44 protein-coding genes and 1 tRNA gene are annotated in these 47,617 nt (G+C 71.9%); 17 read left to right on the plus strand and 28 right to left on the minus strand.

Features of this window, described 5'->3' with window-relative positions; translation table 11 throughout:
• Positions 1–146 precede the first annotated feature (146 nt).
• From ABZ948_RS32935 to ABZ948_RS32950, 4 genes are all read right to left on the minus strand, one after another.
• Positions 147–992: an EamA family transporter gene (locus ABZ948_RS32935; protein ID WP_359765767.1), complete on the minus strand. Its 846-nt coding sequence runs from the start codon at positions 990–992 to the stop codon at positions 147–149.
• Positions 989–1,504, minus strand: a complete 516-nt coding sequence (locus ABZ948_RS32940) for a YbaK/EbsC family protein (RefSeq protein WP_359765769.1) — start codon at positions 1,502–1,504, stop codon at positions 989–991. Before ABZ948_RS32940 ends, ABZ948_RS32935 begins: the two co-directional genes overlap by 4 nt.
• 124 nt (positions 1,505–1,628) lie before the next feature.
• On the minus strand, positions 1,629–3,827 hold the full coding sequence (locus tag ABZ948_RS32945; protein ID WP_359765771.1) for an MMPL family transporter: 2,199 nt from the start codon (positions 3,825–3,827) through the stop codon (positions 1,629–1,631).
• 98 nt (positions 3,828–3,925) lie between these two features.
• Positions 3,926–4,528 carry a TetR/AcrR family transcriptional regulator gene (locus ABZ948_RS32950; protein WP_359765773.1) on the minus strand — a complete coding sequence of 201 codons (603 nt, stop codon included), beginning with the start codon at positions 4,526–4,528 and terminating at the stop codon, positions 3,926–3,928.
• Positions 4,529–4,692: 164 nt separating this feature from the next.
• Here ABZ948_RS32950 and ABZ948_RS32955 point away from each other — a divergent pair, with 164 nt between their 5' ends.
• Positions 4,693–7,923 carry a S41 family peptidase gene (locus ABZ948_RS32955; protein WP_359765775.1) on the plus strand — a complete coding sequence of 1,077 codons (3,231 nt, stop codon included), beginning with the start codon at positions 4,693–4,695 and terminating at the stop codon, positions 7,921–7,923.
• Positions 7,924–8,014: 91 nt separating this feature from the next.
• Here the strand turns inward: ABZ948_RS32955 and ABZ948_RS32960 are convergent, their stop codons facing one another.
• The 4 genes from ABZ948_RS32960 to ABZ948_RS32975 form a co-directional block, all read right to left on the minus strand.
• Positions 8,015–8,224 carry a hypothetical protein gene (locus ABZ948_RS32960; RefSeq protein WP_359765777.1) on the minus strand — a complete coding sequence of 70 codons (210 nt, stop codon included), beginning with the start codon at positions 8,222–8,224 and terminating at the stop codon, positions 8,015–8,017.
• A gap of 76 nt (positions 8,225–8,300) precedes the next feature.
• Positions 8,301–9,185, minus strand: coding sequence for an SDR family oxidoreductase (locus ABZ948_RS32965; protein ID WP_359765779.1), 885 nt, complete (start codon positions 9,183–9,185; stop codon positions 8,301–8,303).
• Positions 9,182–10,105 carry an alpha/beta fold hydrolase gene (locus ABZ948_RS32970; RefSeq protein WP_359765781.1) on the minus strand — a complete coding sequence of 308 codons (924 nt, stop codon included), beginning with the start codon at positions 10,103–10,105 and terminating at the stop codon, positions 9,182–9,184. The genes ABZ948_RS32965 and ABZ948_RS32970 overlap by 4 nt, the downstream gene beginning before the upstream one ends.
• Positions 10,102–11,631, minus strand: coding sequence for a flavin-containing monooxygenase (locus ABZ948_RS32975; protein WP_359765783.1), 1,530 nt, complete (start codon positions 11,629–11,631; stop codon positions 10,102–10,104). Before ABZ948_RS32975 ends, ABZ948_RS32970 begins: the two co-directional genes overlap by 4 nt.
• 130 nt (positions 11,632–11,761) lie before the next feature.
• Between ABZ948_RS32975 and ABZ948_RS32980 the strand changes: the two genes are divergently transcribed.
• Entirely contained in the window at positions 11,762–12,403 is a 642-nt protein-coding gene (locus ABZ948_RS32980; RefSeq protein WP_359765785.1) for a MerR family transcriptional regulator, read from the plus strand.
• Here ABZ948_RS32980 and ABZ948_RS32985 read toward each other — a convergent pair.
• Positions 12,400–13,203 carry an exodeoxyribonuclease III gene (locus tag ABZ948_RS32985; RefSeq protein ID WP_359765787.1) on the minus strand — a complete coding sequence of 268 codons (804 nt, stop codon included), beginning with the start codon at positions 13,201–13,203 and terminating at the stop codon, positions 12,400–12,402. The genes ABZ948_RS32980 and ABZ948_RS32985 overlap by 4 nt on opposite strands.
• 60 nt (positions 13,204–13,263) lie before the next feature.
• Here ABZ948_RS32985 and ABZ948_RS32990 point away from each other — a divergent pair, with 60 nt between their 5' ends.
• A complete protein-coding gene (locus ABZ948_RS32990) occupies positions 13,264–13,752 on the plus strand; it encodes a GNAT family N-acetyltransferase (protein WP_359765789.1) in 489 nt (162 codons plus the stop codon).
• Positions 13,753–13,759: 7 nt separating this feature from the next.
• Here the strand turns inward: ABZ948_RS32990 and ABZ948_RS32995 are convergent, their stop codons facing one another.
• From ABZ948_RS32995 to galU, 8 genes are all read right to left on the minus strand, one after another.
• Positions 13,760–14,200: a hypothetical protein gene (locus ABZ948_RS32995; protein WP_359765791.1), complete on the minus strand. Its 441-nt coding sequence runs from the start codon at positions 14,198–14,200 to the stop codon at positions 13,760–13,762.
• A gap of 151 nt (positions 14,201–14,351) precedes the next feature.
• Positions 14,352–14,425, minus strand: a tRNA-Ala gene (locus tag ABZ948_RS33000).
• Between the two features lie 83 nt (positions 14,426–14,508).
• Positions 14,509–15,690: a divisome protein SepX/GlpR gene (gene sepX / locus ABZ948_RS33005; protein WP_359765793.1), complete on the minus strand. Its 1,182-nt coding sequence runs from the start codon at positions 15,688–15,690 to the stop codon at positions 14,509–14,511.
• A gap of 172 nt (positions 15,691–15,862) precedes the next feature.
• The gene (locus ABZ948_RS33010) at positions 15,863–16,483 is read right to left on the minus strand and encodes a GNAT family N-acetyltransferase (protein ID WP_359765844.1); all 621 of its coding nucleotides are present in this window, start codon (positions 16,481–16,483) and stop codon (positions 15,863–15,865) included.
• Between the two features lie 23 nt (positions 16,484–16,506).
• Positions 16,507–17,007: a MogA/MoaB family molybdenum cofactor biosynthesis protein gene (locus ABZ948_RS33015; RefSeq protein ID WP_359765795.1), complete on the minus strand. Its 501-nt coding sequence runs from the start codon at positions 17,005–17,007 to the stop codon at positions 16,507–16,509.
• On the minus strand, positions 17,004–17,513 hold the full coding sequence (gene moaC, locus ABZ948_RS33020; RefSeq protein WP_037758652.1) for a cyclic pyranopterin monophosphate synthase MoaC: 510 nt from the start codon (positions 17,511–17,513) through the stop codon (positions 17,004–17,006). The genes ABZ948_RS33015 and moaC overlap by 4 nt, the downstream gene beginning before the upstream one ends.
• Positions 17,514–17,572: 59 nt before the next feature.
• The gene (gene glp, locus ABZ948_RS33025; RefSeq protein WP_359765798.1) at positions 17,573–18,913 is read right to left on the minus strand and encodes a molybdotransferase-like divisome protein Glp; all 1,341 of its coding nucleotides are present in this window, start codon (positions 18,911–18,913) and stop codon (positions 17,573–17,575) included.
• A 4-nt stretch (positions 18,914–18,917) separates the two neighbouring features.
• On the minus strand, positions 18,918–19,820 hold the full coding sequence (galU, locus tag ABZ948_RS33030) for a UTP--glucose-1-phosphate uridylyltransferase GalU (RefSeq protein WP_359765800.1): 903 nt from the start codon (positions 19,818–19,820) through the stop codon (positions 18,918–18,920).
• A gap of 93 nt (positions 19,821–19,913) precedes the next feature.
• On the opposite strand from galU, the gene ABZ948_RS33035 reads away from it, so the two are divergent.
• Positions 19,914–20,537: a 5-formyltetrahydrofolate cyclo-ligase gene (locus ABZ948_RS33035; RefSeq protein ID WP_359765802.1), complete on the plus strand. Its 624-nt coding sequence runs from the start codon at positions 19,914–19,916 to the stop codon at positions 20,535–20,537.
• A 60-nt stretch (positions 20,538–20,597) separates the two neighbouring features.
• On the opposite strand, the gene ABZ948_RS33040 is transcribed toward ABZ948_RS33035, so the two are convergent.
• Positions 20,598–23,420 (minus strand): penicillin acylase family protein, encoded by a 2,823-nt coding sequence (locus tag ABZ948_RS33040; protein WP_359765804.1) that lies wholly within the window; start codon positions 23,418–23,420, stop codon positions 20,598–20,600.
• Positions 23,421–23,658: 238 nt separating this feature from the next.
• On the opposite strand from ABZ948_RS33040, the gene ABZ948_RS33045 reads away from it, so the two are divergent.
• From ABZ948_RS33045 to mscL, 6 genes are all read left to right on the plus strand, one after another.
• On the plus strand, positions 23,659–25,188 hold the full coding sequence (locus ABZ948_RS33045; RefSeq protein WP_359765806.1) for a potassium/proton antiporter: 1,530 nt from the start codon (positions 23,659–23,661) through the stop codon (positions 25,186–25,188).
• A 283-nt stretch (positions 25,189–25,471) separates the two neighbouring features.
• Complete coding sequence (locus tag ABZ948_RS33050; protein WP_359765808.1) at positions 25,472–26,782, plus strand: MFS transporter; 1,311 nt, start codon at positions 25,472–25,474, stop codon at positions 26,780–26,782.
• Between the two features lie 67 nt (positions 26,783–26,849).
• Positions 26,850–27,167, plus strand: a complete 318-nt coding sequence (locus ABZ948_RS33055; protein ID WP_359765810.1) for an FmdB family zinc ribbon protein — start codon at positions 26,850–26,852, stop codon at positions 27,165–27,167.
• 213 nt (positions 27,168–27,380) lie between these two features.
• Positions 27,381–28,214 carry an S-methyl-5'-thioadenosine phosphorylase gene (locus ABZ948_RS33060; RefSeq protein ID WP_359765845.1) on the plus strand — a complete coding sequence of 278 codons (834 nt, stop codon included), beginning with the start codon at positions 27,381–27,383 and terminating at the stop codon, positions 28,212–28,214.
• Between the two features lie 226 nt (positions 28,215–28,440).
• Positions 28,441–28,959 carry a hypothetical protein gene (locus ABZ948_RS33065; protein WP_359765812.1) on the plus strand — a complete coding sequence of 173 codons (519 nt, stop codon included), beginning with the start codon at positions 28,441–28,443 and terminating at the stop codon, positions 28,957–28,959.
• A gap of 126 nt (positions 28,960–29,085) precedes the next feature.
• Entirely contained in the window at positions 29,086–29,544 is a 459-nt protein-coding gene (mscL, locus tag ABZ948_RS33070) for a large conductance mechanosensitive channel protein MscL (protein WP_359765814.1), read from the plus strand.
• A gap of 49 nt (positions 29,545–29,593) precedes the next feature.
• Here mscL and ABZ948_RS33075 read toward each other — a convergent pair whose 3' ends face one another.
• Positions 29,594–29,773: a hypothetical protein gene (locus ABZ948_RS33075; RefSeq protein ID WP_359765816.1), complete on the minus strand. Its 180-nt coding sequence runs from the start codon at positions 29,771–29,773 to the stop codon at positions 29,594–29,596.
• 56 nt (positions 29,774–29,829) lie between these two features.
• Here ABZ948_RS33075 and ABZ948_RS33080 point away from each other — a divergent pair, with 56 nt between their 5' ends.
• The 4 genes from ABZ948_RS33080 to ABZ948_RS33095 all read left to right on the plus strand — a co-directional run bounded on the left by ABZ948_RS33080 (position 29,830) and on the right by ABZ948_RS33095 (position 34,673).
• Entirely contained in the window at positions 29,830–31,059 is a 1,230-nt protein-coding gene (locus ABZ948_RS33080; protein WP_359765818.1) for a low temperature requirement protein A, read from the plus strand.
• Between the two features lie 236 nt (positions 31,060–31,295).
• The gene (locus tag ABZ948_RS33085) at positions 31,296–32,336 is read left to right on the plus strand and encodes a P1 family peptidase (protein ID WP_359765820.1); all 1,041 of its coding nucleotides are present in this window, start codon (positions 31,296–31,298) and stop codon (positions 32,334–32,336) included.
• A gap of 192 nt (positions 32,337–32,528) precedes the next feature.
• On the plus strand, positions 32,529–33,746 hold the full coding sequence (locus tag ABZ948_RS33090; protein ID WP_359765822.1) for a L,D-transpeptidase: 1,218 nt from the start codon (positions 32,529–32,531) through the stop codon (positions 33,744–33,746).
• Positions 33,747–33,926: 180 nt separating this feature from the next.
• The gene (locus tag ABZ948_RS33095) at positions 33,927–34,673 is read left to right on the plus strand and encodes a DUF6227 family protein (protein ID WP_031117848.1); all 747 of its coding nucleotides are present in this window, start codon (positions 33,927–33,929) and stop codon (positions 34,671–34,673) included.
• Between the two features lie 225 nt (positions 34,674–34,898).
• On the opposite strand, the gene ABZ948_RS33100 is transcribed toward ABZ948_RS33095, so the two are convergent.
• The 6 genes from ABZ948_RS33100 to ABZ948_RS33125 form a co-directional block, all read right to left on the minus strand.
• Positions 34,899–35,573 (minus strand): lytic polysaccharide monooxygenase auxiliary activity family 9 protein, encoded by a 675-nt coding sequence (locus ABZ948_RS33100; protein ID WP_494487298.1) that lies wholly within the window; start codon positions 35,571–35,573, stop codon positions 34,899–34,901.
• A 283-nt stretch (positions 35,574–35,856) separates the two neighbouring features.
• Complete coding sequence (locus tag ABZ948_RS33105; protein ID WP_359765849.1) at positions 35,857–36,012, minus strand: hypothetical protein; 156 nt, start codon at positions 36,010–36,012, stop codon at positions 35,857–35,859.
• A gap of 111 nt (positions 36,013–36,123) precedes the next feature.
• Positions 36,124–38,190 carry a PTS fructose transporter subunit IIABC gene (locus ABZ948_RS33110; protein WP_359765825.1) on the minus strand — a complete coding sequence of 689 codons (2,067 nt, stop codon included), beginning with the start codon at positions 38,188–38,190 and terminating at the stop codon, positions 36,124–36,126.
• A gap of 145 nt (positions 38,191–38,335) precedes the next feature.
• Positions 38,336–39,283 (minus strand): 1-phosphofructokinase, encoded by a 948-nt coding sequence (gene pfkB, locus ABZ948_RS33115; RefSeq protein ID WP_359765827.1) that lies wholly within the window; start codon positions 39,281–39,283, stop codon positions 38,336–38,338.
• Positions 39,280–40,041, minus strand: a complete 762-nt coding sequence (locus ABZ948_RS33120; RefSeq protein ID WP_359765829.1) for a DeoR/GlpR family DNA-binding transcription regulator — start codon at positions 40,039–40,041, stop codon at positions 39,280–39,282. The genes pfkB and ABZ948_RS33120 overlap by 4 nt, the downstream gene beginning before the upstream one ends.
• A 152-nt stretch (positions 40,042–40,193) precedes the next feature.
• On the minus strand, positions 40,194–41,702 hold the full coding sequence (locus tag ABZ948_RS33125) for an MFS transporter (protein ID WP_359765831.1): 1,509 nt from the start codon (positions 41,700–41,702) through the stop codon (positions 40,194–40,196).
• 62 nt (positions 41,703–41,764) lie between these two features.
• Here ABZ948_RS33125 and ABZ948_RS33130 point away from each other — a divergent pair, with 62 nt between their 5' ends.
• Positions 41,765–42,742, plus strand: a complete 978-nt coding sequence (locus ABZ948_RS33130; protein ID WP_359765833.1) for a helix-turn-helix transcriptional regulator — start codon at positions 41,765–41,767, stop codon at positions 42,740–42,742.
• Between the two features lie 163 nt (positions 42,743–42,905).
• On the opposite strand, the gene ABZ948_RS33135 is transcribed toward ABZ948_RS33130, so the two are convergent.
• Both ABZ948_RS33135 and ABZ948_RS33140 read right to left on the minus strand, forming a co-directional pair.
• Complete coding sequence (locus ABZ948_RS33135; RefSeq protein ID WP_359765835.1) at positions 42,906–43,697, minus strand: TetR/AcrR family transcriptional regulator; 792 nt, start codon at positions 43,695–43,697, stop codon at positions 42,906–42,908.
• Positions 43,698–44,153: 456 nt separating this feature from the next.
• The gene (locus ABZ948_RS33140; protein WP_354738103.1) at positions 44,154–45,152 is read right to left on the minus strand and encodes a sigma-70 family RNA polymerase sigma factor; all 999 of its coding nucleotides are present in this window, start codon (positions 45,150–45,152) and stop codon (positions 44,154–44,156) included.
• Positions 45,153–45,345: 193 nt separating this feature from the next.
• Here ABZ948_RS33140 and ABZ948_RS33145 point away from each other — a divergent pair, with 193 nt between their 5' ends.
• Positions 45,346–45,864: a GNAT family N-acetyltransferase gene (locus tag ABZ948_RS33145; RefSeq protein ID WP_359765838.1), complete on the plus strand. Its 519-nt coding sequence runs from the start codon at positions 45,346–45,348 to the stop codon at positions 45,862–45,864.
• Between the two features lie 20 nt (positions 45,865–45,884).
• On the opposite strand, the gene ABZ948_RS33150 is transcribed toward ABZ948_RS33145, so the two are convergent.
• Entirely contained in the window at positions 45,885–46,670 is a 786-nt protein-coding gene (locus ABZ948_RS33150) for a dioxygenase family protein (RefSeq protein WP_359765840.1), read from the minus strand.
• Positions 46,671–46,760: 90 nt separating this feature from the next.
• Between ABZ948_RS33150 and ABZ948_RS33155 the strand changes: the two genes are divergently transcribed.
• On the plus strand, positions 46,761–47,294 hold the full coding sequence (locus tag ABZ948_RS33155) for a MarR family winged helix-turn-helix transcriptional regulator (protein ID WP_359765842.1): 534 nt from the start codon (positions 46,761–46,763) through the stop codon (positions 47,292–47,294).
• Positions 47,295–47,617 lie beyond the last annotated feature (323 nt).

Genomic DNA, 47,617 nt, shown 5'->3' on the forward strand with positions numbered 1-47,617 from the left:
GGCTGCGCTCGAGCAGGGAGGTACCCCCATGGCCCCGCTCACCGGCGCTGATGAGGTGCCGTCGGTTCCCTGCGACCTGATCCAAACGACAGGCCCTAGTTCCAGGGTGCTCCTCACACCGGTCGGACGCACCCGTCCGGCGCCGCCTATCCGGCGTGCAGCATCAGCCCGATCCCGACGACGAGCAGCCCGGCCGCCGCGATCCTCGGCGCCCCGAACCGCTCCTTGAAGAACACGGCCCCGATCGCCGCGCCCACGATGATCGACGATTCGCGCAGGGCGGCGATGGGCGCCAGCTCGGCCCTGGTCTGGGCCCACAGGACGAGGGCGTAGGCGGCGACGGAGAGCGCGGCGCCGAGCAGCCCGATCGCGGCGAACGGCCGCAGATTCGCCGCCGTCCGCCCGCGCCACCGCCACGCGGCGTACGCCGGGACGGCCGCCCCCTGCACCGCCATCAGCCAGGCGATGTACCCGAGGGACGAGCCGGCTGCGCGCACGCCCAGCCCGTCGACGACGGTGTACGCCGCTATCGTCAGCCCGGTCGCCAGGGCCGCTCCGATCGCCGCCCAGTCGGGCCGGTGCCCGCGCAGGCCCCACAGGGCGACGCCGGTCAGGCCCGCGCAGGACACGGCGATCCCGGCGGCGGCCCATCCGTCGGGCACCTCGTGTGCGAAGAGGGCGGCCAGCAGCGTCACCACGAGGGGCGCGGTGCCGCGCGCGATGGGATAGGCCTGCCCGAAGTCCCCCAGCCGGAAGGACTGCATCAGCAGCGCGTAGTAGGCGATGTGGATGGCGGCGGAGGCCAGCAGGTACGGCCATGCCGCGGCCGCCGGGAACGCCACGAACGGCGCCAGGGACAGCCCGATGACGAGCCCCCCGCCCGAGATCAGCGCGAAGCCGGCCAGCTTGTCGGTGATCTTGTGGGCGATGGCGTTCCAGCTGGCGTGGGTGACGGCGGCGAGCAGGACGGCGGTGGTGACCAGCGGCGTCACGAGGTGCGCTCGCGCACGTCCACGAGCGTGCCGCCGGCGTGGCCGACGAGGTCCCGCGGCGCCATCGGGAAGACGGTGTACGGGGTCCCGGCCGCGGCCCAGACGACGTCGTGCGCGAGGAGGGAACGGTCGGCGAGGACCCGGGTCCTGGTCCGGTGCCCGAAGGGCGGCACGCCGCCGATGGCGTACCCGGTGGTCTCCCGCACGACATCGGCCCTGGCCCGGGTGACCTTCTCCGCCCCGAGCTGCTTGCGCACCAGCTCGACGTCCACGCGGGAGGCCCCGTCCATGAGGACGAGCACGGGCACCCCGTCCGCGGCGAAGATCAGCGACTTGCAGATCTGGCTCAGCTCGCACCCGAGGGCGGCGGCGGCCTCGGCGGCGGTACGCGTGGCCTCCGGGAACCGGCGGACCCGGCCGACCAGTCCCTCCAGCCCGAGACCGCGCAGGGCCTCGACGAACTGGGGGTGTGCTCCGGAGTTCTCGGCGTCAGTGGCGGCTGTCGTCGTCATGGAGGGCACGGTAGCGGTGGGTGTATGGGGCATGCGAGCGGGTTCTTCGGCCCCGGGACGGCGAGAGGCCGGTGAGGGTCCCCGTCCCCACGGAGCCCTCACCGGCCGGTTTCTCGGCGGGCCGTCAGGCGCGTACCAGCTCCCTGTCCCTGTCGCCGGCCGTGCGCAGGCCCTCGCCCTCCACGTCCACGTTGGGCAGGACGCGGTCGAGCCACCTGGGCAGCCACCAGGCCTTGCGGCCGAGGAGGGCCAGGACGGCCGGGACGATCGCCATGCGGACGACGAACGCGTCGAAGAAGACCGCGATCGCGAGGCCGAAGCCGATCATCTTGACCATCGACTCGGACGAGCCGATGAAGCCGGCGAAGACGGCCATCATGATGACCGCGGCGGCGGTCACGACCCGCGCGCCGTGCCGGAAGCCGGTGACCACGGCCTGGGCGGGCTTCTCGCCGTGGACGTAGGCCTCCCGCATCCGCGTCACGAGGAACACCTCGTAGTCCATGGCAAGACCGAAGACCACGCCGACCATGAAGATCGGCATCATCGACATGACCGGACCCGTCTGCTCGACGCCCATGAGGTCCGACAGCCAGCCCCACTGGAACACCGCGACGACCGCGCCGAGCGCCGCCATCACCGACAGCAGGAAGCCGAGGGCCGCCTTCAGCGGGACCAGGATCGAGCGGAAGACCACGATCAGCAGCAGGAAGGCCAGGCCGACGACGAGGACCAGGTACGGCACCAGTGCGTCGTTGAGCTTCTCGCTGACGTCGATGTTCATCGCCGTGCTGCCGGTGACCAGGACGTTCGCGTCGGTGTCGGCCTTGATGCCGTTACCGGCGTCCCGGATGCCGTGCACCAGGTTCTCCGTCGTGACGGAGGACGGCTTGGAGCCGGGGATGACGGTGATGGTGGCGGTGTCGCCGGCCTTGTTGGGCTGCGGCGGCGTCACCGTCACGACGTCCTTCAGGCCCTTGATCTCGTCGCCGGTGGCGGTGAAGGCCGCCTTCGGGTCGTCACTGCCCTTGGCGTCGACCACGACCATCAGCGGGCCGTTGAAGCCGGGGCCGAAGCCCTCGGACAGCAGGTCGTAGGCGCGGCGCTGCGTGGTGGAGGTGGGCTGGGAGCCGTCGTCGGGCAGGCCCAGTTCCAGGGACGCCGCCGGGACGGCCGCCGCGCCGAGGCCGACGACGCCGAGCAGCAGGACCGCGATCGGGCGGCGGACGACGAAGCTCGCCCAGCGGGTGCCCAGATTGGGCCTGGCCGGCTTGTCCTGCTTCTTCGCCCGGCCGAGGAGCTTGCCCTTCTCACCCATCGGCTTGACCTTGCGGCCCGCGTATCCCAGCAGGGCCGGGACCATCGTCAGGGCGATCAGCACCGCGATGGCCACCGTGCCCGCCGCGGCGATGCCCATCTTCGTCAGCATCGGGATGTTGACGACGGACAGGCCCACCAGGGCGATCACCACGGTCAGTCCGGCGAAGACCACCGCGGAGCCCGCCGTGCCGACGGCCCGGCCGACCGCCTCCTCGCGGTCGCGCCCCTCGGCCAGTTCGGCGCGGTAGCGGGAGACGATGAACAGGGCGTAGTCGATGCCGACCGCCAGGCCGATCATCATCGCCAGCGTCGAGGTGGTCGAGCCGAGGTCGAGGGCACTGGCCAGGGCCGTGATCGCGGAGACGCCGATGCCCACGCCGATGAGGGCCGTCAGCAGTGGCAGTCCGGCCGCGACCAGCGAGCCGAAGGTGATGACGAGGACGACCGCGGCGACCGCGATGCCGATGATCTCGCTGCTGCCGGTGTGCGGGACCGCCTGGAGCGCGTCGCCGCCGATCTCGACGGTCAGCCCGGCCTTCCGCGCGTCCTGGGCGGTGTCCTGCAGGGCGTCCTTGGCGGCGTCGTCCAGCTCCATGCCGGAGACCTTGTACGACACCTGCGCGTAGGCGATCGTGCCGTCCTTGCTGACGGCCTTCGCCCGGTACGGGTCGGTGACGGAGGCGACCTCGGAGCCGTCGGCCAGCTCCTTCACGGTCTCCTGGACCGTCGCCTTGTTGCCGGGGTCGGTCATCTTCTCGCCGCTCGGCGCCTTGAAGACGACGCGGGCGGTGGCTCCGTCGGCGCTCATGCCCGGGAAGCGCTGCTCCAGCAGGTCGAAGGCCTTCTGGGCCTCGGTGCCGGGGATGGAGAACGAGCTGTTGCCGGCGGCGGGGGCGCTGGCCGCGCCGACCCCGGCGAGGGTCAGCAGGGCCACCCATATCAGGGCGACCAGATGCCGTCGCCGGAAGGAGATCCGGCCGAGTTTGTAGAGGAAAGTGGCCACGAGGGCGTACTCCCGGTCAGGTCGTGAGGTCTTCAGGGCAGGGGTGATCAGCCCGACGACGTGAGCGGAGACGTCAGGTGGGGGGCTAGCTCAGGGGACTACTGGGTGGGAACGCCGAGGGCGGGGAGGACCACGGCGTCGATGTACGAGGTCAGGAAGGCCCGCGTCGGGGGCTTGTCGTCGAGGACCGCGCAGGTGACGAACGCGCCGAGCATCATGTGCACCACGAAGTCGAGCGCCGGGCAGTCCGGACGGACCTCGCCCCGGTCGACGGCACGCTGCAGCACGATGCGGAAGTCGGCGACCTCCGGTTCGATGATCTGGCTGCGGAACTCGCTGTGCAGGTCCGGGTTGGCGTGCATCGCCATGGCCAGCCCGCGCATCAGCGCGCCGTTCTGCTCCATCTCCGCGTCGTCCGCTCGCGCCGTGAGGGCGTGGAAGTCGCCGCGGAGCGACCCGGTGTCGATCTCGCCGAGGTCCTTGCCCGGCTTGGTGTGCCGGATCGCCTTGACGACCAGCTGCGCCTTGCCGCCCCACTGGCGGTAGAGCGTGGCCTTGCTGGACCGGGTGCGAGCGGCCACGGCGTCCATGGTGAGGGCGTCGTAGCCGACTTCGCGGAGCAGGTCGAGCACGGCCTCGTACAGCTCGGCCTCACGCTCGGGGGTGATCCGACTGCGACGCGCGGTGGCGACCTCAGCCATCTCTCTCACCTTCCTGCTCCGAACGACACGGTTTCGTACGTGACGAATGTATCGCAGCCCCTATGGAAACGAAACAGTTTCGTACGTGTCCTGGGTCACGAGCCCGCCAGGCATCCGCTTTGTCTGGACTTGCTCCGCTCCGTCCCCCGGCAAAGCATGAAGACGTGACCTATCTGCGGCTGCCACACCTCCATGACGACCTGCTGTGCTTCGTGGCCGAGGACGACCTCTGGCTCGCCCCGCTCGACGGCCCCGGCCGCGCCTGGCGGCTCACCGTCGACCGCACCAAGGCGGGCCACCCCCGCTTCTCGCCGGACGGCCGGCACCTCGCGTACACGAGCTGGCGCAGCCTGGTGCCCGAGGTCCACCTCGTCCCCGTCGACGGCGGCCCGGGCCGGCAGGTGAGCCACTGGGGCAGCGCCGACACCCGGGTCTGCGGCTGGACCCCGGAGGGCGAGATCCTGGCCGTGGCCTCGCACGGCGAGCCCTTCTCGTACTTCACCTGGGCCTACAAGGTCTCCCCCGACGGCGACCCGGGCCGCAAACTGCCCTGGGGGCCGGTCGCCGACATCCAGGTGGCCGACCTGGACGGCGAGCGCAGGACCCTCCTCCTGACCGGCACCCCGCCCCATGAACCGGCCGCCTGGAAGCGCTACCGGGGCGGCGCCACGGGCCGGCTGTGGCTGCACGGCGAACGGCTGCTCGAAGGCCTCGGCGGCCATCTGCACTCCCCCCTGTTCGTCGGCGGCCGGATCGCCTTCCTCTCCGACCACGAGGGCGTCGGCAACCTCTACTCGTGCGCCTACGACGGCTCCGACCTGCGCCGCCACACCGACCACGACGCCTTCTACGCCCGGCACGCGGCGAGCGACGGCACCCGGGTGGTGTACCAGTGCGCGGGCGATCTGTGGCTGGTGGACGACCTGTCCCCGGGCTCCGAGCCACGCCGGCTCGACGTCCGGCTGAGCGGGCCGCGCGCGGGGCGACGCCCGTACCAGGTGGCGGCCTCCCAGCACGTCGACGGGGTGTCGGTCGACGAGACGGGGCGGGCCAGCGCCGTCGTCGTACGCGGCAGCCTGTACTGGCTCACCCACCGGGACGGACCGGCCCGCACCCTCACCGACACCCCGGGCGTCCGCGTGCGGATGCCGGAGATGCTCGGCGGGAGCGGGCGGGTGGCGTACGTGACGGACGCGGAGGGCGAGGACGCCATCGAGATCGCCTCCCTGCCCCGGGCGAGCGGCGACCGCACCCCCCGGCGGCTGTCGGCGGGCACGCTGGGCCGGGTGCGCGAACTGGTCTCGGACCCGGAGGGCGAGCTGCTGGCGGTCGCCTCGCACGACGGGCGGCTCCTCCTCGTCGACGTCACGGAGGAGGGCGACGGCGAGGTCACCGAGCTGATCCGGTCGATCAACGGACCCGTGCGCGACCTCGCGTTCTCCCCGGACGGGGCGTGGCTGACCTGGTCGCACCCGGGCATCGGGCGGACGCTGCGGCAGATCAAACTGGCCCGGATCAAGGACCGGTTCGTCGTCGACGTCACCAACGGCCGCTTCGAGGACGAGAACCCGGTCTTCACCCGCGACGGCCGCTACCTCGCCTTCCTGTCCTGGCGCGGCTTCGACCCGGTCTACGACGTGCACACCGGCGACCTGTCCTTCCCGCTGGGCTGCCGCCCGTACCTCGTGCCGCTGTCCTCGGCGACGCCCTCCCCCTTCGCGGTGAACCCGGAGGGCCGCCCGGCCGCAGGCGGCCTGGACCCGGTGGAGGACGACGAGAACGGCGACGGCGGGGCCGTCATCGTCGAGGTCGAGGGCCTGGAGAGCCGGGTCACGCCGTTCCCGGTGGCCGCGTCCAAGTACTCGGCGCTGCACCCGGTGGCGGGCGGCGGCCTGGTCTGGCTGCGCTGGCCTATCTCGGGCGCACTGGGCGAGACGTTCGCCAACCCGGACGACACCAGCGGCCGGCCGACCCTGGAGCACTTCGGCATCACCAAGGCCAAGAAGTCCGAACTCGCCGTACACCTGGACTGGTTCGCGGTCAGCGGCGACGGCACCCGGCTGGTGATCGTCGACGAGGGCGAGCTGCGCGCGGTCCCGGCGGGCGAGCCCGGCGACGCCGACTCGACGGTGTGGATCGACGCCCGCCGCATCCTGCACACGGTCGACCCGGCCGCGGAGTGGCGGCAGGCGTACGAGGAGGCCGGGCGGCTGATCCGGGCCTACTTCTGGGAGCCGGGCATGTGCGGCATCGACTGGGACGGGGTGCTGGACCAGTACCGCCCGCTGGTCGAACGGGTGGCGTCCCCGGACGAGTTCGCCGACCTGCTGCGCGAGGTGCTGGGCGAGCTGGGCACGTCCCACGCCTACGTCTCCCCCGCCCGGCGCAACGAGGGCCCGCCGCACTACCAGCGCCGGCAGGGCCTGCTGGGCGCCAACTTCGTACGCCGCGACGGCGGCTGGATGGTCAAGCGGATCCTGCCCGGCGACTCCTCCGACTCCAAGGCCCGCTCCCCGCTGGCCGGTACGGGCATCCGCGAGGGCGCGCTCCTCACCCACGTCGACGGCCGCCCGGTGGACCCGGACGCGGGCCCGTACCCGCTGCTGGCGGGCTCGGGCGGGACGACGGTGGAGCTGACCTTCTCCCCGGCGGAGGGCGACGGGCCGCCCCGGCGGGTCGCCGTCGTGCCGCTGATCGACGAGCGGCCGCTGCGCTACCAGGACTGGGTGGCGAAACGGCGTGCGGTGGTGCGCGAGTTGAGCGGGGGCCGCTGCGGCTACCTCCACATCCCGGACATGGGCGGTTCGGGCTGGGCGCAGTTCAACCGCGACCTGCGCATGGAGGTGTCCCGGCCCGCGCTGATCGTGGACGTGCGCGGCAACGCCGGCGGCCACATCAGCGAGCTGGTCATCGAGACGCTGAGCCGCACGATCCTGGGCTGGGACCTGACCCGGGACGCCCAGCCGGTGTCGTACACCTCGAACGCGCCGCGGGGCCCGGTGGTGGCCCTGGCGGACGAGGCGACCTCCTCCGACGGCGACATGATCACCGCCGCGTTCAAGCTGCTCAAGCTCGGCCCGGTCGTAGGACAGCGCACCTGGGGCGGTGTGGTCGGCATGACCGGCCGCCACGAGCTGGGCGACGGCACGGTGATCACGGTGCCGATGAACGCGGCCTGGTTCGACGCCTACGGCTGGTCCGTGGAGAACAAGGGCGTCGCCCCCGACATCGACGTCCTGCGCACCCCGCTGGACTGGGCCGAGGGGCGGCACGCCCAGCTGACCGACGCGGTGGAGCTGGCCCTCGGGCTGCTGGAGACCAACCCGCCCGCGACACCGCCCACCTACAGCGACGTACCGGACCGCTCCCGCCCGAAGCTGCCGCCCAGGGCGTGACCCACGCTGCCGCAGGACGTGACCCACAAGTGCCCCACAGGGGAAAGGGGCGCCCCGCACGGGGGCGCCCCAGTCCGCTCAGCACGCGTCGTCAGGCGTCGTAGTCCTGGTCGAAGCGGTCCTCCTGCTCGCGCTCACGGTCACGGTCCCGCTCGCGGTCGCGCTGCGGCTGCGAGGGGTCCATCTCCTCGTCACGCCGGCGGCCGCGGCCCTGCATCTGCTCGCGAGCCTGGTCCGCCTTCTGACGGGCCTGGTTCTGCCACTGCTCGGACTTCTCCTGGAACTGGTCCTTCATACCCATGTGGGTTCACTCCCGTTGGGGGTGAGGGGATCTGGCTCGTTCAGATTCACATGGGTCGTGACCCTGCGCATGTCGATCACTTACGCAGCGTAGTCCGCTGCTGCTCATCGGCCGCCCCTCCGGCTCCGACCAGGCCCGTTCGCATGCCCGTGAGCCGGTCCGCGAACCGCCGCATCTCCCGCTGGCCCACCGTCCCGATGACCCCGGGCAGGTAGCCGCGCACGCTCTGCATCCCGCGCAGCCACCACTGCCCGTACACATGGCTCGACCGCCGCTCGATCCCGGCCACGAGCCGGTCCACCGCGGGACCCAGCGGGTAGGTCTTGTTCGACGGCCAGGGCAGCCGCTGCCTCAACTCCCGCATGACGTCGTCCTGGTCGGCTCCGCGCACCATGTCGGTGTCGGTCCACGACAGGTACCCCACGCCGACCCTCACGCCCCGGTGCCCGACCTCGGCGCGCAGACTGTGCGCGTACGCCTCCACGCCCGACTTGGACGCGCAGTACGCGGTCATCATCGGCGCCGGGGTGATCGCGGCCAGGGACGCGATCTGCAGCAGATAGCCCCGGCTCTCCAGCAGCATCGGCAGGAAGGCGCGGGCGGTCACCGCCGAGCCGACCAGGTTGACCTCGATCACCCGCCGCCAGGACTCCGGGTCGGAGTCGACGAACGGACCCCCGGTCGCCACACCGGCGTTGGCGACGACGATGTCGACCCTGCCGAACCGCTCCTTGACCTCTTCGGCGACCCGGGCCATCGCCTCGTGGTCGGTGACGTCGGCGTGCCAGTGGTCGCTGTCGCTGTGCAACCGCCCGGAGACCTGCTTGAGCGCGTCCGGCTCCAGGCCGACCAGGGCGATCTTCACGCCGCGCGCGGAGAGCTTGCGGGCCAGCAGCTCCCCGACGCCGCGCGCCGCCCCGGTCACCACGGCGACCTTGCCTTCGAGGCTCACCCTGCTCATGCGCTCTCCTCGGATACGACCTGGATGTGTGTGGTGACGAGCTCGCGTATCTTCCCGGTGACCAGCTCGGGCGCCTCGATCGGGGTCATGTGCCCGATGCCGGGCAGCTCGGTGAACCCGGTGCACCGCGGCAGCGCCTCGCACAGGGCCCGGGCCTGCGCCGGCGGGGTCAGCCGGTCCGCCGTACCGACGACGACGGCCGTGGGGACGGTCAACTCCCGCACTCCGTGGTCGAGATCGAGCAGGTCCAGCACCTGCGACCAGGCGTGGCGGACCGTCCGGGGGCAGGCGTGCACGATCCGGGCGCAGGCCTCGACCATGTGCGGCGCCGAACCGGGGCCCATGGTCCCGTACTTGAGGATCCGGCGGGCCAGGGGCGTGACCGGGCCGAGCGGGGCGCGCGAGCCGAGGATCCGCCGGGTCAGCCAGGTCCGCACCCGCCCGGGCCGCAGGGGGACGACGGTGGCGGCGGCGACCAGCCGCGAACTGCCCGTGCTGCACAGCAGGACGGCGGCGGCGTGCTCCCGGAAGGCGGCCCGCCCGGAGGCCGCCATGACGGTCATGCCGCCCATGGAGTGCCCGGCGATCACGGCCTGTTCGCCCGGCGAGAGGGTGGCTCGAAGGACGGCTTCCAGGTCGTCGGCGAGGGCGTCGGTGCCGCAGGCCCGGCTCGCGGGGCTGCGGCCGTGGCCGCGCTGGTCGTAGGCGATGACCCGGTGGTCGGCGGCCAGGTCGCGGATCTGGGCGGCCCAGAAGGCGGTGGAGCAGGTCCAGCCGTGGGCGAGGACGACCGCGGGGGCGCCCTCGGGGCCGTGGATCTCGACGTGCAGCCGGGCGCCGTCCGCCGAGAAGGCGGTCAGTTCGCGCACCGGGACGGGCGGGGCGTAGGGCCCGGAGTCGACGTGCAGGAGGCGGCTCACGCGTCCACCCCCGCCTTCTCCGCGGCCTGCTTCTCGCCCGTCCCGGCCACGGGGGCCCGCAGGACGTCGTACTCGGCGAGGTCCACCCGCTTCGTCGCGCGCCGGAACTCGGCCGTCGTGCCGGGCCAGATGGTGGTGTTGCGGCCGCTCGCGTCGAGGTACCAGCTGGTGCAGCCGCCGGTGTTCCACACGGTGCGCTTCATGCGCTCCTGCACCCGGTGGTTCCAGGCGCTCACGGCTTCGGGGCGGGCGTCGAGGGCGACCCGGCCGCCGAGCACGTCGAGCTGGCGGACGTAGTCGGCCAGGTAGTTCAGCTGCGACTCGATCATCAGGATCATCGAGGAGTTCCCGAGGCCCGTGTTGGGCCCGATGATCGTCATCCAGTTGGGGAAGCCGGCCGCAGAGGCGCCGCGCAGGGCCTCCATGCCGCCCTTCCAGGTCTCGGCGAGGGTCCGCCCCTCGGCGCCCACGACCCGTTCGGCGATGGGCATGTCGGTGACGTGGAAGCCGGTGCCGAACACGATGGCGTCGACCTCGGCCTCGCTGCCGTCGGCGGCGACCAGGGTCGAGCCGCGCACCTCGGCCAGCCCGCTCGCGACGACGTCCACATTGGGCCGCGCGAGCGCCGGGTAGTACTCGCTGGACAGCAGGATCCGCTTGCAGCCGATGCGGTAGTCCGGGGTGAGCTTGGCGCGCAGGGCCGGGTCCTTGATGGCCCGGGCCATGTTGCGCTTGGCGAGCTGCTCCACGAACCCGAGCTCGTTCGGGTGCTTGGTGAACGCCTGGACCTGGAGTTCCCGGATGCCCCACAGCAGCCCGCGCCTGAGCTGCGAGGTGAAGGGCAGCTGCCGGTGGAGCCACCGCTCGGCACCGCTGATGGCCCGGTCCATGCGCGGCATGACCCACGGCGGGGTGCGCTGGAAGAGGGTGAGCCGGGAGACGTCCGGCTGGATCGACGGCACGATCTGGATGGCCGACGCGCCCGTGCCCACCATGGCGACGCGCTTGCCGCGCAGGTCGTAGTCGTGGTCCCAGCGGGCGGAGTGGAAGACCTTGCCGGGGAAGGAGTCCAGGCCGGGGATGTCCGGCACCTTCGGGTCGGACAGCGGCCCGGTCGCCGACACGACGAGGTCGGCGGAGAGGTTCCCGCTGCTGGTCTCGATGTCCCAGCACAGCCGCTCGGCGTTCCAGCTCATCCGCTTCACCTCCGAGTCGAAGCGGAGGTGCGGGCGCAGCCGGAAGGTGTCGGTCACGTGCTCCAGGTAGGCGCGGATGTGCTCCTGCCCCGAGAAGGTGCGCGGCCAGTCCGGGTGGGGCGCGAAGGAGAACGAGTACAGATGCGACGGCACGTCACAGGCGCACCCCGGGTAGCTGTTGTCCCGCCAGGTGCCGCCGACGCTGCCCGCCCGCTCCAGGACGACGAAGTCGGTGACGCCCTCGCGCCTGAGCCGCACGGCGGCCCCCAGCCCGCCGAACCCGGACCCGACCACCGCGACCCGCACGTGTTCGTGCTCGCGCTCGCCCATGCCGACACCTCCACACACCACGAGAACCGCGCCAGTGAACACTGGCGCAATGGGAGAGTAGGGCAGCACCGTACTGATGGGTAGGGGGCGGGCGAGGAAAGTTACCCGCGGTACGCCTTAAGGTGCCCAGGTGTCAGAGAAGCGTGAATACCGCATGGAAGAGCTGGCCCGCCTGGCCGGGATCACGGTGCGCACCCTGCGCTTCTACCGCGAACGCAAGCTGATCCCGCCACCCCGCCGCGAGGGCCGGATCGCCTGGTACGACGACGATCACCTCGCCCGGCTGCGCACGATCACCGCCCTGCTGGAACGCGGCCACACCCTCAGCGGCATCGCGGAGCTGGCGGAGGCCTTCGACCACGGCCGGGACGTAGGCGACCTGCTCGGCGTCGGCGCCCCGACCGAGGAGGAGCCGGTCCACCTCACCCCCGAGGAACTCGCCGACCACTTCGCCGGCGAGGCCACGCCCGAGAACCTGGCCGCCGCCATGGACCTCGGCTACCTCGGCACCGACGGCGGCGAGATCGTCCACATCAGCCGCCGCCTGCTGGACGTCTCCTCGGCCCTGGTCCGCGAGGGCATCCCCCTCGCGGAGGTCCTGGAGGCGGCCAAGCAGGTCCGCACCCACGCCGACGCCCTGGCCGAACTCTTCACCGCCCTGGTCCTCCGCCACGCCTCCGAAACGGACCTGCCCCGCCTGCGCCCACTGGCACGCAGCGTGGTGGAGGCGGAACTGTCACTGGCGCTGGACCGGCGGATGCGCAGGTCCTAGCACTCGTAGACGACGGTCACCGGCGCGTGGTCGGACCACCGCTCGGCATGCGTCGCGGCCCGCTCCACGAACCCCTTCACGGCCCGGCCGGCGAGCCCCGGGGTGGCCACGTGGTAGTCGATCCGCCAACCGGTGTCGTTGTCGAAGGCCCGCCCCCGGTACGACCACCACGAGTACGGTCCCTCGACGTCGGGGTGCAGCGCGCGCACGACGTCGACATAGCCGCCGTCGGCCGGGTCGAGCACGCGGGACAGCCACTCCCGCTCCTCGGGCAGGAACCCGGAGTTCTTGGTGTTGCCGCGCCAGTTCTTCAGGTCGGCCCTCTGGTGGGCGATGTTCCAGTCGCCGCAGACCAGCACCTCCCGGCCGTCGGCGGCGGCCCGCTCCCGGAGGCCCTTCAGGTGGGCGAGGAACTCGCCCATGAAGCGCTCCTTCTCGTCCTGCCGTTCGGTGCCGACCTCACCCGAGGGCAGGTACAGCGAGGCGACGGTGACCCCCGGCAGATCGGCCTCCACGTACCGCCCGCTGCCGTCGAACTCGTCCGACCCGAACCCGATCCGCACCCGTTCGGGCTCATGGCGGCTGTACAGCGACACCCCGGCCCGCCCCTTGGCGGCGGCCGGCGCGTGCACCACGTGCCACCCCTCGGGCGCGCGGACGTGCTCGGGCAGCTGCTCCGGCTCGGCCCGCACCTCCTGCAGGCACAGCACGTCGGCGTCGGTCCCGGCCAGCCACTCCACGAAGCCCTTCTTCGCGGCGGCACGCAGCCCGTTCACATTCACAGAGGTCACAGTGAGCACCCCGGCACCATACCCGCAGACTGGACCAGGTCCAGTTCCGGATCGAATACCGTAGCGGCCATGCACATACGCCGGGTCTCCTTCGACCACCCCGACGCCATGAAGCTGAACGACCAGGTCCAGGCCGAATACGCCGTCCGCTACGGGGACGACGGCGACGCCACGCCCATGGCCGCCGCGGACTTCGAACCGCCGAACGGCATCTACCTGATCGCGTACGACGAGCACGGCACCCCCGTCGCCTCCGGCGGCTGGCGCGCCCAGGACGCGAACGACGAGGGCAACCAGGACGGCGACGCCGAGGTCAAGCGCATGTACGTGGCCGAGCAGCTGCGCGGCAGGGGCCTCGCCCGCCGTATCCTGTCCGCCCTGGAGGAGGACGCCCGGGCCGCCGGCCGCGTCCGCATGGTCCTGGAGACCGGCACGAAGCAGCCGGAGGCTATAGCCCTGTACACGTCCAGCGGCTACGAACCGTGCGCCAAGTTCGGCTACTACCGCCACTACGAGTCGAGCCGCTGCTTCGCGAAGCGACTGCGGCCCGCCGGCTGACGGGGGCTCAGCGGCCGCCCCGCCCGTGCCGCTTGTCACGCGGCGCGCGCTGCGCGCGGCCGCGCCACCACTCGATCACCGAGCCGGTCTCGCCCCGCCGGTGCGGCGGCACCAGCGCCTTCGGCCAGTTGAACCACGCGATCTTGAGGTGCAGCGCCAGCAAGGGCGGCGAGCACAGGATGAGGATCACACCGGCATTCACCATGGCGATCTCCCCGTCCGAGGCGGCGGTGACGGCGATGCCTATCGTCATGCAGACGCCCGCGGCGGTGAACGGGACGATGCCGCGTTCGTGCCCCTCGACGACCGACGGGTTCCAGGAGTATCCGAGGTACAGGTCGGGCGCCCGGCCGGAGCCGGTCCAGTGCAGCCACGCCGCCCGGACGAAGAACAGGTTCAGCGCGCCCGCGAAGACGGCGGCGAGGATGCCCGGAACGAGATGTGCCACAGCGCCTCCGCGGCAAGCGCACCGACCAGATACCCCAGTATCCGGGGTGAGATCGTCAAGAAGATCCACGGCCGGGCCAAGCCTGGGCAAGCATGTGGCCCTGAACACACGTCAGAGCCCGGTCGGTTTCCCGACCGGGCTCTGAGCTGCGTGGACCTGAGGGGATTTGAACCCCTGGCCCCCTCGATGCGAACGAGGTGCGCTACCGGACTGCGCCACAGGCCCTTGCAACGAGTGAAACTCTAGCACCCCGATCGGCCTGCTTGGAAATCCGTTCCCCAGGGGCGGTCACCTGCGGGTTCGCGGTGCTATTCGTTGGCAGCCCGGGGCCGCTCCCCGTCCTCGTACTGGTCGAACAGCGGCGTGCGCCCGCGCTCCCGGGCCCGTCTCGCCGAGGCCGCCCGGCGGGCGTCGGTGCGCCCGTCGTCGTCCGCTCTGTCCTGCGGGCGGGGGTCCGCCTCGGCCGGGTCCGCGGCCTCGGCCTCGCGCTCCGCGTCCGGGGCGACCGCGCTGGAGCGGGCCGAGCTCCACGTGTCGGGGGCGCCGAGGTCCACGTCACTGGTGGCCCGGGGGGCGACCGGCGCCGTCACATACGTCGGCAGGGGCACCGGCACCGGCTCCCAGCTGTCGCCCTGCCCCGGCCGCCGCTGCCGCTCGCGCTGCTGGTCGACCCACTCCGCGTGATCGGTCTGCTCGACGAGAGCGCGCCGGTCCGCCGCGAGCGCCGACAGGCCGGGGTCGGTCACCGGCTCGGGTCCGTCCTCCGGTTCGTCGGTCTCCGCGTCGGCCGCGGCGCGCCGGCGGGGCTGGCGCTGCCGCTCCCGCAGCCGCTGGGCCGCGGCCTCGGCCCGGCGGCGGTCCATCTGGTAGGCGAAGCGGCGGCGCTCCTGGGTGCGCAGGTACGCGATGTACACGCTGAGCATGACAGCGGGCACGCCCGGGGCCCACAGGAACGCCAGGCCTCCGACCGCGGCGACGATCGCGCCGAGGGTGAAGGCGAGGAACAGCATGGTGGTGGTGCGCCGGCGGCGCGCGAGCACCTTCGAGCGCCGGGCTCGTGCCGCGGCCGCCTGGGCCTGCGGTGACATGCCGCGCCGGGCCGCCGGCACGCGGCTGCCCGCGCGCTCGGGATCCGCCGCATTGGGTGCGGGCGGCGCCGGGCGGGCCGGCTGCTCCGGTGCGGGCGACGGTACGGGTGCCTGGGTCTGCGGACGGGTCTTGGACACGGCGAAGGCCCGGACGTCCACCGAGTCGGTGACGACGTCCAGGTCGTCGGCGTCCCGCTCCCCCTCGTCGGTGGAGCGCGCCCGCAGGTCCCTGGCGTACCGGCGCTCCATCCCCGCCCGTCCGGACAGCAGCCGGATGGCGGTGCTGAAGCGTTCCGTCGGACGGGCCTCGTTCAGCTCGTCCTGCCTACGGAGCCACATCGGCACCAAGTAGGCGGCCCAGGCCCCGACAATGACTGCGTAGATGAGGCCGCTGCTGCTCACGCCTCACACCGTAGAGGGGTTTCCGTGAGGCCATCCGCCAATTGGGCCGGTGTGTCGCACGATCTGGCTGATATTTCGAACTTTTTTTGTGACCGATGCGATCAGCAGACCGCCCGGGGCGGGAATTCATAGCCCCGAGACGGTCATCGGGCGATCAATTTCGAACATGCATTCAATTTCCGGGGTGGTGCCGGATTCCCGGATTACTCTGCGATCGTGCCCGGTGCCAGCGCCGGAGCAACCCGTCCGGCACCTCTTCCGCCGTCAGCGCGAAGACGAGGTGGTCGCGCCAGGCCCCGTCGATGTGGAGATAACGCGGTCTGAGCCCCTCCTCCCGGAATCCGAGTTTCTCCACGACGCGGCGGCTGGGCCCGTTCTCCGGGCGAATGCAGACCTCGATGCGGTGCAGTCCGACCGTGCGGAAACAGTGGTCCACGACGAGTGCCACCGCCGTCGGCATCACCCCGCGCCCGGCCACCCCCTCGTCCACCCAGTAGCCGACGTGCCCCGAGCACATCGAGCCCCAAGTGATCCCGGCGACCGTCAACTGGCCCACCAGCCGCCCCTGGTACTCGATGACGAAGGGCAGCATCCGGCCCGCGTTGGCCTCCGACCGGAGGTGGCGGACCATCTGGCGGAAGGTCGGGCGGTGGGCGAGCGGCCCGCCGGGCGAGGGCGGCGGGATGGTCGCCTCCCAGGGGCGCAGCCAGTCGCGGTTGCGCCGGTTGACCTCACGCCACGCCCGCTGGTCGCGCAGCTTTATCGGCCTGAGGACGATGTCGCCGTCCACCAGCTCGACGGGCCAGGATGGGCTGTTCAGCTCGCACCCCCACTGCTGGGTCTGGGGTGGTCGCCGCCGCGGAGCTGCTCGACGGCGTGGACCAGGAGCGGCTCCAGGACGGCCAGGCCGTCCTTCACGCCCCCGCTGGAACCGGGCAGATTGACGATCAGCGTGCTCCCGGCCACTCCGGCCAGGCCCCGGGAGAGCGCCGCGGTCGGCACCTTCTCCCGGCCGAACGCCCGGATGGCCTCGGCGATGCCCGGCACCTCGTGGTCGATCACCCGGCGGGTCGCCTCGGGGGTCCGGTCGGTGGGCGAGATGCCCGTGCCGCCGGTGGTGACGATGACGTCGTAGCCGGCGTCGACACCGGCGCGCAGGGCCGCCTCGACGGGGTCGCCGTCGGGGACGACCTGCGGGCCCTCGACCTCGAAGCCGAAGCGCCCCAGGCCGTCGGCGATCAGCGGGCCGCCCTTGTCCTCGTAGATTCCGGCGGCGGCCCGGTTGGAGGCCGTGACGACGAGAGCGCGGTACGTCATGCCCGGCTCCAGTCGCCCGACTTGCCGCCCGTCTTCTCCTCCACCCGTACGTCCGTGATGACCGCTCCCTTGTCGACCGCCTTGACCATGTCGATCACGGTGAGCGCGGCGACGGAGACCGCGGTGAGGGCCTCCATCTCGACGCCCGTGCGGTCCGTGGTCTTCACGGTGGCCAGGATCTCCACCGCGTCGTCCGCGACCGACAGGTCCAGTTTCACACCGGACACCGACAACGGGTGACAGAGCGGGATCAGGTCGGGGGTGCGTTTGGCACCCATGATCCCGGCGATGCGCGCGGTCGCGAGGGCGTCGCCCTTGGGGACGCCCTCGCCGCGCAGCAGCTCGATCACGCGCGGCGAGACGAGGACGCGGCCGCTGGCGCGGGCGGTGCGCGCGGTCACGTCCTTCCCCGACACGTCGACCATGCGGGCCGCGCCGGCGTCGTCGAGGTGGGTCAGCCGGTCCTGCGTCGGGCCGTCCTGCGTGCGTGGGTCCTGCGTGCTCATGCTGTGTGGCGCTCCCGGTCCGGGCCTGCTGTGCGCGACACGGTACCCCCAACCAGCGCCTATCGGCCGAGCAGGACCACCTCGACCTCGGAGCCGGGCTCGACGGACTCGGTGTCCTCGGGGACGACGATCAGCGCGTCCGCGTGGGCGAGGGCCGCGACCAGGTGTGATCCGGCACCGCCGACCGGGGTCACCCGGCCGTCCGCGTACGTGCCGCGCAGGAACTGGCGGCGGCCCTTCGGGGAGGTCAGCGCCTTGTCGGCGGCCAGGGTCGCCCGGGTCGTCGGCCGGTGGACGTCGTCGAGGCCCATGAGGGTGCGGATGGCGGGGCGGACGAACAGTTCGAAGGAGACGTACGACGACACCGGGTTGCCGGGCAGGGCCAGCAGCGGGGTGTGGTCGGGGCCGATGGAGCCGAAGCCCTGGGGCTTGCCGGGCTGCATGGCGAGCTTGCGGAACTCCACGCCGCTGCCCGGCTCGTCCTCGTCGCCGACGTGGGACAGGGCCTCCTTGACCACGTCGTACGCGCCGACGCTGACCCCGCCCGTGGTGACCATCAGGTCGGCGCGGACCAGCTGGTCCTCGATGGTGGAGCGCAGGGTCTCGGCGTCGTCGGCGACGGCGCCCACCCGGTAGGCGAGGGCGCCGGCGTCACGGGCGGCGGCGGTGAGGGCGAAGCTGTTGGAGTCGTAGATCTGACCCGTGCGCAGTTCCGTGTCGGGCTGGACGAGTTCGCTGCCGGTGGAGAGCACCACCACGCGCGGGCGCGGGCGGACGCGGACCGTGCCGCGCCCGATCGCGGCGAGCAGGGCGATCTGGGGCGGGCCGAGGACCGTGCCGGCCTCCAGGGCGCGGTCGCCGGCCTTCACGTCACTGCCCTTGGCGCGCACGTGCGCGCGTGCCTCGGCCGGGCGGTACACGTGCACGTGCCCGGTGGCGCCCTCGGGGCCGAGGCTGCGGGCGCGCATCCCGCGCACCGGCCCCTCGCCGAGGCCGCCGTCGGTCCACTCGACGGGCACGACCGCCTCGGCGCCGGGCGGCAGCGGTGCGCCGGTCATGATGCGGGCGGCCTGGCCGGGTCCCACGTGCAGCGGCTCGGCCTGGCCGGCGGCGACGTCCCCGACGACCTCCAGGGCCGCCGGGAACTCCTCGCTCGCGCCCGCGACGTCCGCGACCCGCACCGCGTAGCCGTCCATGGAGCTGTTGTCGAACGGCGGCAGGGACACCGGCACCGTGATGTCGTCGACCAGGACGCAGCCCTGGGCGTCGAGCAGGTGCAGTTCGATCGGCTCCAGGGGGCGGACGGTGGCGAGGATGTCCTCCAGGTGCTCGTCCACCGACCAGAGGTGGTCGGGGCCGGGGTGATCCTGGTCCGTGACGCGGGGCGCGGCGCTGCTCAACGTGTTACATCTCCTCGGCTACGTAACTGCGAAGCCAGGTCCGGAAGTCCGGGCCCAGGTCTTCACGTTCGCACGCGAGTCGGACAATGGCACGCAGGTAGTCGCCGCGGTCGCCGGTGTCATAGCGGCGGCCCTTGAAGACCACGCCGTGCACCGGGCCGCCGATCTTCTCGTCGGCCGCGAGCTGCTGGAGGGCGTCGGTGAGCTGGATCTCGCCGCCGCGGCCCGGCTCGGTCCGGCGCAGTATGTCGAAGATGTGCGGGTCGAGGACGTAGCGGCCGATGACCGCGTAGTTCGACGGGGCGTCGGACGGGTCGGGCTTCTCGACCAGGCCGCTGACCTTGACGACGTCGCTGTCCTCGGTGGTCTCCACGGCCGCGCAGCCGTAGAGGTGGATCTGCTCCGGGGCGACCTCCATGAGCGCGATGACGCTGCCGCTGCGCTGCTCCTGGACCTCGACCATGCGCTGCAGGAGCGGGTCGCGGGGGTCGATCAGGTCGTCGCCGAGGAGGACGGCGAAGGGCTCGTGGCCCACGTGCGGGGCGGCGCACAGGACGGCGTGGCCGAGGCCCTTGGGGTCGCCCTGGCGGACGTAGTGCATGGTCGCGAGGTCGCTGGACTCCTGCACCTTGGCGAGACGGCCGGCGTCGCCCTTCTTCTGCAGCGCCGATTCCAGCTCGTAGTTCCGGTCGAAGTGGTCCTCGAGGGGGCGCTTGTTGCGGCCCGTCACCATGAGGACGTCGTCGAGACCCGCCGCGACGGCCTCCTCGACCACGTACTGGATCGCGGGCTTGTCGACGACCGGCAGCATCTCCTTGGGAGTGGCTTTGGTGGCCGGCAGGAACCGGGTGCCGAGGCCTGCTGCGGGAATGACAGCCTTGCTGATCCGAGGGTGCGACTGAGTCATGTCCGCCACCCTATCCGGTGCCTTTGCATGGAATCTGCGGCTCCGGTTCATAGGCGCTCATATGAGCGTATTGCGACGGTACGGGAGCAACCATTGAGGCACATCGCACGTCCGGGCGAGCCTGACAAGCGGAGTTTGCGGCGCGAGATCCTCGCGGTGAGGAACAGGTTGACGGCGGATGACCTGCGGGAAACCTCGGCCGCGCTGGCCGGGCGGGCCCTGGAGCTGCCCGAGTTGGCGCGGGCCGGCACGGTCGCGGCGTATGTCTCCGTGGGGAGTGAACCCGGGACGCTCGCGCTCCTGGACGCCTTGCGCGCCCGGGGCGTGCGCGTGCTGCTGCCGGTGCTGCTGCCCGACAACGACCTGGACTGGGGCGGGTACGAGGGCGAGGGCTCGCTGGCGCGCGTCCAACACGGCGGCCGGATGGCCCTCTTCGAGCCCGCGGGCGAGCGCCTGGGCCCGGATGCCGTGACGACCGCCGACGCCGTGCTGCTGCCGGGGCTCGCGGTGGACGCGCGCGGGCTGCGGCTCGGGCGGGGCGGCGGCTCGTACGACCGGGTCCTGGCGCGGCTGGACCGGGCGGGGGCGCATCCCGCGCTGGTGGTGCTGCTGTACGACTCCGAGGTCGTCGAGCACGTCCCGGCAGAGCCGCACGACCGGCCGGTGCACGCGGTGGTGACGCCGTCGGGGGTGCGGCGGTTCCGGCAGGAGCCCTGACGCGGGAACGGCCCGCCACGCGCGCGTGGAGGGCCGTTCCCGTCTGCCGGAGTCAGCGGCTCACGGCTTGAGGACCAGCTTGTCGGTCGTGCCGTTCTCGACCGCCCGGTCCGAGAAGGACCACGGCAGCAGTTCGCCGTCGGCCCACTTGTCGGTCTGGTCGACGTAGTGGGCGCTGTAGGCGTGCCCGGAGGCGCCGCTGAGGTTGATCCAGCGGGACTTGTCGAGGTCTCCGAGGTTCACGACCATCCGCATGGACGGCACCCACACCACCCCGTAGCCGCCGGCGGCGTTCCAGCCGGTCGCGTTGACCGTCGCCTCGCCGCCGCTGAGCTCCCAGGGGCCGCGGTTGAGGGCGTACTGCAGGAAACCGGGGCCCTCGGTGCCGAGGGTCTGGTTCTTCAGGAACAGGCGGTGCAGCCGGCCCCAGCTCCAGCTGTCGATGTCCTTGCCGAGCTTGGCGGTCAGCTCCCAGCGGGCGTCGATCATCGCGCGCTTGAACAGCTGGTCGCGGTCGGCGGCGCCGGGGCGGGTGCCCGCCTTGGGCGTCTTCCACCACTCGCTCTTCGGCTGGTCCATCAGCTTGCGGACCACCTCGAACCAGCGGTCGCCGCCGTCCGGCTGCGCCTGGTCGGGGTCGCGCTGGCCGCACTCGCGCACCTTCTCGGCCTCGTCGGCGGGCCCGGTGGTGTTGACCGGGTCGACCCACAGGCACTGGCCCTTGACCCGCAGCTCCTTGGGCAGCTTGTTGCCGAAGGCCAGCTTGAGGATGTTGCGCCAGACGGCGTTGAAGTAGGCGGCGGCCGCCGAGTCGGCGTCCTGGGTGTAGTCCCAGCCCTCCAGGAGCTTCTGCGCCTCGCGGACGTCCTTGTCGCCGGTGTCGATCTTCAGCAGCGTGGGCACCAGCAGCCGGGCGATCTCGCTGCTGTTGTCCAGCTGCATCTGGCGCATGTCGTCCGTGGAGAGCTTGCCGCCGTCCTTGATCTTCGACTGGATCAGGTCGGTGATCCGCTGGCTGCGCGTGCCGTAGCCCCAGTCCGTGGTGAGCGTGTAGGGGTACTTGTCCGGGTCGATCACGGCCTGGTTGGCGGTGACGATGTAGCCGCGCTCCGGGTTGTACTCGTAGGGCAGCGCGTCCTGCGGGATGTAGCCGGTCCAGCGGTACTTCGGGTCCCAGCCGGGCGCCGGGAGGGAGCCGTCGTCGCCCTCCGCGCGCGTGGGGATCCTCCCCGGCAGGGTGTAGCCGATGTTGTCCTCGGTGTCGGCATAGACCAGGTTCTGCGAGGGCACGTCGAACAGGGCGGCGGCCTTGCGGAAGTCGGTCCAGTTCTTCGCCTTGTCCATGGCGAAGACGGCGTCCATGGTGGTGCCCGGCTGCAGGGCGGTCCAGCGCAGCGCGACGCCGTACCCGTCGCCTCTGTCGGGAGCCGCGGTGTCGACGGTGGCCTTCTTGCCGACCTTCACGAGCTCCTCGTCGCGGTCGGACAGCAGGGGCCCGTTGTTGGTCTCGCGGACGACGATCTTCTTCGGCGAGCCGCCGGCGACCTTGATGGTCTCCTCGCGCGTCTCGAAGGGCTTGACCTTGCCGTCGTACAGGTAGCCGTCGCCGGTGATCTTCTCCAGGTAGAGGTCCGTGACGTCGACGCCGGAGTTGGTCATGCCCCAGGCGATGTCCTGGTTGTGACCGATTATCACGCCGGGCATGCCGGCGAAGGTGTAGCCCGTGACGTCGTACTGGCAGGTGCTGGAGACGCTGCGGCAGTGCAGGCCCATCTGGTACCAGACCGACGGCAGCGAGGGCGACAGGTGCGGGTCGTTGGCCAGCAGCGGCTTGCCGGTGATCGTGTGCTTCCCTCTGACCACCCAGGAGTTGGAGCCGATGCCGTCGCCGTTCACGCCGACGGCCGGCGGGAGGTCGTCCAGGACTCTGGTGAGGCCCCCGAGCTGGCTGTCCAGGCCCGAGGTGCCCGAGGCGGTGCCGCTCGCGCCGGCGGCGCCGGAGGCGGTCCCCTGGGTGCCGGCGGTGCCGGTGGAGGTGCCGCCGGTCCCGCTCGTGCCGGAGGTACCGGACGTGCCGCTCGTGCCGGACGTGCCGCCCTGCTCGAACGCCTGGGTCAGCTCGCTGTACTGGCCCTCCTGCACGATCGCCTTGTTCCGGCTGTACGGGTACTGCGGGTACAGGTCGGCGATCTGCTTCGGGCCGAGGCGGCTGGTCAGCAGGGCGCGGTCGATCTCGTCCTGCATGTTGCCGCGCAGGTCCCAGGCCATCGCCTTCAGCCAGGAGACCGAGTCGACCGGGGTCCAGGCCTGCGGCTTGTAGTCGTTGGTGAAGCCGAGCGCCGCGTACTCCAGGGAGATGTCCTTGCCGTCCTTGCCCTGGAGGTAGGCGTTGACTCCCTTGGAGTAGGCCTGGAGGTACTTCTTCGAGGCGTCCGACAGCTTGGTGTCGTACTCCTCCTTGGCGATCCGGGCCCAGCCCAGGGTGCGCAGGAACTCGTCGTTGTCGACCTGGCTCTTGCCGAACATCTCCGACAGGCGCCCGGCGGCCATGTGGCGGCGGACGTCCATCTCGTAGAACCGGTCCTGCGCCTGGACGTAGCCCTGCGCCATGAACAGGTCCGCGTCCGAGGACGCGTAGATCTGCGGGATGCCGTAGTTGTCGCGTTTGACCTCCACGGGTCCCGAGAGGCCCTTGAGCGTGAGGGTGCCCTTGGTCTGCGGGAAGGAGGCCCGGACCGTGCTGATGGACCAGTAGGCCCCGAAGGCGACGCCCCCGATGAGGGCCAGCACCAGGACGAGGACGATCAGGCGGGCTTTGCGCCCTTTTCTCCTGCCGGACTTGCCGGGCTGCTGACCCGTGGAGGCGGTGGTGTTCGGGGGCATCGCTGTCCTTGCTGTCCTAACGCGAGCGGCAGGTTCGGCTGTGCTTTTAACTGAGCGCTGGAGCAACGATAGGCGCAGGGCCTTGCGCCCCTTGACGCGGAGTCGGGAACCGGCACGGACGGACGTTCGATCTTGCCCTCCGAAGCGTCAAGAAATCGTCAAGAGTTAGGTAAGGTAACGAAGTAGTCGGCGCGATGCGCCACAGCTTCATGTGCGATGTACGTGAGCCCACGCGCGCGTGTGCGCGGGCCAGGGAAGGATTCGGCCGCTGACTGTTCACCACCTCAACCAGCTCCTGCTCGTCTGCTCGCTCGTCCTGCTCGTCGCCGTCGCAGCGGTACGGATCTCCTCGCGCAGCGGGCTCCCCAGCCTGCTCGTCTATCTGGGCATAGGCGTCGCCATGGGCCAGGACGGCGTGGGCGACATCCACTTCGACAACGCCGAGCTGACCCAGGTCATCGGGTACGCGGCCCTGGTCGTGATCCTGGCCGAGGGCGGTCTGGGCACGAAGTGGAAGGAGATCAAGCCGGCGCTGCCGTCCGCCACGGCACTGGCGCTGGCCGGTGTCGCGGTGAGCGTGGGCATCACGGCGTCGGCCGCGCACTACCTGATCGGGCTGGAGTGGCGGCAGGCACTCATCATCGGGGCGGTCGTCTCCTCGACCGACGCGGCGGCCGTGTTCTCCGTACTGCGGAAGATCCCCCTGCCCGCGCGCGTGACGGGCACGCTGGAGGCGGAGTCCGGCTTCAACGACGCCCCGGTGGTCATCCTCGTGGTCTCGCTCTCCACGGCGGGCCCGGTCGACCACTGGTACGTGCTGCTGGGCGTGATCCTGCTGGAGCTGGCGATCGGCGCGGCCATCGGTCTCGCGGTGGGCTGGCTCGGCGCCTGGGGCCTCAGGCACGTGGCGCTGCCCGCCTCCGGCCTCTACCCGATCGCCGTCATGGCGATCGCCGTGGTGGCGTACGCGGCCGGCGCGCTGGCGCACGGCAGCGGCTTCCTCGCGGTGTACCTCGCCGCGATGGTGATGGGCAACGCGCGGCTGCCGCACTGGCCCGCCACGCGCGGGTTCGCCGACGGGCTCGGCTGGATGGCCCAGATCGGCATGTTCGTCCTGCTCGGACTGCTGGTCACCCCGCACGAGCTGGGCGACGACATCGTGCCCGCGCTGGTCATCGGGCTCGTGCTGACCATGGTGGCGCGTCCGCTGAGCGTGGTGCTCTGCCTGACGCCGTTCCGGGTGCCCTGGCAGGAGCAGACCCTGATGTCCTGGGCGGGGCTGCGCGGGGCGGTGCCCATCATCCTGGCGACCATCCCCATGGTGGAGGGCGTCGACGCCAGCCGCCGGATCTTCAACATCGTCTTCGTCCTGGTCGTCGTCTACACCCTGGTCCAGGGGCCGACACTGCCGTGGCTGGGCCGCAAGCTGCGCCTCGGCGACGGCTCGGAGGCCGCCGACCTCGGCATCGAGTCGGCGCCACTGGAGCGGCTGCGCGGGCACCTGCTGTCCGTGGCGATCCCGCAGGGGTCGAAGATGCACGGCGTGGAGGTGGCCGAGCTGCGCCTGCCGCACGGCGCCGCCGTGACGCTCATCGTGCGCGGCGGCGAGTCCTTCGTCCCGCTGCCGACGACGATATTGCAGCGGGGGGACGAGCTCCTCGTGGTCGCCACGGACCCCGTCCGGGACGCGACCGAGAGCCGGCTGCGGGCGGTCGGACACGGCGGCAAGCTGGCCGGCTGGCTGGGCACGGACGGGGCGAGCCGCTGAGCGGGGCGAGCCGCCGAGGAGCGTTTTGCACTGTTTGTGTTTGTAAGGTGAGCGGGTTCCCGGTGCTCTCTTTCACAGGCTCACCAGCCCGAGATCCCTGTACGATGAAGGTCTACCCAGATCGAACCACCTCTGCCTGACGCAGAGCTGGCGCGACCGTATGGCGGTCGGGTCGCCCCTCCTCACCGGGCCCCGGCATCTACCGCAGTTCCGCGCAAGAGGACAGCTCTCGGCGCCGCCCGCTGACCGGGCCGCGCTACCAGGCGGCAGAAAGGCACGGGCCGTGGCGTCCACGGTCACCTCGAAGAAGTCGAAGAACTCGATGACCTCGAAGAACTCGACGGCTTCCGCCCGCCCGGGATACGGCCGGCTGCTGCGCACCCGCGGCGCCTGGACGTTCCTGCTCCCCGGTTTCGCGGCGCGCCAGCCGTTCGCGATGCTGACGATCTCCATCGTGCTGCTGGTGCAGCACACCACCGGCTCCTACGGAGCGGCGGGCGCCGTCGCTGCCGTCACCGGCGTCTCCATGGCCCTGTTCGCGCCCTACAGCGGCCGTCTCGCCGACCGCTACGGGCAGCGTGCCGTGCTGGTCCCCGGGGTGCTGCTGCACGCGCTGTCCGGGCTCACCCTGACCGCGCTCGCGCTGTTCGACGCCCCCTTGTGGGCCGTGTTCGTCGCGGCCGTCCCGACCGGCGCCTCGGTGCCGCAGATCGGCCCCATGGTGCGGGCCCGCTGGGGCGTCACGCTCAAGGACTCACCGCTCATGACCACCGCGGCGGCCTTCGAGTCCGTCACGGACGAGCTGACCTTCGTCGTCGGACCGCTGCTGGCCACAGCCCTGTGCACGGCCATCGACCCGGCCGCCGGCCTGGTGACGGAGGCTTCGCTGACCCTGATCGGCGGTCTGCTGTTCGCCGCGCAGAAGAGCACCCAGCCCTCGGTCGCGGACCACGGGCACGCGCGCGTGGAGCACGCTTCCGCGCTGCGCGTCCCCGGGGTGCGCGTCCTGATCGTGATCTTCCTCGGCATCGGCACGGTCTTCGGCGGGATGCAGGTCTCGCTGGCCGCGTTCACCGAGTCGATCGGGGAGCCGGGCCTGAACGGCGTCCTGTACGGCGTCTTCGCCGCGGGCAACATGCTCTCCGGGATCGTCTGCGGCGCGATCGCCTGGAAGGCGGCCCCGCAGCGCCGCCTGGTCATCGGCTACACGGCGCTCGCCCTCACGGCGTCGGGCCTGTGGGCCGCCCACTCGGTCCTGGTCCTGGCCGGCCTCGGCCTCCTGGTCGGCATGTGCATCGCGCCCGCCCTGATCACCGGCTACACCCTGGTCGAGAGCCTGGTCCCGGCCGGTGCCCGCACCGAGGCCTTCACCTGGCTGACCGGCGCGGTGGCCCTGGGCCAGGCCGCCGCCGTCACGGTCGCCGGACAGCTGGAGGACCGCTTCTGGGGCGGCGCCGGTTTCCTGGTGCCGATGGGCGGCACGGTGCTCGCCCTGGCGACCCTCCTGGCCCTGCGTTCCCGGCTGTCCCCGAGGGTCCACGGCCGGACCGTCGCACGTGGCGTGGGTCACCGCGTGCCGGTGGCAGTGGACTGAACGGCCGGAATACGTCAAGATGGACCGTCGTTAGCACTCATCGAGTGAGAGTGCCAGGAGGAAGACAGTGCCCACCTACCAGTACCAGTGCACCGAGTGCGGCGAGGGCCTCGAGGCGGTGCAGAAGTTCACCGACGACGCCCTGACCGAGTGCCCCAGCTGCAAGGGCCGCCTGAAGAAGGTGTTCTCGGCGGTCGGCATTGTCTTCAAGGGCTCCGGCTTCTACCGGAACGACAGCCGCGGCTCCTCGTCGAGCAGCTCCCCGGCGTCGAAGTCGTCGAGCTCCTCCTCGTCGTCCTCCTCCGACTCCGGCTCGTCGAGTTCGTCGAGCTCCTCGTCGAGTGCGGGCAGCAGCTCCACGAGCAGCAGCACCACCGCCGCGTAAGGCCTGATCTCTGCGGGACCTCGTCGCCCTTCCGGCGACGGGGTCCTCGGCGTTTCCGCATGCGGTTAGGGTGCGGACATGGCGAACAAGGCGAACGCGGGTGGCGGGGCGAGCACGGTGAACGCGGGTGGCGGGGCGAGCACCGTGAACGCGGGTGGCGGGGCGGGCACGGTGAACGCCGGTGGCGGAGCGGGCACCGGCGGCGGGCCGGGTGTGGAGGGCGCCGGGATCGGTGTCATCGGCGGCTCGGGGTTCTACTCCTTCCTCGACGACGTGACCGAGATCCAGGTCGACACCCCGTACGGACCGCCCAGCGACTCCCTCTTCCTCGGTGACGTCGCCGGCCGACGGGTCGCCTTCCTGCCGCGGCACGGACGCGGCCACCATCTGCCGCCGCACCGGATCAACTACCGGGCCAACCTGTGGGCGCTGCGGTCGGTCGGCGTGCGCCAGGTGCTCGCCCCGTGTGCCGTGGGGGGTCTGCGTCCCGAGTACGGGCCGGGCACGCTGCTGGTGCCGGACCAGCTGGTCGACCGAACGAAGTCCCGGGCCAACACCTACTTCGACGGGCTTCCGCTGCCCGACGGCACGGTGCCGAACGTCGTGCACGTGTCGCTGGCCGACCCCTACTGCCCCGCCGGGCGGGCCGTCGCGCTGAAGGCGGCGCGCGGCCGGGACTGGGAGCCGGTGGACGGCGGCACGCTGGTCGTGGTCGAGGGGCCGCGCTTCTCCACCCGTGCCGAATCGTTGTGGCACCAGGCGCAGGGCTGGTCGGTGGTGGGCATGACCGGCCACCCCGAGGCGGCGCTCGCCCGTGAGCTGGAGCTCTGCTACACGTCCCTGACCCTGGTCACCGACCTCGACGCGGGGGCCGAGACCGGGGAGGGGGTCTCGCACGACGAGGTGCTGCGGGTCTTCGCGGCGAACGTGGACCGGTTGCGCGGGGTGCTGTTCGACGCCGTGGCCGGGCTGCCCGAGGAGGACGAGCGGGGCTGCCTGTGCGTGAGTGCGCTGGGCGGGATGGATCCGGGGTTCGCGCTGCCGTAGGTCACTGCGGCGGACGAGGGAGCGGAAGTTGCCGTTCGGGTGAGGGAGTTGTCCACAGGGCGGCGGTACGTCCACAGGCCTGAGCGGGCGGGGCGGCGAAGCCTCATCGTGGGGAGCGCAAGCCGGTCCCTCGTCGCAGGTGGTGGTCTCCGTGTCCCTCGCTCGCTCTTCGTACGTGCCCTCGTCTCCCTCGTGGTCCGTCCCCGCGTGCCCGCCCGGGGCCGAGGTGCCCGCGACCCGCGAGGTGCCGCGATTCGATCCGGTACGGGTGGGCGGGCGCTGCCGGTCCGGCCGGCTCGCCCGGCACCGGCGCCGGGCCCTGGCCGTCGGGCTCGCGGTCACCGCGACCGCGCTCGTGGCGGCGGGACCGCGTGACAGCGAGGGAGCCCGCGGGCATCCCCGGGCCCGTCCGCCCGCGCACACGGCCTCGGTGCCGTCCGGGGAGCGGCCCGCTCCCCCGCGCCGCGCCGCGGGAGCCGTGACGGCCCCGGTCCGGATCTCCGACGCGGCCACCGTACGGCTGCTGCGGCCCGGCGACCGGGTCGACGTCATCGCCGCCGAGGAGACGGTGACGGGCGGCGATGCCCGGATCGTCGCGCGCGGGGCCAGGGTGACGAAGGTGCCGGAGCCCCTGGAGGGCGCGTCCGACGACGGTGCGCTGGTCGTGCTCTCGGTGCCGCGCGCCACCGCCGCCCGGCTGGCCGGCGCGAGTGCCACGGCGCGCCTGGCGGTGACGTTGTGGTGATCGGCTTGTGCACGGCCCCGTCAAGCCCCTCGTTCGAGGGACCCAGGTGCTCAGTTCGGCGCAGTGTTGACGTAGGTTGCGGAGCGTTTTGTTCCACAAGCTGCTTGTGCGAGGAGAGGCTCCGAGGTGAGCGAGAAGAAGGATCCGAGTATCTGGGAGGGCTTCAAGGCCTTCCTGATGCGCGGGAACGTCGTCGATCTGGCGGTGGCGGTGGTGATCGGCGCCGCCTTCACCAACATCGTCAACGCCGTGGTCAAGGGGATCATCAACCCGGTCGTCGGCGCCATCGGGACCAAGAACCTCGACCACTACAGCTCGTGCCTCAGCTCCAGCTGCGAGGGCGAGCAGGGCATCCAGATCCTGTGGGGTTCCGTCCTCGGCGCCGCGCTGAGCTTCGTGATCACCGCGGCGGTCGTCTACTTCCTGATGGTCCTGCCCATGGCGAAGTACCTGGCCCGGGTGGAGGCCCGCCGGAAGGCCAAGGAGGGCACGCAGGAGGTCATCGAGGTGACCGAGCTGGAGGTGCTCAAGGAGATCCGGGACGCGCTGGTCGCACAGCGCGGCTCGGGACACGACCGGCCTTAGGGGGTGTCGCTCGGATCACGTCCCGGACGCGGGGTGCCGCCCGGCTGCTTCAGAGGTGGTGGGGCGGCTTCTCGTCGAGGAAGCGCCTGAGGTCGGCCGCGCCGCCGCCGGAGTCGGTGCGCTCGCCCCAGCCCCGGTCGGTGTCGTCGGAGGACTGCTGGTCGAGCGGGTCGTCGAAGACCAGCGCGGGCTTCGGCTCGCGCGGCTCGGATGCGGGGGCGGTGCTCATGCGTCCAGGGTACGGTCGCGGAGAAAAACCCCGCGCCTTCTGTTGTGCTGGGAATCATGACCTCCAGCACCACTCCCCCGCCCGCCCCCTCCGGCGCACCCGGCGGCCGGGGCCCCCTGCGCAGGCTCCGGGCCCGCGGCCGCGACGAGGCGCACCGGACGGCCTCGCCGCTGGAGCTCTTCTTCGACCTGTGCTTCGTCGTGGCCGTCGCCCAGGCAGGTGTCCAACTGGTGCACTCGGTGGCCGAGGGGCACGCGGGCGAGGGGATCCTCGACTACGCGATGGTGTTCTTCGCCCTGTGGTGGGCGTGGATGAACTTCACGTGGTTCGCCTCGGCGTACGACAACGACGACGTCCTCTACCGGGTCGTCACGCTGGTGCAGATCGCCGGTGTGCTGGTCCTCGCGGCGGGGGTCTCGCGGGCGTTCGAGGAGCACGACTTCCTCGTGGTCTGGCTGGGCTACCTCGTCATGCGGCTCGCCCTGGTGGCGCAGTGGCTGCGGGCGGCCCGCTCGAGCGAGGGCCCGGAGCGCAGGACGGCCCTGCGCTACGCCGGCGGCGTGCTGCTGTGCCAGGTCGGCTGGCTGGGGCTGCTGTTCCTGCCGGAGGGTGCCCGGCCCTGGTGGTTCCTGGTGATGGCGCTGCTGGAGATGTGCGTGCCGCCGATCGCGGAGCGGGGACACACCACGGCCTGGCATCCGCGCCACATCGCCGAGCGGTACGGGCTGTTCACCATCATCGTCCTGGGCGAGACGATCGCTGCGGCCACGATCGCGGTGAAGTCGGGCATCGACGAGCACGACGCGCTGAGCGAGCTCCTCCCCATCGCGGCGGGTGGTCTGCTGATCGTCTTCGCGGCGTGGTGGCTCTACTTCGTGGTGCCCATCCACGGCCATCTGCGCTCCAACCGGCAGGCGTTCCTGTGGGGCTACGGGCACTACCTCGTCTTCGCCTCGGCGGCCGCGATCGGCGCCGGACTGGAGGTGGCGGTGGAGCAGACGGTCGGCAAGGCGCACATCTCCACGCTGGCGGCCTCGGCCGCCGTGACCCTGCCGACGGCCCTGTATCTGCTGATGCTGTGGGCCCTGCACTCGCGCCACTTCAAGGCGGGCTTCACCCAGCAGCTGGTGCTGCCGACGACGGCACTGCTGGTGATCTGCTGCACGTTCCTGGGTGACTGGGCGGTACTGGCGGCGGGCGTGGTCTGCGCGCTGTCGGTGGCGGCGGGCGAGACGCTGGCCGTCCGCGGGGCGCGGGGCAGAGGGGCTGCGGCACCGGCCGGGTGAGCGTGCGGTCGGCCCCGGGCGCCCGGCGGGTCTGCGGGCGGCTGACGGCCGACGCCTGACGACTGACGACTAGCAACTGACGACTAGCGGCTGACGGCTGACGGCCAGCAGCTGACGGCCGACGACTGACGACTGACGGCCCAGCAGCTGACGGCCGGCGGCTGGCGACTGGCGGTCGGCGGCGCGGAACGCCTCGCTGCGCCCGGGCCGGGGGCGACTGGACGAGACTGTGCGCCATGACAGTTGAGGCTCTGGTTGACGCTCTGACGGATGTCTCCGGCCTGCGCGTGGGGCACGCGACCCGCGCCGGCGACGGCTGGCTCACCGGCACCACGGTCGTGCTCGCCCCGGAGGGCGGCGCCGTGGCCGCCGTGGACGTGCGCGGCGGCGGTCCCGGCACGAAGGAGACGGACGCGCTCGATCCGCGCAACGTGGTGCGCAAGGTCGAGGCGGTCGTGCTGACCGGCGGCAGCGCGTACGGGCTGGACGCGGCGTCGGGGGTGATGGCCTGGCTGGAGGAACGGGGGCGCGGGATCCGGGTCGGGGCGGACCCGGCGCACGTGGTGCCGGTGGTGCCCGCGGCGTGCGTCTTCGACCTGGGGCGGGGCGGCGACTTCCGGGCCCGGCCGGACGCGGCCACCGGCCGGGCCGCGGTCGAGGCCGCCGCGGCGAGCGGGGAAGGCGCGCCGGTGGCGCAGGGGTGCGTGGGCGCCGGCACGGGCGCGGTGGTCGGGGTGGTGAAGGGCGGCGTCGGCAGCGCGAGCACCGTGCTCGGCTCGGGGATCACGGTGGCGGCGCTGGTGGTGGCCAACGCGGCGGGGTCGGTGGTGGATCCGGAGACGGGGGTGCTGTACGGGGAGTTGTTCCAGGGGCGGGTGGAGTATCCGCAGGCGCGGGTCCACGAGGCCGCGCGGCGGCGCCTGGCCGAGACGGCCGCGCGGAGCGCTCCTCCCCCGCTCAACACCACGCTGGCGGTGGTCGCCACCGACGCGGACCTGACGAAGGCTCAGGCGCAGAAGCTGGCCGGTACGGCACACGACGGCATCGCCCGCGCGGTGCGTCCGGTGCACCTGCTCAACGACGGGGACACGGTGTTCGCCCTGGCGACGGGAGACCGCGCCCTGGACGCCGTGAACCCGCTCGCCCTGAACGAGGTCCTCGCCGCGGGCGCGGACGTCGTGACCCGGGCGATCGTGCGGGCCGTACGGGCGGCCGAGACGGTCGACGGTCCGGGCGGGGCGTGGCCGTCGTACGGGGAGTTGTACGCGGGCCGCTGAACCGGCCCGTGGTGCCCTGCCCGGGCCCGCTGCCCTTGGCGCACAGCGGATCCACAGCGGAACCGGACTTTGTCGCGGTTCTGTCACGTGACGGCGTTCACCGCGCACGGACGGAACCCGACCGGCCGCCCACCCCCTCTTCCCTCACGTACTGGAGCGGATCTCGCACATCACACGAACTGGGAGCAGCCCGTGACAACGCCGGACATTGCAGCGCGGCGCACACTGGGGGCCTGTGCCGCCCTGATGGTCGGCGCCCTGACGCTCACCGCCTGCGGTGGCAGCGCCAACGCCAAGGACGACGAGAAGGGCGGCAAGGACGCCGCCAAGACGTCCGTCGCGAAGATCGCCATCTCGGCGAAGGACGGTTCGACCGGCGCCTCCATCAACACCACCGGCGTGAAGGTCAGCGACGGGAAGCTGACCGACGTGAAGATGACGGTGGCGGACAGCGGGCAGGCCGTGCCGGGTTCGGTCTCCGCCGACGGCAAGGCGTGGAAGCCGAAGGAGCAGCTGGAGCGCGGCACGAAGTACCAGATATCGGCGACCGCGAAGGACGCGGACGGCCGGACGGCCGCGGCCAACTCGATCTTCACCACGGTGACATCGGCGAACAGCTTCATCGGCACGTACACGCCGGACGACGGCACCACGGTCGGGGTGGGCATGCCGGTGTCGTTCACCTTCGACAAGGCCATCACCGACCGCAAGACCGTGCAGTCGCACATCACGGTCACGTCCAGCAGCGGGCAGAAGGTCGTGGGGCACTGGTTCAACGGGCAGCGGCTCGACTTCCGGCCCGAGGAGTACTGGAAGGCCGGCTCCAAGGTCACGATGAAGATCGACCTGGACGGCGTCGAGGGCGCGAACGGCGTCTACGGCGTGCAGAAGAAGACGGTCACCTTCACCGTCGGGCGCGCGCAGATCTCCACGGTGGACGCCAGGACCCAGACGATGACGGTCGTGCGGGACGGCAAGACCATCAAGACCATCCCGATCTCCGCGGGCAGCCCGCAGCACACCACGTACAACGGGCAGATGGTGATCTCGGAGAAGTTCGTCCAGACGCGGATGAACAGCCAGACGGTCGGGCTGGGCGGCGAGTACGACATCCCGGACGTGCCGCACGCGATGCGCCTGACGACGTCCGGCACCTTCATCCACGGCAACTACTGGTACAACAAGGGCAACCCGCCGTTCGGCCGCCAGGGCACCAGCCACGGCTGCGTCGGCCTGGCGGACGTCCAGGGCGCCGGGGGCAGCACGCCCGCCAAGTGGTTCTACGACAACTCCCTCATCGGGGACGTGGTGATCGTGAAGAACTCCCCCGACAAGACGGTGGCACCGGACAACGGGCTCAACGGATGGAACATGGCGTGGAGCCAGTGGGTCGCGGGCAGCGCCTCCTGATCGTCTTCAAGCACCGCCCCAACTGGGGTTTCTGACGGACCGACCGGGCCGCGCGGGAACTTTTCGCGCGGCCCGGGCGTTTTCCCGGACGTACGTTTTCTCGGTTCCCGGACATGATGTCCGACCGAGGGGCTACGGTATGCACCCACAAGGTGACATGCAGCAACGCCGGGAGAAACCTTGAGCGTTCCGTACGAGACGGCAGCGTACGAACCCCACGACTCGCCCGAGTCTCCGGAGGAGCACCTCGCGCGACTCCTCGGCCGTGCCCTGAACTCCTTCGAGTTGCCGGACGAGACGATAAGGCTGCTGGACTGCGCGCTGGCGCACGACGGTTCGCTGCACTCCGCGCACCACAGCGCGGGCCTGCACCGGGAGACCTACCGGCACACGTGGCTGCTCGCCGACGGCTCGGCGCTCACCCTGTGGGAGCTCGTCCACAACACCGCGCCGGGCAGCGAGCCGCAGCACGAGGTGTACGTGGACGAGGAGGAGCTGCGCGCCGCCACCGCGCGGCTGCCGCTGCCGCCGGACGCCCCGGACTTCGAACTGCCGGTGACGGTACAGCTGTCCCCGGTCGCCCCGCCGCGGCACGCCTACGCCCGGGACGACTCCGCGGACCACGCGCGCCGTTTACTGCGCCGGGCGGAGAACGCGGACCGGCCGGGCGCGGACACGGCGGCCCTGCTGGCCACGGCGTCCGGTCACCAGATCACCCAGGCCTTCGGCCGCCCGTGCCGCGCGGGCCGGGCGGGGCTGGGCTTCTCGCTCTACGAGCACGCGTTCCTGCTGCGTGACGGCGCGGAGATCTCCCTCTGGGAGGTCGAGCACACGGCGACGCCGGACGGGCGGCACATGTGCGAGGTGTACGCCAGCGAGGACGCGGCGCGCGAGGCGATGGAGCGGCGGGCGGCACAGCTCTCCTGAGACGGGTCCTTAAGAGGTCGTGTTCATCTGTAGTGCGGCGCTATCTCCGCACGGGGGTGCAGTGGCGCTACCTGCCGCATGATTTCCCGCACGGGAACCCGTCGGGGCAGGGTGCCCACATGGGGCCCCTGCCCCGACGGGGCTCGGTCGGCCGGGCGGCGGGTTACCGGTGCCCGGCCGAGGCCGGTGCCGTGTGTGGTGCTGTGCCGTGCGGTGCTGTGCGGCTCAGCCGAAGTTCACGTCGCTGCACCACATGTAGGCCTGGTCGAGGTGCGAGGCCTGCCAGATCACGAACACGATGTGGTGTCCGGTGTAGCCGGAGGTCTGGACGGGGAACGTGATGTTCTGTGCCGGGGCGAAGCGCCCGGTCTGCGTGATGAAGTCGAGGTTGCTCCAGCCCAGGGTCTGGGTCTTGGGGTTGAAGCCCTGCTTGCTCACGTAGACCTTGAAGTAGTCGGCACCGTGGGACGCCTGGTCGTACAGGTGGACCGAGAAGTTGTTGCCGACGGTGGTGGTCTTCCACGGTCCGGGCTTGTCCAGGCTGGCGTTCCTCGAGAGGTTGTTGCTGCAGAGTGTCCCGTCGGGGGTCCGTGCCTGGAACTGGCCTCCGAGGCCGTCGCGGAGCGCGCTCATCCAGTTCCACATGGTGTCGGGGTTGGCCTGGAAGGCCTGCCAGCACATGGGGTCTTGGGTCTGCATGGCCGGGTTCGTGTGGTTGTTGCCCCACGTCTTCCAGCACTGGTACGCGCGGGTGGCGGGACCGACGACGGTGCCGTGGGCCTGGGCGGGGGTCGACCAGGCGACGGCGCCGACGACCACGGCGAACAGCATGACGAGCGCCTGGAGAGGCCGACGGAGGTACGCCTGCGAACGCCCGGTTAACGGGCTCTTTGTGCGCATTGTGGGGGGACTCCTTCCAGTGGCAAGGCTGTTATGGGAGCGCTCCCAACGTCAGGTCTTTTGAGTGAGATGTCAATAAAGCGGACGGAGTTGATTACACGGGTGGGTGGCGAGCAGGGAATCTGCCGTGATCCGGGGGTCGGAATCGTTCGCGGGACCGGAAAACGAGGATCCCGGCCTGGACCGGTACGCCTGGCCGGCGATGCCACCCTCTCCTGGCGCGACCCGACACCCGGGCATCAAACACTCAATCCGGGATGAAACAACGGGAGAAAACGACCTCTTAGGACCTGTCGCCGAGTTGGCGGACCAGCTCGGCGAAGGCGTCTCTCTCCTCGCCGGTCAGCTCCACGGACTCCGACCGGGGCCCCGTCTGCCGCTGCTGCGGAAGGGCGGGGAGGGGGTGGCCTTCGGGCCATCGGGAGACGTGCTCGGGCATGCGCCCCAGTAGACACCACGGCCCGGGACTTCGGTCCCGGGCCGTGATTTTCGTGATCTATCTCGCAGGTGGCATGAACGGATCACAGTGCCCCAAAGGGGCCCAGTCTCCTTACGCCGCCACCGGCTGCTTCTGCTCCGCCGCCTGGGCCGCGGCGCCCTCGCCGGAGGCCGGCGTGGCGCCGGGGGCCTGCTTGCGCATGCCCTTCAGGACGATCACCAGGGCCGTGGTGACGCAGACGCCCGCGGCGATCGCGACCAGGTAGAGGAACGGGTTGCCGATCAGCGGGACCACGAAGATGCCGCCGTGCGGGGCGCGCAGGGTAGCGCCGAAGGCCATCGACAGGGCGCCGGTGATCGCGCCGCCCGCCATCGAGGCGGGGATGACGCGCAGCGGGTCGGCCGCGGCGAACGGGATCGCGCCCTCGGAGATGAAGGAGGCGCCGAGCACCCAGGCGGCCTTGCCGTTCTCGCGCTCGGTCTGGGTGAAGAGCTTGCCGCGCACGGTCGTCGCCAGCGCCATGGCCAGCGGCGGGACCATGCCGGCCGCCATCACCGCGGCCATGATCTTCATCGCCGAGTCGCTGGGGCTGGCGACCGCGATGCCGGCGGTGGCGAAGGTGTAGGCGACCTTGTTGACGGGACCGCCGAGGTCGAAGCACATCATCAGGCCGAGGAGGGTGCCGAGCAGGATGGCGTTGCTGCCCGACAGGCCGTTCAGCCAGTCGGTCATGCCCTTCTGGGCCTCGGCGATGGGCTTGCCGATGACGACGAACATCAGGAACCCGACGATCGCCGAGGAGATCAGCGGGATCACCACCACCGGCATGATGCCGCGCAGTGCCGCCGGGATCTTCACCTTCTGGATCGCCATCACCACGCCGCCGGCGATCAGACCGGCCGCGAGACCGCCGAGGAAGCCGGCACTGATGGTGGACGCGATCATGCCGCCCACGAAACCGGGAACCAGGCCGGGCCTGTCCGCCATGCCGTAGGCGATGTATCCCGCCAGGACCGGAACGAGGAAGCCGAACGCCACGGCACCGATCTGGAACAGCAGGGCCGCCCAGCTGTCGGTCTGGGTCCACACGAAGTGCTCCATGACCGAGGGCGCCGTCTTGACCTCGTAGCCGCCGAGCGCGAAGCCGAGGGCGATGAGCAGACCGCCCGCCGCGACGAACGGCACCATGTAACTGACGCCGGACATCAGCCACTTGCGCAGCTTGGTGCCGTAGCCCTCGCCGGATTCGCCGCCGCGCTCCACGGGGCTGGCCGGGGCGGATCCGGAGCTGACCTCGCCGCGGGCGGCCTTCTCGCGGACCTCGGTGATGAGTTCGGCGGGGCGGTTGATGCCCGCCTTCACACCGACGTCGACGGTCGGCTTGCCGGCGAAGCGTTCCTTCTCCCGCACGGGCACGTCGTGGGCGAAGATCACGGCGTCCGCCGCCGCGATGACCGCCGGGTCGAGCCGGGTGAAGCCGGCCGAGCCCTGGGGCTCGACGGTGACCTCGACGCCCGCCTCGCGGCCGGCGTTCTCCAGCGACTCGGCCGCCATGTAGGTGTGGGCGATGCCGGTGGGGCAGGAGGTGACGGCGACGATCCGGAAGGGGCGCTCCTCGCCACCGGCCGTGTCGTCACCACCGGCCGTGTCGTCGTCGGTGACCGTGGCGGCGGCGGGAGAGGCCGCTCCCGCCGACGCCACGGTGTCTTCGGCGCCCGCCGCGGCGGGCGCGTCGGGTTCGTCGCCGCGGATCAGCGCCGCCGCGGCCGCCGCGTCGCCCACCGCGCGCAGGGCGTCGGTGAACTCGCTGTTCATCAGCTGCCGGGCCAGGGACGACAGGATCGTCAGGTGGGCGTCGTCGGCGCCGGCCGGCGCGGCGATCAGGAAGATCAGGTCGGCGGGGCCGTCCGCGGCGCCGAAGTCGATGCCGGCCGCGCTGCGCCCGAAGGCGAGCGTCGGCTCGGTGACGTGCTCGCTGCGGCAGTGCGGGATGCCGATGCCGCCGTCGAGGCCGGTCGGCATCTGGGCTTCGCGGGCGGCCACGTCGGCGAGGAAGCCGTCCAGGTCGGTCACCCGGCCCAGGGCCACCATGCGCTCGGCGAGGGATCGCGCCGCCGCTTCCTTGGTGTCGGCGGACAGGTCGAGATCGACCAGGTCCGCGGTGATCATGTCGCTCATCGCGGGCTCCTTAGCTCGCGTATCGCCCGGTCAGTGGGGTGGGCGGGGGAGGGGACGGGGGTGCGGTGGGGGGTGACGTGGGTGGGGGCGGGGAGTAACGGGGAGGCTCGCCGCTCTCGGGCCGGTTCGGGCAGCTGGGGGTTCGTCATGACACCGGCTCCTTCAACACGCGGTCCGCCGGGATGTCCGCCGTGACCGTCACCGCCGCCGGGTCCAGGTCACCGGGCTTGGGCATGACACTGCCGGGCAGCTGGACGGCCGCCGCGCCGTGGGCGACCGCGGAGGCCAGAGCCTCGGGGCCGTTGCCGCCGGCGATCAGGAAACCGGCGAGGGAGGAGTCGCCGGCGCCCACGTTGCTGCGGACGGCGGCGACCCGGGCGCTGCCGAACCAGGCGCCCTCGTCGGACACCAGCAGCTGTCCGTCGGCGCCGAGGCTCGCGAGGACGGCCCGGGCACCCCTCTCGCGCAGTTCCTCGGCCGCCTTCACGGCGTCGCCGACGGTGGCGAGGGGGCGGCCGACGGCCTCCGCGAGTTCCTCGGCGTTGGGCTTGACCACGTCGGGCCGCTCGCGCAGGGCCGCGAGCAGCGCGGGTCCGGAGGTGTCCAGGGCGATCCGCGCCCCGGCGGCGTGCGTGCGGGCGACCAGGTCGGCGTACCAGGAGGGGGCGAGGCCGCGCGGGAGGCTGCCGCAGCAGGCGATCCAGGAGGCGTCGCGGGACTGCTGTCGTACGGTCTCCAGCAGCAGTTCGCGTTCGGCGTCGGAGAGTTCGGGGCCCGGCGCGTTGATCTTCGTCAGGACGCCGTCGGCCTCGGCGAGGGCGATGTTGGAGCGGGTGGCCCCGGCGACGGGGACCGGCGCGACCTCGATGCCCTGCGCGTCGAGCAGGTCGGCGACGAGCGCGCCGGGGGCGCCGCCGAGCGGCAGGACGGCCACCGTGCGCTGCCCGGCCGCGGCGACCGCGCGGGAGACGTTCACGCCCTTGCCGCCCGGGTCCATCCGCTCGCCGGTGGCGCGGATGACCTCGCCGCGGTCGAGGGACGGCACCTCGTAGGTGCGGTCCAGGGACGGGTTGGGGGTGACGGTGAGGATCATGCGCGCACTACTTCCGTGCCGCCGCGCTCGATCGCGACGGCGTCTTCGGGGCTCAGCCCGCTGTCGGTGATCAGCAGGTCCACATCGCTCAGGTCGCCGAAGCGGGCGAAGTGCTCCTGGCCGTGCTTGGAGGAGTCGGCGAGCAGCACCACGCGGCGGGCGGCGGCCACGGCCGCGCGCTTCACTGCGGCCTCGGCGAGGTCGGGGGTGGTCAGGCCGTGCTCGGCGGAGAAGCCGTTGGCGGCCACGAACAGCACGTCGGCGCGGATCTCGCCGTAGGCCCGCAGCGCCCAGGCGTCCACCGCCGCGCGGGTGCGGTGGCGTACGCGGCCGCCGACGAGGTGGAGCTGGATGCCGGGGTGGTCGGCGAGGCGGGCCGCGATGGGCAGGCTGTGCGTGACGACGGTGAGCGAGGCCTCCAGCGGGAGGGCGGCGGCCATCCGGGCCACCGTCGTGCCGGCGTCGAGGATCATCGTGCCCTCGCTCGGCAGTTCCGCGAGGGCGGCCTTGGCGATGCGGTCCTTCTCGTCGGCCGCGGTCGACTCGCGCTCGGCGATGTCCGGCTCGAAGTCGAGGCGCCCGACCGGGATGGCTCCGCCGTGCACCCGGCGGACGAGTCCGGCGCGGTCGAGGGCCTTCAGATCCCGGCGGATCGTCTCCGCCGTCACCTGGAACTCCTCGGCCAGCGACACGACATCCACTCGGCCGCCGTCACGGGCGAGCCGGAGGATCTCCTGCTGCCGTTCCGGTGCGTACATGTCTGTTCGCCTCCGCCTCGTGCCCGAACGTGTGGTTTCAGCGGGAGGCTACGCCGAGATTTCCGCAAAGTAAACAGGTTCGGACCCAATCGGGCGTGATCGGAAACGCGGACGGGCCGGCACCCCGCGGTGCCGGCCCGTTCCCCCGCCAGTCAGACCAGCGCCGGTTCCTTCTGCTCCACCACCGGCTGCTCCCCCTCCAGGTGCTGCGCCGGCCGCTTCGGCAGCGCGAACATCAGCAGGAAGATGACGACCATCACCACGGCCACCCAGCCCAGCGCGTTCCGGAAGGCGTCCGCGAAGGCCGGACCGACCTGTTCCGGCCGCAGGTGCTCGGAGATCGTGCCGAAGAAGACCACCGACACCAGCCCCAGCCCGAGCGCGTTGCCCATCTGCTGCACGGTGTTGATGAGCCCCGACGCCGAACCGGCGTGCTCGCGCGGCACCTCGGAGAGGATCGCGTCGGTCAGCGGCGCCACGATCAGGCCCATGCCGACGCCCATCACGACGAGCGGCAGGGCCATCTGCCACGGGGTGACGGCAAGGCCGTAGTGCCCGGACTCCCAGACGTAGAGCAGCACCCCGGCCGCCATCACCAGCGCGCCCGCCTGGAGCACCTTGCGCCCGAAGCGCGGCACCAGCATCTGCACCGACATCCCGGCGGCCACCGACACCGCGATCGAGAACGGCACCCCGGTCAGCCCGGCCTTCAGCGGGCTCCAGCCCAGCCCGACCTGCATGTACAGCGTCCACACCAGGAAGAACACGCCGAGCCCGACCCCGAAGACGGTCTGCACGGCGATCCCCGCCGCGAAGCTCTTGACCCGGAACAGCGACAGCTCGACCAGCGGGGAGCCGTCCCGTGCGCTCTTGCGCCTCTCGTACGCCACCAGCGCCGCGAGGACGACGAGCGCGCCGGCCATCGAGACGTATCCCCACACCGGCCAGCCCAGCTCGCGGCCGCGGATCAGCGGGTAGAGCAGCATCAGCAGGCCCAGCGTCACGAGCGCGACGCCCACCAGGTCCAGCTTCAGGGCCCGCGGCGCCTTGGACTCGGTGATGAAACGGCTGCCGAGGATCAGGCCGGCGACTCCCACAGGCAGGTTGATCAGGAAGATGGAACGCCAGCCCCACCCGAACAGGTTCCACTCGGTCAGCAGCGCGCCCAGCAGCGGACCGGACACGGCGCCGAGTCCGACGACCGCGCCGAACAGCCCGAAGACCTTGCCCCGCTCGTGCGCCGGGAAGGTCGCGTGCACGATCGACAGCACCTGCGGCACCATCAGCGCCGCCATACCGCCCTGCAGGAAGCGCGAGGCGACCAGCATCTCCGGGTTCACCGCGAGGCCGCAGAGCGCGGAGGCGACGGTGAAGCCGCCGATCCCGACGAGGAAGATCCGCTTGCGGCCGTGGATGTCGCCGAGCCGCCCGCCGGTGATGAGCCCGGCGGCGAAGGCGAGGGCGTATCCGGCGGTGATCCACTGGATCTGGCTGAAGGACGCGCCCTCCTCCCGCTGGATCGACGGGATGGCGATGTTGACGATCGTGACGTCGACGAGGTCCATGAAGGCCGCGGTCATCACGATCGCGAGGGCGAACCAGCGGCGGCGGTCGCTCCCGCCGCCCGCGGTGGTGCTGAGGGTCTGCTCGGTGGAGGTCATACCGCGAAGTTAGTGGGCCACTAGGTCAGATCATGTCCTAGTCGTACGGCATCCTCGTCGGTATGACGACGGACACACCGGCCCGGCTGCTGACGCTCCTCTCCCTCCTCCAGACGCCCCGCGAATGGCCCGGCGGCGAGCTCGCCGACCGGCTCGGGGTCTCCCGCCGCACGGTCCGGCGGGACATCGACCGGCTGCGCGAGCTGGGCTACCCCGTGCAGGCCACCAAGGGCTCCGACGGCGGCTACCGGCTGGTCGCCGGCAAGGCCATGCCGCCGCTCGTCCTCGACGACGAGGAGGCGGTGGCCATCGCGGTCGGGCTGCGCGCCGGGGCCGGGCACGCCGTGGAGGGCCTGGACGAGGCGTCGGTACGGGCGCTGGCCAAGCTGGAGCAGGTGCTGCCGGGCCGGCTGCGCCACCGCGTGACCACGCTCCAGGCCGCGACGACCCCGCTGACCAGCGGGGACGGGCCGAGCATCGCGCCCGAGACGCTGACCGTCATGGCCTCGACGGTGGCCGGGCACGAGCGGCTGCGGTTCGCCTACCGGGCGGCGGACGGCACCGAGTCCCGCCGCCTGACCGAGCCCTACCGGCTGGTGTCGACGGGGCGGCGCTGGTACCTGGTGGCGTACGACATCGACCGGGACGACTGGCGCACGTTCCGTGTCGACCGGGTGAGCGAACCGTTCGCCACCGGGGCGCGGTTCGTGCCGCGCGAGCTGCCGACGGGGAGCGCCGCGGAGTACCTGCGGCAGTCGATGCAACGGCAGCAGGAGTCCTACGACTTCGAGGTCACCTTCGCCGCACCGGCCGACTTCGTCGCCGCCCGGCTGCCGAAGTGGCTGGGCACGCCCGAGCCGCTGGACGAGAGCAGCAGCCGGCTGCGGGGGTCCGTCGGGGACGCCGTGCAGTGGGTGGCGTTCCGCCTCGCACTGCTGGAGTGCGATTTCACGGTCCGGCGACCGGAGGAACTCGTGACGGCCGTACGGGAGTTGGGGGCCCGGCTGAGCAGGGCGGCGGAGGGAAGCGCGGGCGGGTGATGGCCGGCCGCGTCACGGCTCCGAGGGGCAGTCCGACTCGCTGTGGCGCCGCCGGCGCGGAGTGAGCCATCGCGTCACAGCGCGCCCCGGCCCGGCCTCCCGGAGCACGAGACCCCGAATCACCGAGCCCCCGGAGCGCCCTGCCGCCGCCCGGGTCGCCTCCTCACGGCTCCCACGGAAAGTCCCGCAGCGCCGCGAGGTTGCGCAGCGCCAGGTCCGCCGGGCTCCCCGGGCCCTCCACGGGCCCGTCCCCCTCGGCCCACCCCTCCAGCGCGGCCCGCACGGCGGCACTCGCGACGGCGGCGGCGAAGCGCGGCTCGGGCGCGGCGACGGCGAAGCGCGGCTCGGGCGCGACGGCGCCGGGTCGCGGGGCGGGTGCATCGGATCGCGGCGGGGCGGCCCCGGCATCCCGCCCGGCGGCGCCAATATCCAGCGCGGGGGCAACGTTGTCGTCGCCGAACTCACCCGCAGAGCCCCCGGACGCCCCGACACGTGTCACCCGTTCCGCCAGGACCTCCCCCAGCATGCGTTCCGACCCCTGGCACACCTCCGCCCACACCCTGCGCAGGGACGGGTTCGCCTCGGCCAGGCGCAGGAGCGTGCGGACCCACTCCCAGGAGGACGCCGAGACGCCGACGCCCGGCGTGAGGGTGTGACGGACCCCCTCCTCCAGGGCCTGGAGCACGCCCACGTCGGCGGGAGCCGCTCGCACCGCCGCCACCCAGCGCTGCGCGCCGGCCGCGTAGAGCGGCGCGACGGCCTCCTCCTTGGTCGCGAAGTACCGGTAGAACGTGCGCGGGGCGATTCCGGCGGCCTGGGCGATGTCCTCCGCGCGGGTGGCACGCAGACCGTGCCGTACGAAGAGACCGGCCGCCGCCCGGGCGATCTCCATCCGCGTCTCGGCCTTCCGCCGCTCGGTCAGCGAGGCCTGCGGGGTCGGGGTGGTGCTGCTCACGCCCTGCAGGCTATGCCCATGTGACACAATCTGCCATCTGGCGGGCCACCCCGTGGTTCAGGTACGGGGTGGCCCGCCCTCCAGCACCCCTGCCGACAAGAACGGCCGTCGAGAACGGTCGGTGAGAACGGTCGGCAAGAACGGCCGGCACGAAGAGAGCCGGGCCCCGGCGCCCGGGGGGAGGGACGCCGAAGCCCGGCCTTGGGAGAGTCCCGGCGCCGGGGGGAGTGCGACGGGACTTGGCTCTGAGGGGCCAGGGGCGTGGCCCCGGACCCGAACTGGTGGGCCCGGAAGTCTTGTTCCCGGAGCCCCGGGGGTTGAAGCGGCGTTACAACGCCATGTTTGCGCGGTCTTTCGCCACCCGGCGTACGCGGTGGCCACCAGGCGTACACTGCCCGTCACCCACAGGCCATGGGAACGAGCGGTACGCCCGGACGCCCACCGCGCCCGCAGGCGTCACGCCGCCGCGTCGAACCCCGTGCTGCGGGCCAGCTTCTTCAGCTCCAGCAGCGCGTGCTTCTCGATCTGCCGGATGCGCTCGCGGGTCAGGCCGTGCTCCTTGCCGACCTCGGTCAGCGTGCGCTCCCGGCCGTCCTCGATGCCGTAGCGCATCTTGATGATGGAGGCCGTGCGCTGGTCGAGGCGGCCGATGAGGTCGTCCAGCTCCTCGCTGCGCAGCAGCGTGAGCACCGACTGCTCGGGCGACACCGCCGAGGTGTCCTCCAGGAGGTCGCCGAACTGGGTCTCGCCCTCGTCGTCCACCGACATGTTCAGCGAGACCGGGTCGCGGGCCCAGTCGAGCACGTCGGTGACGCGCTCCGGCGTCGAGCCGAGCTCGGCGGCGATCTCCGCGGGCTCCGGGTCCCGGCCGTGCTCGCGGTTGAACTCGCGCTGCACACGGCGGATCCGGCCCAGCTCCTCCACGAGGTGGACGGGCAGGCGGATCGTACGGGACTGGTCGGCTATCGAGCGGGTGATGGCCTGGCGGATCCACCACGTGGCGTATGTGGAGAACTTGAAGCCCTTGCGGTAGTCGAACTTCTCGACCGCGCGGACCAGGCCCGCGTTGCCCTCCTGGATCAGGTCCAGCAGCGGCAGACCGCTGCGGGGGTAGCGGCGGGCGACGGCCACGACCAGGCGGAGGTTGGAACGGATGAAGACGTCCTTGGCCCGCTCCGCGTCGGCGACCAGGGCTTCCAGCTCCTCGCGGGTGGCGTCCGCCTCGGTCTCCTCGTACCCGTCGAGGACCTGCCGCGCGAACACACCCGCCTCGATGACCTGGGACAGCTCGACTTCCTTTGCGGCATCGAGCAGCGGTGTGCGCGCGATCTCGTCGAGGTACATGCCGACCAGGTCGCGGTCGGCGATCTCGCCGCCATGGGCGCGAACACTGCTTGCCGCGTCGGCCGTCTCGCCGGTGGCGGACTGACGACGGGCGACGGCACGGGTTGCCATGCGTGCTCCCTTGCGATGATGAGGTCAGCGGGTGGTCCTTCGGACGCTGGACTCCGTCTCCGGGACTCTCCGGACTCTCCTCGGGTGCCCTGCATCCGATGGAAACAACGACTGGAATCAGGACAGAATTCCCAACCCGCCCCCCAATTTTTCTGATCATGCAGTACCCTGTCCGGCCACACGGGGAGGCGAGATGCCGTCGGAACGTACAGAGGTGCAGGTCAGGCCGGGAGTCGAGGAGGACCTCGAGGCCCTCACAGCCCTCTACAACCACTACGTACGTGAGACAGCGATCACATTCGATACCGCGATCTTCACTCCGGAGGAGCGCCGCCCTTGGCTGCTCTCCCACCCTGAAGACGGGCCGTACCGCCTGATGGTTGCCGTGGACCGCGACACACAGGGGATTCTGGGGTACGCCACATCCAGCCCGTTCCGGGCGAAGCCCGCGTACGCGACCTCCGTGGAGACGACCGTGTACGTCGCCCCGGACGCCGGCCGCCGGGGCATCGGCACGCTCCTCTACAAGGCGCTCTTCGAGGCCCTGTCCGGCGAGGACCTGCACCGCGCCTACGCGGGCATCGCGCAGCCGAACGAGGCGTCGGCCCGGCTGCACGAGCGCTTCGGCTTCCGGCACGTCGGCACGTACCGGGAGGTCGGCCGCAAGTTCGGGCGGTACTGGGACGTGGCCTGGTACGAGAAGCCGCTGTAGGCCCGCTGTAGGCCCGGGCCTCAGCCGAACTGCACGGACCGCTTCGCCAGCCCCATCCAGAACCCGTCGATCACCGACTTCTGCGCGTCCAGCTCACCGGCCGCGTCGGCCGCGCCCATGGTGACGAACAGCGGGGCGAAGTGCTCGGTGCGGGGGTGGGCCAGCTGCCCTGCGGGCGACTTGCGGGTGAAGTCCAGCAGGGCGTCGACGTCCCGCGCCTCCAGCGCCCGCCGGCCCCAGTCGTCGAACTCGGCGGACCAGCCGGGGATGCCGCCCTGCCGGAGCGCGGCCAGGTTGTGGGTGAAGAAGCCGGAGCCGACGATGAGCACGCCCTCGTCGCGCAGCGGGGCGAGCCTGCGGCCGATCTCCATGAGCCGGACCGGGTCGAGCGTCGGCATGGAGACCTGGAGGACCGGGATGTCGGCCTCCGGGTACATCTCGACCAGCGGGACGTACGCGCCGTGGTCGAGACCGCGGTCGGGGACGTCCTGGACGGGCATACCGGGGGCGCGCAGCAGCTTCCGTACGGACTCGGCGAGCTCCGGTGCGCCGGGAGCCTCGTACGTCACCCGGTAGTAGTGCTCCGGGAAGCCCCAGAAGTCGTAGACGAGCGGGACGGTCTCGGTGGCGCCGAGGGCGAGCGGGGCCTCCTCCCAGTGGGCGGAGACGATCAGGATCGCCTTGGGGCGGGGCAGGCCGGCGGACCAGGCGGCCAGTTCACCGGGCCAGACCGGGTCGTCCGCCAGGGGCGGCGCGCCGTGACTGAGGTACAGAGCGGGCATGCGCTCCTGGGTGGCGGCGGACATGCTGCGGCTCCTTCCAAAACATGGTTCCCTGACAAAACTGTACGGGCCATTTGTTTAAAGTTCAAGGAGGGGCCACGTAGAGTGGAACACATGAAGGCACCCGCATCCGCACCGGCAACCGGCTCCACCGCGGAGCCCCAGGAACCGCGCTGGCTCACCGACGAGGAGCAGCGCGTCTGGCGTTCGTTCATGGAGGGCGCCACCCTCCTCGACGACCATCTCGACCGTCAGCTCCAGCGCGACGCGGGCATGCCGCACGTCTATTACGGCCTCCTGGTCAAGCTTGCCGAGGCGCCGCGGCGGCGGCTGCGGATGACCGAGCTGGCGATGCTGGCGAAGATCACCCGCTCCCGTCTCTCGCACGCCGTGGCGCGCCTGGAGAAGAACGGCTGGGTGCGCCGCGAGGACTGCCCCGACGACAAGCGGGGCCAGTTCGCCGTGCTGACGGAGGAGGGCTACGAGGTGCTGCGGCGAACCGCGCCGGGCCATGTCGAGGCCGTGCGCCAGGCGGTCTTCGACCGGCTCACCCCGGAACAGCAGAAGTCCCTCGGCGAGATCATGCGGATCATCGCCGAGGGACTCCAGCCGACCGAAGCGGGTGCGGACCTGCCCTGGCTCCGCTGACGCGGGAGTGGGTGCGGAGTTGCCCCGCCGGCTCCACTCACCCGGGAGCGGGTGCGGAGTTGCCCCGCCGGCTCCACTCACCCGGGAGCGGGTGCGGAGCTGCTCCGGCTCCACCGACACCGGAGCGAGCGCGGACCTACTCACGCAGGAGGGGGTGCGGGCCTGCCCCGGCTCCACTCACCCGGAAGCGAGCACGGACCTGCCCCGGCTCCACTCACGCGGGAGCCTTGACCATGAAGGCGAGCCGCACGGACTCCTTGGCGACCGCCGCCTCCGCGGGGTCGTCGGTCGTGGGCAGCACGCGGGCGTCCGGCATGGGCTCC

This window comes from Streptomyces olindensis (assembly GCF_040645895.1).
Lineage (GTDB): Bacteria > Actinomycetota > Actinomycetes > Streptomycetales > Streptomycetaceae > Streptomyces > Streptomyces olindensis.

Coding starts and splice junctions, on each gene's coding strand:
- ABZ948_RS32940 (WP_359765769.1), bottom strand. CDS start 1,504: ATGACGACGACAGCCGCCACTGACGCCGAGAACTCCGGAGCACACCCC.
- ABZ948_RS32950 (WP_359765773.1), bottom strand. CDS start 4,528: ATGGCTGAGGTCGCCACCGCGCGTCGCAGTCGGATCACCCCCGAGCGT.
- ABZ948_RS32960 (WP_359765777.1), bottom strand. CDS start 8,224: ATGGGTATGAAGGACCAGTTCCAGGAGAAGTCCGAGCAGTGGCAGAAC.
- ABZ948_RS32965 (WP_359765779.1), bottom strand. CDS start 9,185: ATGAGCAGGGTGAGCCTCGAAGGCAAGGTCGCCGTGGTGACCGGGGCG.
- ABZ948_RS32975 (WP_359765783.1), bottom strand. CDS start 11,631: ATGGGCGAGCGCGAGCACGAACACGTGCGGGTCGCGGTGGTCGGGTCC.
- ABZ948_RS32990 (WP_359765789.1), top strand. CDS start 13,264: ATGCACATACGCCGGGTCTCCTTCGACCACCCCGACGCCATGAAGCTG.
- ABZ948_RS33015 (WP_359765795.1), bottom strand. CDS start 17,007: ATGACGTACCGCGCTCTCGTCGTCACGGCCTCCAACCGGGCCGCCGCC.
- moaC (WP_037758652.1), bottom strand. CDS start 17,513: ATGAGCACGCAGGACCCACGCACGCAGGACGGCCCGACGCAGGACCGG.
- galU (WP_359765800.1), bottom strand. CDS start 19,820: ATGACTCAGTCGCACCCTCGGATCAGCAAGGCTGTCATTCCCGCAGCA.
- ABZ948_RS33040 (WP_359765804.1), bottom strand. CDS start 23,420: ATGCCCCCGAACACCACCGCCTCCACGGGTCAGCAGCCCGGCAAGTCC.
- ABZ948_RS33075 (WP_359765816.1), bottom strand. CDS start 29,773: ATGAGCACCGCCCCCGCATCCGAGCCGCGCGAGCCGAAGCCCGCGCTG.
- ABZ948_RS33080 (WP_359765818.1), top strand. CDS start 29,830: ATGACCTCCAGCACCACTCCCCCGCCCGCCCCCTCCGGCGCACCCGGC.
- ABZ948_RS33085 (WP_359765820.1), top strand. CDS start 31,296: ATGACAGTTGAGGCTCTGGTTGACGCTCTGACGGATGTCTCCGGCCTG.
- ABZ948_RS33100 (WP_494487298.1), bottom strand. CDS start 35,573: ATGCGCACAAAGAGCCCGTTAACCGGGCGTTCGCAGGCGTACCTCCGT.
- ABZ948_RS33105 (WP_359765849.1), bottom strand. CDS start 36,012: ATGCCCGAGCACGTCTCCCGATGGCCCGAAGGCCACCCCCTCCCCGCC.
- ABZ948_RS33110 (WP_359765825.1), bottom strand. CDS start 38,190: ATGAGCGACATGATCACCGCGGACCTGGTCGATCTCGACCTGTCCGCC.
- pfkB (WP_359765827.1), bottom strand. CDS start 39,283: ATGATCCTCACCGTCACCCCCAACCCGTCCCTGGACCGCACCTACGAG.
- ABZ948_RS33120 (WP_359765829.1), bottom strand. CDS start 40,041: ATGTACGCACCGGAACGGCAGCAGGAGATCCTCCGGCTCGCCCGTGAC.
- ABZ948_RS33125 (WP_359765831.1), bottom strand. CDS start 41,702: ATGACCTCCACCGAGCAGACCCTCAGCACCACCGCGGGCGGCGGGAGC.
- ABZ948_RS33130 (WP_359765833.1), top strand. CDS start 41,765: ATGACGACGGACACACCGGCCCGGCTGCTGACGCTCCTCTCCCTCCTC.
- ABZ948_RS33140 (WP_354738103.1), bottom strand. CDS start 45,152: ATGGCAACCCGTGCCGTCGCCCGTCGTCAGTCCGCCACCGGCGAGACG.
- ABZ948_RS33145 (WP_359765838.1), top strand. CDS start 45,346: ATGCCGTCGGAACGTACAGAGGTGCAGGTCAGGCCGGGAGTCGAGGAG.
- ABZ948_RS33150 (WP_359765840.1), bottom strand. CDS start 46,670: ATGTCCGCCGCCACCCAGGAGCGCATGCCCGCTCTGTACCTCAGTCAC.
- ABZ948_RS33155 (WP_359765842.1), top strand. CDS start 46,761: ATGAAGGCACCCGCATCCGCACCGGCAACCGGCTCCACCGCGGAGCCC.